The 56,922-nt window shown below is 63.6% G+C and carries 51 protein-coding genes and 2 pseudogenes (1 of these 53 only partly in view); 31 read left to right on the forward strand and 22 right to left on the reverse strand.

Going from position 1 to position 56,922, the window contains the following annotated elements:
* The first annotated feature begins 208 nt into the window (after positions 1-208).
* The 7 genes from ABIB00_RS28830 to cnbZ all read left to right on the forward strand — a co-directional run bounded on the left by ABIB00_RS28830 (position 209) and on the right by cnbZ (position 10,403).
* The gene (locus ABIB00_RS28830; protein WP_354106676.1) at positions 209-910 is read left to right on the forward strand and encodes a TetR/AcrR family transcriptional regulator; all 702 of its coding nucleotides are present in this window, start codon (positions 209-211) and stop codon (positions 908-910) included.
* A 1-nt stretch (position 911) separates the two neighbouring features.
* Positions 912-2,105 (forward strand): efflux RND transporter periplasmic adaptor subunit, encoded by a 1,194-nt coding sequence (locus ABIB00_RS28835; RefSeq protein WP_247349684.1) that lies wholly within the window; start codon positions 912-914, stop codon positions 2,103-2,105.
* A 76-nt stretch (positions 2,106-2,181) separates the two neighbouring features.
* Positions 2,182-5,277 (forward strand): MexW/MexI family multidrug efflux RND transporter permease subunit, encoded by a 3,096-nt coding sequence (locus ABIB00_RS28840; protein ID WP_247350234.1) that lies wholly within the window; start codon positions 2,182-2,184, stop codon positions 5,275-5,277.
* A gap of 139 nt (positions 5,278-5,416) precedes the next feature.
* Positions 5,417-8,014, forward strand: a complete 2,598-nt coding sequence (locus tag ABIB00_RS28845) for an ATP-binding protein (RefSeq protein WP_354106677.1) — start codon at positions 5,417-5,419, stop codon at positions 8,012-8,014.
* Positions 8,011-8,400 (forward strand): response regulator, encoded by a 390-nt coding sequence (locus tag ABIB00_RS28850; protein ID WP_354106678.1) that lies wholly within the window; start codon positions 8,011-8,013, stop codon positions 8,398-8,400. Before ABIB00_RS28845 ends, ABIB00_RS28850 begins: the two co-directional genes overlap by 4 nt.
* On the forward strand, positions 8,397-9,647 hold the full coding sequence (locus ABIB00_RS28855; protein WP_354051859.1) for an adenylate/guanylate cyclase domain-containing protein: 1,251 nt from the start codon (positions 8,397-8,399) through the stop codon (positions 9,645-9,647). The genes ABIB00_RS28850 and ABIB00_RS28855 overlap by 4 nt, the downstream gene beginning before the upstream one ends.
* 9 nt (positions 9,648-9,656) lie before the next feature.
* On the forward strand, positions 9,657-10,403 hold the full coding sequence (cnbZ, locus tag ABIB00_RS28860) for a 2-amino-5-chloromuconate deaminase CnbZ (RefSeq protein ID WP_247349691.1): 747 nt from the start codon (positions 9,657-9,659) through the stop codon (positions 10,401-10,403).
* Here cnbZ and ABIB00_RS28865 read toward each other — a convergent pair.
* From ABIB00_RS28865 to ABIB00_RS28920, 12 genes are all read right to left on the reverse strand, one after another.
* On the reverse strand, positions 10,400-11,287 hold the full coding sequence (locus ABIB00_RS28865; RefSeq protein WP_354106679.1) for an ABC transporter permease: 888 nt from the start codon (positions 11,285-11,287) through the stop codon (positions 10,400-10,402). The genes cnbZ and ABIB00_RS28865 overlap by 4 nt on opposite strands.
* A gap of 3 nt (positions 11,288-11,290) precedes the next feature.
* Complete coding sequence (locus ABIB00_RS28870) at positions 11,291-12,232, reverse strand: ABC transporter permease (protein ID WP_354106680.1); 942 nt, start codon at positions 12,230-12,232, stop codon at positions 11,291-11,293.
* 31 nt (positions 12,233-12,263) lie between these two features.
* Positions 12,264-13,775 (reverse strand): ABC transporter substrate-binding protein, encoded by a 1,512-nt coding sequence (locus ABIB00_RS28875; protein WP_354106681.1) that lies wholly within the window; start codon positions 13,773-13,775, stop codon positions 12,264-12,266.
* Positions 13,776-13,798: 23 nt separating this feature from the next.
* Positions 13,799-14,899, reverse strand: a complete 1,101-nt coding sequence (locus tag ABIB00_RS28880; protein WP_354106682.1) for an ABC transporter ATP-binding protein — start codon at positions 14,897-14,899, stop codon at positions 13,799-13,801.
* Positions 14,899-15,888 (reverse strand): ABC transporter ATP-binding protein, encoded by a 990-nt coding sequence (locus ABIB00_RS28885; protein ID WP_354106683.1) that lies wholly within the window; start codon positions 15,886-15,888, stop codon positions 14,899-14,901. Before ABIB00_RS28885 ends, ABIB00_RS28880 begins: the two co-directional genes overlap by 1 nt.
* Positions 15,885-16,595 carry a DUF1028 domain-containing protein gene (locus tag ABIB00_RS28890; protein ID WP_247441390.1) on the reverse strand — a complete coding sequence of 237 codons (711 nt, stop codon included), beginning with the start codon at positions 16,593-16,595 and terminating at the stop codon, positions 15,885-15,887. Before ABIB00_RS28890 ends, ABIB00_RS28885 begins: the two co-directional genes overlap by 4 nt.
* 10 nt (positions 16,596-16,605) lie before the next feature.
* Complete coding sequence (locus tag ABIB00_RS28895; protein WP_354106684.1) at positions 16,606-18,411, reverse strand: gamma-glutamyltransferase family protein; 1,806 nt, start codon at positions 18,409-18,411, stop codon at positions 16,606-16,608.
* Between the two features lie 81 nt (positions 18,412-18,492).
* Positions 18,493-19,482: an ABC transporter ATP-binding protein gene (locus ABIB00_RS28900; RefSeq protein WP_247349702.1), complete on the reverse strand. Its 990-nt coding sequence runs from the start codon at positions 19,480-19,482 to the stop codon at positions 18,493-18,495.
* Complete coding sequence (locus ABIB00_RS28905; protein ID WP_354106685.1) at positions 19,479-20,465, reverse strand: ABC transporter ATP-binding protein; 987 nt, start codon at positions 20,463-20,465, stop codon at positions 19,479-19,481. The genes ABIB00_RS28900 and ABIB00_RS28905 overlap by 4 nt, the downstream gene beginning before the upstream one ends.
* Before the next feature lie 58 nt (positions 20,466-20,523).
* A complete protein-coding gene (locus tag ABIB00_RS28910) occupies positions 20,524-21,495 on the reverse strand; it encodes an ABC transporter permease (RefSeq protein WP_354106686.1) in 972 nt (323 codons plus the stop codon).
* A 10-nt stretch (positions 21,496-21,505) separates the two neighbouring features.
* Positions 21,506-22,486 carry an ABC transporter permease gene (locus tag ABIB00_RS28915; RefSeq protein ID WP_354106687.1) on the reverse strand — a complete coding sequence of 327 codons (981 nt, stop codon included), beginning with the start codon at positions 22,484-22,486 and terminating at the stop codon, positions 21,506-21,508.
* A gap of 104 nt (positions 22,487-22,590) precedes the next feature.
* Positions 22,591-24,186 (reverse strand): ABC transporter substrate-binding protein, encoded by a 1,596-nt coding sequence (locus tag ABIB00_RS28920; protein WP_247441400.1) that lies wholly within the window; start codon positions 24,184-24,186, stop codon positions 22,591-22,593.
* A 294-nt stretch (positions 24,187-24,480) separates the two neighbouring features.
* Here ABIB00_RS28920 and ABIB00_RS28925 point away from each other — a divergent pair, with 294 nt between their 5' ends.
* The 6 genes and pseudogenes from ABIB00_RS28925 to ABIB00_RS28950 all read left to right on the forward strand — a co-directional run bounded on the left by ABIB00_RS28925 (position 24,481) and on the right by ABIB00_RS28950 (position 32,172).
* Positions 24,481-24,738, forward strand: coding sequence for a DUF6489 family protein (locus tag ABIB00_RS28925; protein ID WP_247349707.1), 258 nt, complete (start codon positions 24,481-24,483; stop codon positions 24,736-24,738).
* Positions 24,738-25,538 (forward strand): lipase family alpha/beta hydrolase, encoded by an 801-nt coding sequence (locus ABIB00_RS28930; RefSeq protein WP_247441403.1) that lies wholly within the window; start codon positions 24,738-24,740, stop codon positions 25,536-25,538. The genes ABIB00_RS28925 and ABIB00_RS28930 overlap by 1 nt, the downstream gene beginning before the upstream one ends.
* A gap of 45 nt (positions 25,539-25,583) precedes the next feature.
* Positions 25,584-27,094: pseudogene (locus ABIB00_RS28935) on the forward strand (WS/DGAT/MGAT family O-acyltransferase).
* Between the two features lie 10 nt (positions 27,095-27,104).
* On the forward strand, positions 27,105-28,100 hold the full coding sequence (locus tag ABIB00_RS28940; protein ID WP_354106741.1) for an alpha/beta fold hydrolase: 996 nt from the start codon (positions 27,105-27,107) through the stop codon (positions 28,098-28,100).
* Positions 28,101-28,230: 130 nt separating this feature from the next.
* Positions 28,231-31,467 (forward strand): bifunctional cytochrome P450/NADPH--P450 reductase, encoded by a 3,237-nt coding sequence (locus tag ABIB00_RS28945; RefSeq protein ID WP_354106688.1) that lies wholly within the window; start codon positions 28,231-28,233, stop codon positions 31,465-31,467.
* Positions 31,468-31,497: 30 nt separating this feature from the next.
* Complete coding sequence (locus tag ABIB00_RS28950; protein ID WP_354106689.1) at positions 31,498-32,172, forward strand: spermidine synthase; 675 nt, start codon at positions 31,498-31,500, stop codon at positions 32,170-32,172.
* Here the strand turns inward: ABIB00_RS28950 and ABIB00_RS28955 are convergent.
* Positions 32,169-32,438 (reverse strand): annotated as a pseudogene (locus ABIB00_RS28955) (nuclear transport factor 2 family protein); the annotation flags it as partial. The gene ABIB00_RS28950 and the pseudogene ABIB00_RS28955 overlap by 4 nt on opposite strands.
* 31 nt (positions 32,439-32,469) lie before the next feature.
* Positions 32,470-33,384, reverse strand: coding sequence for an alpha/beta fold hydrolase (locus ABIB00_RS28960; protein WP_354106690.1), 915 nt, complete (start codon positions 33,382-33,384; stop codon positions 32,470-32,472).
* A 171-nt stretch (positions 33,385-33,555) separates the two neighbouring features.
* On the opposite strand from ABIB00_RS28960, the gene ABIB00_RS28965 reads away from it, so the two are divergent.
* From ABIB00_RS28965 to ABIB00_RS29040, 16 genes are all read left to right on the forward strand, one after another.
* A complete protein-coding gene (locus ABIB00_RS28965; RefSeq protein ID WP_354106691.1) occupies positions 33,556-33,939 on the forward strand; it encodes a metal-sensitive transcriptional regulator in 384 nt (127 codons plus the stop codon).
* The gene (locus ABIB00_RS28970; RefSeq protein ID WP_354051829.1) at positions 33,936-35,018 is read left to right on the forward strand and encodes a PHA/PHB synthase family protein; all 1,083 of its coding nucleotides are present in this window, start codon (positions 33,936-33,938) and stop codon (positions 35,016-35,018) included. Before ABIB00_RS28965 ends, ABIB00_RS28970 begins: the two co-directional genes overlap by 4 nt.
* On the forward strand, positions 35,015-35,608 hold the full coding sequence (locus ABIB00_RS28975) for a GNAT family N-acetyltransferase (protein WP_354106692.1): 594 nt from the start codon (positions 35,015-35,017) through the stop codon (positions 35,606-35,608). The genes ABIB00_RS28970 and ABIB00_RS28975 overlap by 4 nt, the downstream gene beginning before the upstream one ends.
* Before the next feature lie 204 nt (positions 35,609-35,812).
* Positions 35,813-36,268: a phasin gene (locus ABIB00_RS28980; RefSeq protein WP_247349717.1), complete on the forward strand. Its 456-nt coding sequence runs from the start codon at positions 35,813-35,815 to the stop codon at positions 36,266-36,268.
* 162 nt (positions 36,269-36,430) lie between these two features.
* A complete protein-coding gene (locus ABIB00_RS28985) occupies positions 36,431-37,717 on the forward strand; it encodes a DUF445 domain-containing protein (RefSeq protein WP_354106693.1) in 1,287 nt (428 codons plus the stop codon).
* Positions 37,718-37,919: 202 nt separating this feature from the next.
* Positions 37,920-38,690: an esterase/lipase family protein gene (locus ABIB00_RS28990; RefSeq protein WP_247349721.1), complete on the forward strand. Its 771-nt coding sequence runs from the start codon at positions 37,920-37,922 to the stop codon at positions 38,688-38,690.
* 189 nt (positions 38,691-38,879) lie between these two features.
* Positions 38,880-39,746 (forward strand): phenylacetic acid degradation operon negative regulatory protein PaaX, encoded by an 867-nt coding sequence (gene paaX / locus ABIB00_RS28995; protein WP_247441420.1) that lies wholly within the window; start codon positions 38,880-38,882, stop codon positions 39,744-39,746.
* Positions 39,747-39,822: 76 nt separating this feature from the next.
* Positions 39,823-40,815 carry a 1,2-phenylacetyl-CoA epoxidase subunit PaaA gene (gene paaA / locus ABIB00_RS29000; RefSeq protein WP_354106694.1) on the forward strand — a complete coding sequence of 331 codons (993 nt, stop codon included), beginning with the start codon at positions 39,823-39,825 and terminating at the stop codon, positions 40,813-40,815.
* A gap of 10 nt (positions 40,816-40,825) precedes the next feature.
* A complete protein-coding gene (gene paaB, locus ABIB00_RS29005) occupies positions 40,826-41,113 on the forward strand; it encodes a 1,2-phenylacetyl-CoA epoxidase subunit PaaB (RefSeq protein ID WP_247349725.1) in 288 nt (95 codons plus the stop codon).
* Positions 41,114-41,244: 131 nt separating this feature from the next.
* Positions 41,245-42,021, forward strand: coding sequence for a 1,2-phenylacetyl-CoA epoxidase subunit PaaC (paaC, locus tag ABIB00_RS29010; RefSeq protein WP_354106695.1), 777 nt, complete (start codon positions 41,245-41,247; stop codon positions 42,019-42,021).
* Positions 42,015-42,518: a 1,2-phenylacetyl-CoA epoxidase subunit PaaD gene (paaD, locus tag ABIB00_RS29015; protein ID WP_354106696.1), complete on the forward strand. Its 504-nt coding sequence runs from the start codon at positions 42,015-42,017 to the stop codon at positions 42,516-42,518. The genes paaC and paaD overlap by 7 nt, the downstream gene beginning before the upstream one ends.
* A gap of 2 nt (positions 42,519-42,520) precedes the next feature.
* A complete protein-coding gene (gene paaE, locus ABIB00_RS29020; RefSeq protein WP_354106697.1) occupies positions 42,521-43,603 on the forward strand; it encodes a 1,2-phenylacetyl-CoA epoxidase subunit PaaE in 1,083 nt (360 codons plus the stop codon).
* 55 nt (positions 43,604-43,658) lie between these two features.
* Entirely contained in the window at positions 43,659-44,108 is a 450-nt protein-coding gene (gene paaI, locus ABIB00_RS29025) for a hydroxyphenylacetyl-CoA thioesterase PaaI (protein ID WP_354106698.1), read from the forward strand.
* Positions 44,109-44,144: 36 nt separating this feature from the next.
* Positions 44,145-45,476: a phenylacetate--CoA ligase PaaK gene (paaK, locus tag ABIB00_RS29030; RefSeq protein ID WP_354106699.1), complete on the forward strand. Its 1,332-nt coding sequence runs from the start codon at positions 44,145-44,147 to the stop codon at positions 45,474-45,476.
* 53 nt (positions 45,477-45,529) lie between these two features.
* Positions 45,530-46,534 (forward strand): quinone oxidoreductase family protein, encoded by a 1,005-nt coding sequence (locus ABIB00_RS29035; RefSeq protein WP_354106700.1) that lies wholly within the window; start codon positions 45,530-45,532, stop codon positions 46,532-46,534.
* Between the two features lie 2 nt (positions 46,535-46,536).
* Positions 46,537-47,595 carry a YeeE/YedE family protein gene (locus ABIB00_RS29040; RefSeq protein ID WP_354106701.1) on the forward strand — a complete coding sequence of 353 codons (1,059 nt, stop codon included), beginning with the start codon at positions 46,537-46,539 and terminating at the stop codon, positions 47,593-47,595.
* Here ABIB00_RS29040 and ABIB00_RS29045 read toward each other — a convergent pair.
* Positions 47,574-48,488: a DMT family transporter gene (locus ABIB00_RS29045; RefSeq protein WP_354106702.1), complete on the reverse strand. Its 915-nt coding sequence runs from the start codon at positions 48,486-48,488 to the stop codon at positions 47,574-47,576. The genes ABIB00_RS29040 and ABIB00_RS29045 overlap by 22 nt on opposite strands.
* 99 nt (positions 48,489-48,587) lie before the next feature.
* Between ABIB00_RS29045 and pdxR the strand changes: the two genes are divergently transcribed.
* The gene (gene pdxR / locus ABIB00_RS29050) at positions 48,588-50,015 is read left to right on the forward strand and encodes a MocR-like pyridoxine biosynthesis transcription factor PdxR (RefSeq protein ID WP_354106742.1); all 1,428 of its coding nucleotides are present in this window, start codon (positions 48,588-48,590) and stop codon (positions 50,013-50,015) included.
* Positions 50,016-50,019: 4 nt separating this feature from the next.
* Here pdxR and ABIB00_RS29055 read toward each other — a convergent pair whose 3' ends face one another.
* Genes ABIB00_RS29055 through ABIB00_RS29075 form a run of 5 tightly spaced genes read right to left on the reverse strand, consistent with a single transcriptional unit; the run spans position 50,020 to position 54,782 of the window.
* Positions 50,020-51,243 (reverse strand): bifunctional alpha/beta hydrolase/OsmC family protein, encoded by a 1,224-nt coding sequence (locus tag ABIB00_RS29055; RefSeq protein WP_354106703.1) that lies wholly within the window; start codon positions 51,241-51,243, stop codon positions 50,020-50,022.
* 25 nt (positions 51,244-51,268) lie between these two features.
* Positions 51,269-51,931, reverse strand: coding sequence for a sulfite oxidase-like oxidoreductase (locus ABIB00_RS29060; protein WP_354106704.1), 663 nt, complete (start codon positions 51,929-51,931; stop codon positions 51,269-51,271).
* 3 nt (positions 51,932-51,934) lie between these two features.
* Entirely contained in the window at positions 51,935-53,257 is a 1,323-nt protein-coding gene (locus ABIB00_RS29065; RefSeq protein WP_354106705.1) for an MFS transporter, read from the reverse strand.
* 33 nt (positions 53,258-53,290) lie between these two features.
* Complete coding sequence (locus tag ABIB00_RS29070) at positions 53,291-54,514, reverse strand: cytochrome P450 (RefSeq protein WP_354106706.1); 1,224 nt, start codon at positions 54,512-54,514, stop codon at positions 53,291-53,293.
* Between the two features lie 58 nt (positions 54,515-54,572).
* Positions 54,573-54,782: a ferredoxin gene (locus ABIB00_RS29075; protein WP_247349739.1), complete on the reverse strand. Its 210-nt coding sequence runs from the start codon at positions 54,780-54,782 to the stop codon at positions 54,573-54,575.
* 153 nt (positions 54,783-54,935) lie between these two features.
* On the opposite strand from ABIB00_RS29075, the gene ABIB00_RS29080 reads away from it, so the two are divergent.
* A complete protein-coding gene (locus ABIB00_RS29080) occupies positions 54,936-55,583 on the forward strand; it encodes a TetR/AcrR family transcriptional regulator (protein WP_354106707.1) in 648 nt (215 codons plus the stop codon).
* Here the strand turns inward: ABIB00_RS29080 and ABIB00_RS29085 are convergent.
* On the reverse strand, positions 55,580-56,230 hold the full coding sequence (locus ABIB00_RS29085) for an aspartate/glutamate racemase family protein (RefSeq protein ID WP_354106708.1): 651 nt from the start codon (positions 56,228-56,230) through the stop codon (positions 55,580-55,582). The two genes, ABIB00_RS29080 and ABIB00_RS29085, sit on opposite strands and share 4 nt — an antisense overlap.
* Positions 56,231-56,373: 143 nt before the next feature.
* On the reverse strand, positions 56,374-56,922 hold the 3' portion of the coding sequence (locus ABIB00_RS29090; RefSeq protein ID WP_247349742.1) for an amino acid ABC transporter substrate-binding protein. It continues 465 nt past the right edge of the window; the window shows 549 of its 1,014 coding nt (coding positions 466-1,014); the start codon falls outside the window, past its right edge; the stop codon is at positions 56,374-56,376.

A 56,922-nucleotide genomic window follows, 5' to 3' on the forward strand; every position in this document is an offset into this window, starting at 1 on the left:
CAGGCCGCCAGGTCCAATCACCTTCAGCAACGGTCTCCAATACTTCCATGCCGTCGCAGCAGGATGGAGCCTCAGAGATATGTGCATGCCCTAGGTCCTGCGCAGGGACGATGTAAGCAAGATCAATTTCCACTGAAATTACAACGCATTTAGGTTGCGTTGCAGCATAGTGCTTGACTTTTACATGGGTGAGTGCTTACTCACTAGCATGAGCTCATTGCGTATGACGAGCGACCTGAGGCGTCAATTGATCCTCGGCGCCGCAAAGCGTTGCTTTGCCCGACACGGCTATACCGGCACCACGACCAAGAGCGTGGCGGCCGCCGCTGCCATTTCCGAAGCGCTGCTGTTCAAGCATTTCCCGTCCAAGGCCGCGCTGTACGCCGAAATTCTCAGCGACGAATGCGAGGCTGACCCGGCGCTCATGGATCTGCTCGAACGGGAGCCCTCGACCGTCACCCTGGTCGAAGTGATCCGCGGCATGGTCGGACATTTCCTTCAGATCGCTGACGGGCCCGACCGCGAAGAAGCCCAGCGCCTGCGACTGATGGCCACGAGTCATTTGGATGACGGCGAATTCGCCCGTTTGCTGTATGCCAAGATCGAAACGCTGATCGGGGCGGTCTTCGTCGCCTCGCTCGAGCGTGCGGTTGCCGACGGAGACGCGCGGCCATACAACGGCGAACCGCTCAACCTGTTCTGGTTTGCGCATCACACGGCGATGACGGCTGCGCTGACCAGGCTGCCGGCCACGCCGTGTCTCGCCTATGGCAAGGCGAACGACCTCGAGCGGCAGCTCTGCGAGTTTCTCCTGAGAGGTATCGGACTTAACGACGCCGCAATTGCGTCGCATTTGGGCCGCGATCAGGCCGCGGATGCGGGCAAAACGGCGATTGCAGAAAGCGCATGACATGAACATCGTAACCGAACACAAGATTTCGGGCGAACCGATCGACACCAAGGCTCCCAAGCGTCCGGTCCGGCCGGTGCTCTGGTTCGTTATCGTCGGAACGCTTCTGGGCGTGCTGGTCGGTGGCCTCGTCTGGTTCAATTATTTCCGCGGCCAGATGATCAAGCAGTTCTTCGCCAACAACAAGCCGCCGCCGGTCGCGGTCAGCGCCGCCGAGGCGAAGTCCGAGGTGGTGCCGAACCTGTTGACCGCGGTCGGTGGTCTCGCCGCCGTGCACCAGGTCGATGTCAGCGCCGACGTCAACGGCCGCGTCACCGAGATCAAGTTCGAGCCGGGCACGCATGTCGAGGCCGGCACGCCGCTGGTGCAATTGTTCGACGCGGCCGAGCAGGGCGATCTCGCGAGCTTCAAGGCGCAGGCAACCGTCGCGCAGCTGTCGCTCGACCGCGCCAAGCAACTGGCGTCGCGCCAGTTCGGTCCGCAGGCGACCGTTGATCAGGCGCAGGCTGCCTACGACCAGGCAATGGCCGGAATTGCCAAGACCGAGGCATTGATTTCGCAGAAGCTGGTGCGTGCACCGTTCTCCGGCGATCTCGGCGTCCGCAAGGTCGAAGTCGGACAGTATCTGACAGCCGGCACGGCCATCGTTTCGCTGACCGATCTGTCGGAGCTGTGGGCCAACTTCACGGTGACGGAAAAGGACTCGGGCAACCTCAAGGTCGGTCAGCCGGTTCGGCTGAAGGTCGATGCCTATCCGGGCCGCACCTTCGACGCCAAGATCACCACGATCGAGCCGCAGATATCGACCGACACCCGCAACATCCGCGTGCAGGCGACCATCTCCAATCCGGAGAAGATCCTGAAGCCCGGCATGTTCGTGACCACCACTGTGGTGCTGCCGGACAAGCCGGCCGTGGTCACCGTGCCGGAGACGGCGGTCGACTACACGCTGTACGGCGACTCGGTGTTCGTGATTACCGAGAAGAAGGAAGAGGACGGCAAGACCAGCCTGAGTGCGGTGCGCACTTTCGTGCAGACCGGCAACCGGGTCGAAGGCCGCGTCGAAATCGTCAAGGGCGTGAAGCCGGGCGACAAGGTCGTCGCCGTCGGCCAGCTCAAGCTGCAATCGGGCGCGGCGGTGTCGATTTCGACCGACCCGGCTCCGCAGATCCCGGCGCAGCCGCCGCGATACTGACATCGCACACGTCGCAGCATGATCCGGCCCGGCCGGGTCATGCGCTTTGCAAGTCAATGAAATCGAGATCGCCGCGATGCGCTTTACTGATATTTTCATCAAACGCCCGGTCCTGTCGATCGTCGTCAGCCTGCTGATCCTGCTGATCGGCCTGCGCGCGGCAACGACGCTGCCGATCCGGCAATATCCGAAGCTGTCGAACACGGTCATCAACATCACGACCGTCTATCCGGGCGCGTCCGCGGACCTGATCCAGGGCTTCATCACGACGCCGATCGAGCAGGCGGTCGCTTCCGCCGAAGGTGTCGATTACATCACCTCGTCCTCGGTACTCGGCACCTCGACGATCCAGGTCTACATCAAGCTGAATTTCGATCCGAACCAGGCGCTGACCGAGGTTCTGGCCAAGACCAACTCGGTCAAATACCTGATCCCGAAGGAATCCAACGATCCGATCGTCACCAAGACCACGGGCCAGACCACGGCCGTGATGTATCTCGGATTCTCGTCCGAAGAGCTGTCGGGCTCGGCGATATCAGACTATCTGACGCGCGTTGTGCAACCGGTGCTGTCGACCGTCGACGGCGTGGCCTCCGCCGACATTCTCGGTGGCCAGACCTTTGCGATGCGGCTGTGGCTTGATCCCCTGAAGATGGCGGGCCGCAACGTGTCGCCTGCGGATGTCGCGGCCGCGATCACCGCCAACAACTTCCAGTCCGCGGCGGGGCAGACCAAGGGCTATCTGATTGTCTCGAACGTATCGACGAATACGGGCCTGACCGACGTCAACCAGTTCAAGAAGATGATCGTCAAGGCCAAGGACGGCGGCTTCGTGCGGATGGAGGACATCGCCACCGTCGAGCTTGCGGCCCAAAGCACAGACGCGAGCGTTGCCTTCAACGGCGAGCACGCGATCTTTATCGGTGTGCAGGCAACGCCGCAGGGCAACCCGCTGACCCTGGTCAAGGGCGTGCGGGCGCTGTTCCCTGAGCTGGAGCGCAATCTGCCGCCGTCGATGAAGATGAAGGTCGCCTACGATTCGACCAAGTTCATCCAATCTTCGATCGACGAGGTGGAGAAGACGCTGGGCGAGGCCGTGATCATCGTGATCGTGGTGATCTTCCTGTTCCTGGCCTCGTTCCGCTCGGTCATCATTCCCGTCGTCACCATCCCGCTGTCGATGATTGGCGTCTGCACGCTGATGCTGGCGCTGGGGTTCAGCTTCAATTTGTTGACGCTGCTTGCGATGGTGCTCGCGATTGGCCTCGTGGTCGACGACGCCATCGTGGTGGTGGAGAACATCCATCGCCATCTGGAGGAGGGGAAAACGCCGGTCCAGGCGTCGCTGGAAGGCGCGCGCGAAATCGTCGGTCCCATCATCTCGATGACCATCACGCTCGCGGCCGTGTACGCGCCGATCGGTTTCCTTGGCGGCCTGACCGGCTCGCTGTTCCGCGAATTCGCCTTCACGCTTGCGGGCTCGGTGATCGTGTCCGGCGTGATCGCGCTGACGCTGTCGCCGATGATGTGCTCGGTGCTTCTGAAGAACACCGAAGAGGGCCGCTTCGCCAAATTGGTCAACAAGGTGTTTGGCGCGCTGACGCGGTGGTACGGACGCAGGCTCGATCGCTCGCTCGACTACAAGGCCATCACCGGCCTGTTTGCGGTGACCATCCTCGGGCTGGTCGGCTTCCTCTACATGCACACGTCGAAGGAGCTGGCGCCCGAGGAAGACCAGGGCATCGTGTTCGCGGTGACCAAGGCGCCGAAATACGCCAACATCGACTACGTCGACTTTTACGGCGAGAAGCTCGACAAGGAATTCCAGAAGTTCCCCGAGACCGATCTTCGCTTCGTGCTGAACGGCATCAACGGCCCGCAGGGCGGTATCGCCGGCATGCTGCTGAAGCCGTGGGAGGAGCGCAAGCGCTCGTCGATCCAGCTGAAGTCGCTGGTGCAGGCCGAGCTTTCCAAGATCGAGGGCGTGCAGGCGTTCGCGTTCAACCTGCCGCCGCTCCCGGGCGGCCCGGGCGGCCTGCCGGTGCAGATGGTCATCAACTCCACCGCCAGTTTCCAGACTGTCTATGAACAGATGGAGAAGTTGAAGGCTGCCGCCCGCAAAAGCGGAATGTTCATCGTCTCCGACAGCGACCTTGCCTACAACCAGCCGAACGTGAAGGTGACGATCAACCGCACCAAGGCGCAGGATCTCGGCGTCAACATGCAGAACCTCGGCAGCACGCTCGCGGTGCTGCTCGGCGGCAACTACATCAACCGCTTCAATCTCGAGGGCCGTTCCTATCAGGTCATCCCGCAGGTGCCGCGCGGCCAGCGGCTCTCGCCGGAATCGCTCGCCGGCTACTACGTGACAACCAACACCGGCCAGCAGCTTCCGCTCTCGACGGTGGTATCGATCGAGACCAAGACCGAGCCGAATTCGCTGACACATTACAATCAGCTCAATTCGGCGACCTTCTCGGCGGTGCCGATGCCCGGCGTGACCGTCGGTGCGGCGGTCGACTTCCTCGAGAGCGAGGCCAAAAACCTGCCGCAAGGTTTCAGCCATGATTATCTAGCTGACAGCAGGCAATATGTGCAGGAAGGCAACCAGCTCGCGGTCACCTTCGGCTTCGCGCTGATTATCATCTTCCTGGTGCTGGCGGCGCAGTTCGAGAGCTTGCGAGATCCGCTGGTCATCATGATCTCGGTGCCGATGGCGATCGTCGGCGCACTGATCCCGCTGTTCTTCGGCGTGGCGACCATGAACATCTACACCCAGGTCGGACTGCTGACTTTGGTGGGCCTGATCACCAAGCACGGCATCCTGATGGTCGAGTTCGCCAACGAGCTCCAGATCAACGAGCGGCTCGATCGCCGCTCAGCCATCGAAATGTCGGCCCGCATCCGTCTCAGGCCGATCCTGATGACCACGGCCGCGATGGTGACGGGCCTGATCCCGCTCCTGACCGCGACCGGCGCGGGCGCGGCCAGCCGCTTCTCGATCGGTCTGGTGGTCGTCGCCGGCATGTCGATCGGCACGCTGTTCACGTTGTTCGTGCTGCCCGCGGTTTACGTGGTGCTGGCGACCGACCATCGCGCGGCGGCCGATTCCGAGCGGAACAAGCAGGTCAACGATCTCGACCTCGGCTCCAAGGCGCTGCGGCCAACCTGAGGACGCAGGTAAGCTAACCCGAGGGCGGCAGCGGCATTCCGCTGCCGCCCTTTTCTATTTGCCCCGGGGGTCCGATTGCCATCAGGCTTTCCCGCGCTCGCGAGAGACAAGGTCCGGTCTTCTTGCTAGGTTCGGCGGGATGAGCCTTTCCCTCCACCCCGATACCCCGCAAGCACGGGCGCTGCCGACTGCGGCGCCGGCTGGCGTCGCGTCCAGCACGACGCTAGGGCAGGGGATCAGGACCCGGCTCTTCACCAAATATGTCGCGCTGTTCGTGGCCGTCGTCGCCATCGCGCTGCTGGCCAACGGCCTGTTCGAGGTCTTCTTCTATTATCGCGAGCACAAGGCCGCGCTGATCCGGGTTCAGCATGAACAGGCCGAGGCGGCTGCGGCCAAGATCGGTCAGTTCGTCAAGGAGATCGAGAGCCAGCTCGGCTGGACCACGCAGCTGCCCTGGTCGGCGAGCTCGATCGAGCAGCGCCGGTTCGACGCGCTACGGCTGCTGCGCCAGGTGCCCGCCATCACCGAGCTCGCCCAGATCGATGCGACCGGCAGGGAGCGGCTGCGGGTCTCGCGGCTCGCCATGGACGCGATCGACAGCGGGATCGACCTGTCGGACGATCCGAAGTTCACCGAGGCGGTCGCGCACAAGGTTTTTTACGGCCCGGTCTATTTCCGCAGGGAGTCCGAGCCGTACATGACACTGGCGCAGGCCGGGTCGCGCAAGGATGCGGGCGTCAGCGTCGCGGAGGTCAATCTCAAGCTGATCTGGGACGTCGTGTCCCAGATCAAGGTCGGCGAGCACGGACACGCCTACGTGGTCGGTCCGGAGGGACGCCTGATCGCGCACCCCGATATCAGCCTGGTCCTGCGCAACACCGACATGTCTGGTCTCGCGCAGGTGCGCGCCGCGCTGGCCGGAGGCGGCGCCACGCTCGATGCGCTTTCCGAAGCGCGCAACATCCAGGGACAGAAAGTGCTGACCGCGTCGGCTCCGATCGCGCCGCTGCACTGGACCATGTTCGTCGAGATGCCGGTCGAGGAAGCCTATGCGGCGCTCTATGCTGCGTTGGAACGGCTTGCCTTCGTGCTGCTCGCGGCGTCGATCTTCGCGGTGCTCGCCGGGATATTCCTGGCGCGTCGCATGGTCGGGCCGATCCAGGCGCTGCGGAGCGGCGCCGAGCGCATCGGCGGCGGCGATTTCTCCCAGCGCATCTCGATCAGGACCGGCGACGAGCTCGAGGGCCTCGCGGACCAGTTCAACCACATGGGCGAGCGCCTGCAGGAATCCTATGCGGATTTGGAAAAAAAGGTCGAGGTGAGAACGGCTGAGTTGACCGAGTCGCTCGAGCAACAGACCGCTACGTCGGAAGTGTTGCAGGTCATCAGCTCGTCTCCTGGCGAACTCACACCGGTGTTCCACAAGATGCTCGAGAATGCCACACGCGTCTGTGGCGCGAGTTTCGGCGTAATGAATCTGTGGAATGGCGAGAGTTTTACGATTGCTGCGGATTACAATGTGCCGCCTGCGTTCGCGGCTTCGCGAAAAGACCTGCCGATCCGTCCTCATCCGGAGAGCGCACTTGCTGTGGTCGTCAGGACACGTCGGGTCGTCCATGTTCATGATGTGCAGGAAACTCCGGCCTATCTTGCTGGAGGTCCGACCATTCGTGGAATCTCCGACGTGGCCGGCGCCCGCACGATCGTCATAGTGCCCATGATGAGGGAAAACGAGCTGATCGGAACGCTCGCAGTTTATCGCAAGGAGGTCCGGCCGTTTACCGATAAGCAAATCGCGTTGGTTGAGAATTTCACGAAGCAAGCCGTCATCGCTATCGAGAACACGCGACTGCTGAATGAGTTGCGCAAGCGTACGACGGAGCTGTCGCAATCCCTCGAAGATCTCCACGCCGCGCAGGACCGCTTGGTCCAAACCGAGAAGCTGGCGTCCCTCGGTCAGCTCACGGCGGGGATCGCGCATGAGATCAAGAATCCGCTCAATTTCGTCAACAATTTCTCGTCGGTGTCGATGGAGTTGATCGACGAGCTCAACGAGGCCCTGCAAACGGCATCGCTTGACGGCAAGACCAAGGAAGAGGTCGAAGAGCTGACCGGCATGCTCAAGAGCAATCTCGAAAAGGTGGTGCAGCACGGCAAGCGCGCCGACTCCATCGTCAGGAACATGCTTCTGCATTCGCGCGAGGGCTCCGGCGAGCATCGCCCCAGCGATATCAACACGATCGTGGAAGAGAGCCTCAATCTCGCTTATCATGGCGCGCGTGCCGAAAGACCCGCCTTCAACGTCACGATCGAGCGCGGCTTCGACCCCGCGGCGGGCATGGTCGATATTTATCCGCAGGAAATCACTCGCGTCTTCCTCAATCTGATCTCGAACGGCTTCTACGCCACAGCAAAGCGCAAGGAGAGCGCCACAGACGCCTTCGAGCCCACCTTGCGCGCGGAAACGAAAAATCTCGGCGATAAGCTCGAGATACGTATTCGCGACAATGGCACCGGGATTCCGTTCGAGGTGAAGGAGAAGATGTTCAATCCCTTCTTCACCACCAAGCCGGCCGGCGAGGGCACCGGGCTCGGCCTTTCCATGAGCCATGACATCGTCGTGAATCAGCACGGCGGTACCATCGACGTGAACACCGAGCCCGGTGTATTCACCGAGTTCATCATCACCCTGCCGCGCATGATGGCGGCGGGCGACACTTCCGGAGGCAAGTCTTGAACGTTTACATCCTGGTCGTCGATGACGAGCCCGACGTCGAGGCGCTGTTCCGGCAGCAGTTCCGGCGCGACCTGCGCGCCGGCCGCTTCCAGATGGAATTCGCGCCGTCCGCGCCCGATGCGCTGAAGCTCGCCGCCGAGGTTCGCGATCCCTCGTTGATCCTGATCCTGTCAGACATCAACATGCCCGGCATGAGCGGGCTCGACATGCTGCCGAAGGTGCGTGACGCGCATCCTGACGTTCCCGTCATCATGATAACCGCCTATGGCGATGCAGAGACGCGCCGGAAGGCGATCGAGCGCGGCGCGGTCGGACTTCTCACCAAGCCGATCGATTTCGCGCTGCTGCGGCAGGAAATCGACACGAGGCTCGAGCAAGCCGCATGACCGCGACCATCCTCTTCGTCGACGACGAGCCGGATCTCGAGGCATTGGTCCTGCAAAAATTCCGCAGGCAGATTCGCGATGGGCTGGTGACCATCATGTTCGCGCGCGACGGCCTCGAGGCGCTGCAGTCGCTCGAGCAGAATCCGCATGTCGACATGGTCGTCTCCGACATCAACATGCCGCGGATGGACGGGCTGTCGCTGCTGGCGAAGCTCCAGGAAGCCGAAGACAAGAAGTCCACCATCATCGTGTCGGCCTATGGCGACATGAGCAATATCCGCACTGCGATGAACCGCGGTGCGTTCGACTTCCTGACCAAACCGATCGACTTCGCCGACCTGGAGATGACGATCCAGAAGACCATCCGCCACATCGAAATGCTGCGTGAGGTGCGAGGCCGCCAGGCGGAGGCGGAGCGCGCCCACGCCGCGCTGTCGCGTCATTTCTCGCCCGAGCTCGCCAAGCGTCTCGCGGCAGGGAGCGAAGGTAAGGGAATCGAAGTACAGTGGCGCGATGTAGCGACCATCTTCACCGACATTACCGGCTTCACCTCGCTGGTCGAGAGTGCGCCGCCGGAGACGCTGGGCGCGCTTCTCAACGAATATGTCGGCGGGATGACCGAGGTCGTTTTCGCCCATGAGGGGACAGTTGCCAAGATCATCGGCGATGCGATCCAGGTGCTCTTCAACGCGCCCGGCGATCAGCCCGATTATGCGACACGCGCAGTCGCCTGCGCGCACGGTCTCGACGCCTGGGCGGAGGATTTTTCCGCACGCTGGAAGACGAGAGGCGTGAATTTCGGCACCACCCGTATCGGCGTTCACGCCGGGCCGGCCCTGGTCGGCAATTTCGGCGGCAACCGGTTCTTCGACTACACCGCGTACGGCGACTCCATCAACATCGCGGCGCGGCTGGAAGCCGCAAACAAGCATCTGGGCACACGGATTTGCGTCAGTGCCAGCGTCGCCAAGGCGGCTGAGAATTTTCAAGGCCGTCCCGTCGGCGAGCTGTTGCTGCGCGGACGCAGCGAGCCGTTGCGCGCGTTCGAGCCGCTGGCGCAGGCCCAATTCGCTGCGCCGGAAACGGCGCTGTATTCCGAGGCTTTTGCCAAGATGGAGGCCGGTGACGGCGCCGCCATGCCGGCTTTTGCCGCGCTGGTCGGAATGCATGCCGACGACTCCCTCGCCGGCTTTCACCTGAAGCGCCTGCTCAACGGCGCCAAGGGTATTCGCATGCAACTGGAATAGGAGTCCGACATGACACGCGAATTCTCCGCCGGAAATTACCGCTTTATCCCGTCCGTGTTCCAGTATTCAGCCGGTGCGGCCGCGGATGACGGCTATGAGATCGAGCGCGTCCGCTTCGACCGCCCGGTGCCGCTCGCGGAAGGGTTTGCGCTTGCCGCGAAGTACATCCAGGAGGCGGGGCGGCCACTGACGGCGTTCTGTGCCTGCGAGCTGCGCTCACCGGCGGCCTTCAGCGAGGAAGGTTTTCGCGCGTTCAACCTGCACTATGTGAAGACGCTGTCCGAATGGGGCATCTTCGACGGCACCACCAATCCGGTGGCGCGCAGCAATGTCTGTCCCGAGATCGATCCGCCGGCCGAGCCGTCGTTCTATGCGTTCTCCTTCACGCGGCCGACGAGCTCGAAGACGCCGAGCTTCGTGATCGCCGGCGGCGCCGAGGCGCGCGAGGGCGGCGGATCCTATGTCGAGCGCACCGTGCGCTACCGCGACCTCAGCCCGGAGGGCCTTCGCGAGAAGGTCCGCTTCACGACGACCTCGCAGATGGAGAACCGGATGACGGCCTTCGGCTTCGGCTGGAAGGACACGACCGGCGTGCAAGCCTATTCCGTGCACGACTTCCACCACGCGCTGGTCGACGAGCTGGTCCGCCGCGGCGCGCTGCGCTCCGGCCTGTCCTGGCACTATGCCCGGCCGCCGGTGGTCGATCTCGAATACGAGATGGATTGCCGCCGGGTGATGCGAGAGATGGTGATCTAGCGCTGGCGCGGATCGAGCGCGTCGCGCAGGCCGTCACCGAGCAGGTTCAGCGACAGCACCACGAGGAAGATCGCAAGCCCCGGCCAGATCGCCATCCAGGGCGCCTGGGTCAAGAAGCGCTGTGCCGCATTGAGCATGCTGCCCCAGGACGGCGCGGGTGGCTGCTGGCCGAGGCCGAGGAAGGACAGCGCTGCTTCGGCGATGATGGCGGCGGCGATCGACAGTGTCGCCTGCACCAGAAGCGGGGGCAGGATGTTCGGCAGGATATGCGAAAATGCGATCCGCCACGGCGGATTGCCGAGCGCGCGAGCCGCCTCGACATAATCCTCGGCCTTGACGTTCAACACCAGCCCGCGGGTCAGGCGGATGAAGATCGGGGTGGCTGAGATACCGATCGCGATCATGGCGTTGCCGAGGCTCGGACCGAGGAACGCGGCGAGTGCGATCGCCAGGATCAGGAACGGGCAGGCCAGCATCGCGTCGGTGATCCGGCTGATCAGCGCATCGACAAAACCGCCACGATAGCCGGCGAGCAGGCCGAGCGGCACGCCGATGCCGAGCGCAATCGTAACCGAGATCAGGCCCGCGAGCAGCGATGCGCGCGCGCCGTAGACGACACGGCTCAGGATATCGCGGCCGAGCTCGTCGGTGCCGAACCAGTGCGCCGCGGTGGGCGGCTTGCGCACCAGGCTCCAGCTCGTCGCTATGGGATCATAGGGTACGACGAGTGGCGCAAGCAGCGCGAAGCCGATGAACAAGGTGATCACGACAAGTCCAAATACTGCCGCCTTGCGCTTGAACAGCCGCCGCCGCGCGCGGCGCGCCGGGCTGTCCAGCTCGTAGGCCTGGGTGGTGGGACTTGCAGATAGCGCAGCGTCGGTCATCGCCTAGCCCCTTAGCCGCGGATTGACGAGGACATAGGCGACGTCGGCAACGAGGTTGAGGGTAATGTAAACCGTCGCTGTGACCAGCACCACACCCTGCACCACCGCATAGTCGCGGTTGAACACCGCGTCCACGATCAGCTTACCGAAGCCGGGAATGGAGAAAATCTGTTCGGTCAGCACGGCGCCTGACAGCAATGTGCCGAGCTCGAGCGCGCCGAGCGTGATGATAGGCGTCAGCGCATTGCGCATGGCGTGCTTGAGGATGACCGAACGTTCCGACAGTCCCTTCGCGCGCGCGGTGCGGACATAATCGCTTTCCAGCACCTGGAGCATGGCGCTGCGGGTATGCCGCATCAAAACCGCGGAAATGGCATTGCCGAGTACGAAGGCGGGCATGATGGTGGCAGCCAGACTCGCGCGCCAGTTTTCGGTGAGCGGCACGTAACCCGACGCTGGCAGCCAGCCAAGTTCGATCGAAAACAGGAAGATCAGCATGATGCCGAGCCAGAAATTCGGCGTCGAGATGCCCCATAGCGCGAACAAATTGGCGCCATAGTCCCAGGCGGTACCCTTCTTAACGGCGGAGACGATGCCGGCGGGAATGCCGATGAAGAACGCGATCAGGATCGCCATCGATCCGAGCTGGAGCGTCACCGGCAGCTTCTGCGCGATTAGTTCGCGCACCGGCATCTTGTTGCGCAGGGACTCGCCGAAATCGCCTGATAGAACGCCCTTGAGCCAATAGACGTACTGTACCGGGATCGGCTTATCGAGCTTATACTGCTGCCGGATCTGTTCGATCACGGCGGGATCTCGCTCCTCGCCGGCCATCACCAGCGCGGGATCGCCCGGTAGCAACTGCTGGAGTGAGAAGATCAGGACCGACACGAAGAACAGCGTCGGGATGATCTGCGCGATGCGGTGGGCGAGGAAGTTCAGCATGGTTCGGATCGCGTTCTGGAGGCGGCCTCGATCACTTGAACTTCAACCCGACCACCCGCACCAGCCCGTCGGGCATCTGCTTGTAGCCCTGCAGCTTGGTCGTATGCGCGATCAGGAGCGTGCGGTGATAGATGTAGATGATGGGCAGATCGTCGAGCAGGATTTTCGCCAGCTTTTGGTAGATCGCCTTGCGCTCCTCGACATTGGACGTCATCCGTCCATCTTCCATCAGCTTGTCGGCATCCGGGTTTGCGTACACGCCGTCATTCTGCGCCGCCTTGCTGCGCATGAAGATGTAGGAATTGCCGTCGGGATCGATGCGGCCGCTCCAGTTGATCTGGAAAACTTGGAACTCGCCGGCCTGGGCCTGCTTGAAGGTCGTCGCGAATTCGACGGCGCGGATCTTGATGTCGAAGCCCGCTTCCGCGGCCATCGACTGGACCACCTGGGCGACGGCTTCATTCTCCGCGCCCTTGGGGATCATGTAATCCACGGTTACGGGCAGCGTGACCCCGGCTTCCTTCAATAGCGCTTTCGCCTTCGCGATGTCACGGCCGTGGACCGGGAACGCCTTCTGGTAATAGGGATGTGTCGGGCTGACCCATTGATTGCCCGGCGTGAACTCGCCGTTGAAGACGACCTGATTGAGGGCTTCGCGGTCGATGGAAAGGTCGAGCGCCTGGCGGACTTTGGCCGACTGGCCCAGCGGCCCCTTGGTCTTGTCGTTACCGATGTTGACGGTTAGGCCGAGATAGCCGAGCTCGGGCGCCGTCGACAGCACCAGCCGGGAATCGGCGCGCACGTCCTTGATATCGGTGGCGAGCACGCGCTCGATCAAATCGAGTCCGCCAGACTTCAGATTGGCGAGGCGGACGGTGGCATCGACGATCGGCAGGAATACGACCCGGTCGATATGGATATTGTCCTTGTTCCAGTAGTCGGCAAATTTTTCGAACACCATGCGGTCCTGCTGGACGCGTTCGACAAATTTGTAAGGTCCTGCGCAGACCGGATGCAGGCCGAACTTGTCGCCGGCCTCCTTCGCCGCCTTCGGCGACACCATCATGCCGGAGCGGTCGGTGAGCTGGGCAATCAGCGGCGAGTAGGGGGTCTTGAGCACCAGCTTGATGGTCAGGGGATCGACGACCTCGACATGGTCGACGCTGGCAAGCTCGGGCTTCCGGAACGAGGTCGGCAGCGTCATGTGACGTTCGATCGAGAACTTTGCGGCCTCCGCGTCCAGCGGCTCGCCGTCATGAAACTTGACGTTGGGTCGGAGCTTGATCGTCATCTCCTTGCCGTCGGCCGAGGTCTCGTGTGACAGCGCGAGCTGCGGCACGATGTTCAGCTTCTCGTCGATGTCGAACAACTTGTCGCAGAAGGCGGAGAATACGATGCGGCCGACATAGGTGCGGCCGACACTGGGGTCGAGAATGTCGGGGTCCTCGGCGATGCCGATGCGAAGCGTCGTCTGGGCCTGGGCGCCGCCCACGAGCGACGTCAGCAATGCCGACGTCAGGATCGCCAAACGCATGAAACTCATCGCTCTCACCCTCTGTTTGACGGCTAGGCCGGGTCGGTCCTCAATGAACTAACCCCGCCGGCGCGTGCTGCTTCCGGGCCGCCGCTGAAGGCGGCGACCAATTTTTCAAGAATCGGCGAGAAGCCCCCGTCCGACGGTACGATCGCCTCGGACGACGGCAGTTCCGACGTTCGGTGGCACGCCGTTGCATGTCCGATGCCATCCGGCAGCAGCTGAGGCATTTCGCTGCGGCAGCGCTCGACCACATAGGGGCAGCGGGTGTGGAAGCGGCATCCCGGCGGCGGGTTGAGCGCGCTGGGGATCTCTCCCTGAAGCACAATCCGGCTGCGCTTTGCCCGCGGTTTAGGCACGGGGATCGCGGACAATAGCGCCCGACTATAGGGATGGCGGGGTGCGGCGAACAGCGCGTCCGCCGCCGCCGTCTCGACGATCTGGCCGAGATTCATCACCGCCACATGGTCGGCGATGTGCTTGACCACGGCGAGGTCATGCGAGACGAAAATGTAGGCGAGGCCGAGCCGGTCCTGGAGTTCGCGCAGCAGATTGAGGATCTGCGAGCGAATCGAGACGTCGAGCGCCGAGACCGGCTCATCACAGATGATCAGTTTCGGCTCGACCGCGAGCGCTCGGGCAATCGCGATGCGCTGTCGCTGGCCGCCGGAGAATTCGTGCGGATAACGCCGGGCCAACCGCGGCTCCAGCCCGACCAGCCGCAAGATCTCCTCGACACGCTTGCGCCGCTGTGCCGCCGGCACGAGATCATGCAGCGCCAGCGGCTCGATCAGGATCTGGCCGACCGTCATGCGTGGGTTGAGCGAGGCGTAGGGATCCTGGAAAATGATCTGCGCCTCGCGGCGGAAGGCGCGCAGCGCGCCGGCGTCAAGGGAGAGGAGATCGCGGCCTTCGAAACGGATTGTGCCTGCATCCGGCTCGATCAGCCGCAGCACCAGGCGGCTGACGGTGGATTTACCGCAGCCGGATTCGCCGACCAGCGCCAGCGTCTTGCCGGCCTGCAGCGAGAAGGAAACGCCATCAACCGCTTTGACATGCGCCAGCGCCCGGCCGAACAGCGAGCGCTCGGCGACGAAATGCTTGACCAAGCCTTCGACCTCGAGCAGCGCCATCAGGATACCAGGCGTTCGAGCGGCGCGCGGATACAGCGCGAGAGGTGGCCGGGGCTCGCTTCGACGAGCGGCGGCGGTGCCTTGGTGCAGGCGTCCAGCACGAAAGGGCAGCGCGCGGCGAAACGACAGCCCGCGGGGGGGTGCATCATGTTCGGGACCATGCCCTCGATCGTGGCAAGCTGTTCGGCGCGATGGTCCAGCCGCGGGATCGAGCCGAGCAGGCCGACGGTGTAGGGATGCTGCGGCGCCGAGAACAATTCGTCGACCGGCGCGCGCTCGACGATCTCGCCGGCATACATGACGGCGACCTCGTCGCAGACTTCGGCGACGACGCCGAGATCGTGGGTGATCAGGATGATCGCGGCGCCGCTCGCCGCCTTCAATTCCCGCATCAACTCGAGGATCTGCGCCTGCAAGGTGACGTCGAGGGCGGTGGTCGGTTCGTCCGCGATCAGCAGCCGCGGGTCGCAGGCGAGCGCCATCGCGATCATGACGCGCTGGCGCATGCCGCCGGAAAGCTTGTGCGGATATTCGTCGATCCGCCGCTCGGGCGAGGGGATGTGGACGCGACGCAGCAGTTCGATCGTCCGGTCGCGCGCGCTGCGGCGTGAGCCGCCGCGGTGGCGCAGAATCGTCTCGATGATCTGGTCGCCGATGGTGAAGCTCGGATTGAGCGAGGTCATCGGCTCCTGGAAGATCATCGCGAGCCGGTTGCCGCGAAGGTCCCGCAATATCTGGTCTGGTGCCTGCAACAGATCGAAGCCGTCAAAACGGATCACGCCTGAGATCTCCGCGCCCTGCTTTGGCAGCAGGCCCATGATCGCCAGCGAGGTCACGCTCTTGCCGCAGCCGGATTCGCCGACGAGGCCGAGCGTCGCGCCATTGGCGACGCTGAGATCGACGCTGTCGACCGCGTGGGTGATGCGGCCGTCGTCGCCGTGAAAACGGATGCGGAGATCCCTGATCTCGATGAGGGGGCTCGCGTTCATGACCGTTTTGCGCGCGCTGCGGCGATGCTGGCGTCGATGACGCTGCGATCGGTGTTGCCTGCCGGGTTCTGCCGCGTTGGCATCGAGTCGCGGAAGTGAACCCACAGCTCCTGGCTGACTTGTTCGAGCCGTTCGAGTTCACCGAGCGGATCGGGATGATCGTCGGCACGTACGTCCAGGACCGGCCATTCCTCCTCGCCATGGATCAGGAGCGCGGCGGACTGCTTGCCGCGTTTGTCCCCGCCGGCGGCCTCGCCCGCGCGCATCGCGGCGAGCAAGCGGCGCGGGAAGGGCAGGCTGTCATTGGCGATATAGGTTCTTGCGGTCTCGTCGAGCACGTCGGCGCCCGCGAGCATGTTGCCGGCGATCGAAAAGCCGCTGCCCGCGATGTGCCCGCACCAGTCGACGCAGTCGCGCCCGGTATGCGCCGCGATCTCGCCGCTCGCATCCATGATGTGGATCTGGCGGCTCTCGCGGCCATCGTCGGTCGCGAGCAGGGCGGCCAGCACGTCGTGCGCGTTGAGACCCTCGCGCAGTAGCTTGACGCCGTCGATGCCGTAATAGGGATTGACGAAGGCCTGCGTCGCGATGGCGCCGAGACCGGCAGCGATATAAGGGACACGCGCGCCGACGGCGAAGAAGCGCGTGGCAACGGCGATGCCGAACTGACCGGTGGCGGAATCTCGCGCGATGATCGACCAGGTCATATGCTGCCCTTTAGCGCCCTGCGGCGTAGCCCTGCATGCCGCGCGGATTGGCGGCGGCGCGCCGTCGTACACCGACGCGGGAGGCGGCGGTGAGGCGGCCTTCCGACCAGTCCGATCCGACTTCGACGATATGTCCGCGTTCGCGAAGATTCTCGATCGTCGCCTTCGGCACGCGGTTCTCGACCACGAGCACGCCCGGGCGCGCGGTACGCGGCCAGAACGAGATCGGAAAGTGCTCGGAATGCCAGGCCGGCGCATCGATGGCTTCCTGGAGATTGAGGTTGCAATGGACGTGCCGCAGGAAAAACTGCGTGATCCACTGATCCTGCTGGTCGCCGCCGGGCGAGCCCCAAGCCAGGTAAGGCTCGCCGTCACGCAATGCCATGGTGGGTGAGAGTGTGGTGCGCGGTCGCTTGCCGGGCGCGAGCGCCGCGGGGTGATCCTCCTCCAGCCAGAACATCTGGGCGCGGCTGCCGAGGCAGAAGCCGAGCTCCGGAATGATCGGAGAGGATTGCAGCCAGCCGCCCGACGGCGTCGACGACACCATGTTGCCGGCCTTGTCGATGATGTCGAAATGCACGGTGTCGCCGCGCACCTCGCCGAAACGCCCCACTGTCGGCTCGCCGGCGCCGAGCGCGCCAACCGCCTCGCGCTGCCCCTCGGCACGGCGCAGCTTGACCACGCCGCCAAAGCCCTCGATCGAGCCGGGGAGGAAGTCGAGCGAAGCCTTGTCGGTAACGAGCTTGCGTCGTTCGTCGTTATAGGCGTCCGACAACAGCGTCGCGATCGGGATATCGCTGAACTTGGGGTCGCCGTAGAATTTCTCGCGGTCGGCAAAGGCGAGCTTGGCGCATTCGATCTGGAGGTGGATGAATTCCGGACCGGTCGGATTGAGCCCGTCAAGCGCAAAGCCCTTCAGGAGCGCGAGTTGCTGCAGCGTCACCGGGCCCTGGCTCCAGACCCCGGCCTTGCACACTGTGTAGCGGCCGTAGTCGTAGGTCAGCGGCGCCTCGACCGTCGGCTGCCAGCGCGCCATGTCGTCGGCCGATAGCACGCCGCGATGCGGCGAGCCGCTGACGTCCATCACCTCCTGGGTGCGGCAGAATTTGTCGATGGCTTCCGCCACAAAGCCATGCGACCACGCCTTTCGGGCGCGCTCGATCTCGGCGTCGCGGTCGCCGCCGTCGCTTTCGGCTTCGCTCAGAATCCGTGCGTAGGTCGCCGCAAGTGTCTTGTTGGTGAAGAGTGTGCCGGGTTTTGGCACTTCGCCGTTCGGGAGATAGACGGCGGCCGACGTCGGCCAGTGCTTGCGGAACAATTGCTCGACAATCTGGATCGTGGCGCAGGCGCGCTCGACCAGAGGATAGCCGTCGCGCGCATAAGAGATCGCAGGCTCCAGCACGTCGCGCACGCGCATCGTCCCATAGTCACGCAGCAGCATCATCCAGGATTCGAAGGTGCCGGGGACGCACGCCGCGAGCAGGCCGGTGCCGGGCACCATGTCGAGGCCTTCGCTCTTGTAATGCGCGATGGTGGCGCGGGCCGGTGCCGGACCCTGGCCGCAGATCACCTCGGTGCGACCGCGCTTGACGTCGTGCACGATGATCGGCACGTCGCCGCCGGGACCGTTCAGATGCGGCTCGACCACCTGGAGCGTGAAAGCGGTGGCGACGCCGGCGTCGAAGGCATTGCCGCCCTTTTCCAGGATGGCCATGCCGACGGCGGTCGCGATCCAGTGCGTGGTCGCGACGACCCCGAAGGTGCCCTCGATCTCGGGGCGCGTCGTGAAGGGATCGGGATTGACGATGCTGGCCATGGACTACCTCATTTGCGGCGCGCGCAATTGATCACAGGGCCAGGCCGCCGCCAAATGCGCAGGCTGCATGGCACGCGCGCGTCACGCCGGGACCGAAGCGGTGTTGACGGCGTGGCAGGCGACCCCGTCGATCAGTTCCGGGGCCTCCTTGCGACAGAGATCGAACGCCAGCGGGCAACGGGGGTTGAAGGCGCAGCCGGGGGGCGGGTTGATCGGGTTCGGGATCTCGCCCTTCACCGGAATGCGCTGGCGGCCGCTCATGGCGAGATCAGGCACGGCACCCAGCAGCATCTTGGTGTAGGGCATGCGCGGGCGGGCGAACAGCTCGCGCCCCTCTGCGATCTCGACGATGCGGCCGAGATACATCACGCCGACGCGGCTCGCCATGTGGCGGACCACGGCGAGGTTGTGGCTGATGAACATGTAGGTCAGGCCGAACTTGTCCTGGAGGTCGCGCATCAGGTTCAGGATCTGCGCCTGCACGGAGACGTCGAGCGCCGAGGTCGGCTCGTCGCAGACGATGAACTCCGCGTCGGAGGCGAGTGCCCGCGCGATCGCGATGCGCTGGCGCTGGCCGCCCGAGAATTCGTGCGGAAACTTCAACCTGTCGTCGGGATGCAGGCCGACAAGGCTGAGAAGCTCGCCGACGCGCGCCTGGATGTCGCGCTCGCCCTGAATCAGGTCGAAGGCGCGAATTGGCTCGGAGATGATGGCGTCGACCCGGAAGCGCGGGTTCAGGCTCGCATAGGGATCCTGAAAGATCATCTGGATGCGGCGGCGCAGCTTTCGCCGAGCCGGCGCCTGCCGCGGGTCGGTCATCGAGACGCCGTCGATCAGGACGTTGCCGGAGCTCGGCGGCAGCAGGCCGACGACCATCCGCGCCACCGTGGTCTTGCCCGAGCCGGACTCTCCGACCAGTGCAAAAGTCTCGCCCTTCCTGATGTCGAAGGTGACGCCGTCGACGGCCTTGAGATATTCGAGATGGCCGCCCTCGAGCACGCGGTTGAGCCAGGGCTTCGAGACGTCGAAGACGCGCCGCAAACTCGTGGCCTGGACGAAGGGAGTGCTCATGCAGCGCTCTCCGCCGGCGCGTTGTCATAGAGGTGGCAGGCAACGGATTGCGTGCCGCGCGGCAGCGGCTCCGGCCTCTCCACGCGACATCGATCGAATGCGAATGCGCAGCGTGGATTGAACGAGCAGCCGCGCGGGATCGCCGACAGGCGCGGCATGGAGCCGGGGATCTGCACCAGGCGCTTGTCGTCGCCGGCAAGCGTCGGGATCGCGCCCATCAGGCCCTTGGCATAGGGATGCAGCGGATTTCTCACGACGTCCTGCACCGGGCCGATCTCGGCGACGCGGCCGGCATACATCACTGCGACACGGTCGGACGCCTCCGCGATGACGCCCATGTCGTGGGTCACCAGCATCACGGCGGTGCCGTGGTCGCGTCCGAGGCGCTTGATGAGCGAGATGATCTGCGCCTGCACGGAGACGTCGAGGGCGGTGGTCGGCTCGTCCGCGATGATCAGCTCCGGCTCGGCGCAAATCGCCAGCGCAATCACCACCCGCTGGCGCATGCCGCCGGAGAACTCGTGGGGATAGCCGTCGATGCGCTTTTCGGGCGCGGGGATTCCGACTTCGGCAAGCAGGTCGATGGCACGGCGGCGTGCGGCGGTCTCGGACAGATTGAGGTGGGTCCGGATCGTCTCGATGAGCTGGTCGCCGACGCGGTAGAGCGGATTGAGCGATGTGAGCGGGTCCTGGAAGATCATGCCGATCCGTTTTCCCCTGATACGGCGCAGCTCTTCTGGCGGCAGATTGTCGATGCGCAGGCCCGCAAGACGAATCTCGCCGCCGGCGATGCGGCCGGGCGGATCGATCAGGCCGATCACCGCGAGCCCGGTGACCGATTTGCCGGCGCCGGATTCGCCGACCACGCCCAGCACCTCGCCCTTGGCGATATCGAAGGAGACGCCGTCGATGGCGCGTAGCGTGCCCCGGCGGGAGGCGAACTCCACCTGAAGATTGCGCACGGAGAGGATGGGTTCGGTCATGAGCGAGACGCTCTCATCCAAGTATTGCTCATCCAAATCTTGCTCATCAAAGGTTTGCTCATCGGAGCTTCGGGTTGAGCGCGTCGCGCAGCCAGTCGCCGAGCAGGTTGATCGACAGGATCAAGGCAGCGAGCGCGATACCGGGAAAGGCCACGATCCACCATTCGCCCGCGAACAGGTAGTTGTTGCCGATGCGGATCAACGTGCCGAGCGAGGGCATTGTGTCGGGCAGGCCGACGCCAAGGAAGGACAGTGTCGCCTCGGTAATGATGGCGAGCGCGAGGTTGATCGTGGCGATGACCAGGATCGGACCCATCGTGTTCGGCAGCACATGGCGGAACATGATCTTTGGTGCGGGAAGGCCGATCAATTGCGCGGCAGCCACGTAATCCTTGTTCTTCTCGACCATCACGGAACCGCGCACCGTCCGGGCGTACCCGACCCAGAAACTCAGGCCGATCGAGATCACCAGCACGACCAGCATGCTGGTTGCATCCAGCCGGTTGCCGAGGATCGATTTCGCGATGCCGTTGACCAGCAGCGCGATTAGGATGGCGGGGAAAGTGAGTTGCACGTCGGCGATCCGCATGATCACGCCGTCGACCGCGCCTCCGAAATAGCCGGCGACCAGACCGAGCGCGATTCCGAGCGCGCCGGCGAAGATTACGCCGGCCACGCCGACGGCGAGCGAGATGCGCAGCCCGTAGAGAATGGCGGAGAACACGTCGCGGCCCTGCTCGTCGGTGCCGAGCAGGTACGGGCTCTGGCCGTCGGCGGTCCAGAGCGGTGAGATCCGGGAATTCATCAATTGGAGCTGCGCGGGATCGAACGGGTCCTGCACCGCGAGCGCGGAGGCAAAGATTGCGAGCAGAAAGAACAGCACGGTAATGGCCGCCGCCACCATGGTCAGCTTGGAGCGGCGAAACGAATAGAAGATGTCGCTGTCGAGTGCACGGCTGAGCCAGCTACGGGCAGCATGCGTCCGCAGCGTGCTCGGCTTGTCGGGATTGGAGGCGACTGCGTCGGACATGCAAGTTGCCTTATGTGGCGCGGCCGACGGTCGAGCGCAGGCGCGGATCGACCACGGTGTAAAGGATATCGACCACCAGATTGATGGTGACGAAAATCAGCGAGACCATCAGCAGGTAGGCGGCCATAATCGGGATATCGACGTTTTGCACGGCCTGCACGAACAGAAGTCCCATGCCGGGCCATTGGAACACGGTTTCGGTGATGATCGAAAATGCAATAACCGAGCCAAACTGCAGTCCGGCCACCGTGATCACGGGAATCAGCGTGTTCTTCAGCGCGTGGCCGAAATGAATGGCACGGGTTGTCAGCCCGCGGGCGCGGGCAAAACGAATATAATCGGTCCGAAGCACTTCGAGCATCTCCGCGCGCACCAGCCGCATGATCAGGGTCATCTGGAACAGGCCGAGCGTGATCGAGGGCATGATCAGCGCCTTCAGGCCCGACAATGTGAGCAGGCCCGTGGTCCACCAGCCCAGCTTGACGACCTCGCCGCGGCCGAACGAGGGCAACCAGCCCAATGTCACCGCGAACAGATAGATCAGAAGGATGCCGATCAGGAACGTCGGCAGCGAGATGCCAATCAGCGAAACCGCCTGGAATAATTTGGCGAGCAGGGTGTCGCGCCTGAGCGCCGAATAGACGCCCATCAGGATTCCGCATATCATTGCAAATACGGTCGCGCAGATCGCAAGTTCCAGGGTGGCGGGCATACGCTCCATCAACAGCGTCGAGACCGGCTGGCGGAACTGATAGGAGACGCCGAATTTGAATTGCGCGGCATCGGCGAAATAGCGCACGAACTGCACCGGCACGGGATCATCGAGGCCGAGCGATTTGCGCACGGCTGCGCGTTCGGCCGCCGGCGTATCGAGCGAGACGATCTGGTTGATGGGGTCGCCGGCGAAGCGGAACATCGAGAACGCGATGATGCCGACGGCGAACATGACGCCGATCGCCTGAACGGCCCGGCGAAGAGTGAAAGCGAGCATGCCTTCCACTTTCCTTGAGTGTGCGTCTGGCCGACGTCTTTGTCAGCCGGAAAAGGAAAGGTCCCGGAAGCCTGACGCTGCCGGGACCTCGTGTTCGACTGACGCTATTCCTTCTTGGTCGCCCAGTGGAACATGACCAGATTGTCGGCGCGCTGCGGCAGGTTGACCTTTTTCGATACGCCCCAGGCCAGCGCCTGCTGGTGCAGCGGAATATAGGCCCAGTCCTTGATGCTGATCTCATACGCCTGCTTGATCAGCTGATTGCGTTTGGCGGTGTCGGTTTCGACCAGCACCTTGTCGGTGATGGCGTCGAATTCCTTGTTGCAATAGCCACCAAGATTGGCTTCGCCCCGCGAGGATTTCGCATCGTCACGGCACCCCATGATGTCATTCAGCACATTGTGGGAATCCATCGTGCTCGGCGTCCAGCCCAGCATGAAGAACGAGGTCTGGTAGCCACCTTGCTTCAGCACCTTGGCGAAGTACTGCGCCTTGGGCTGTGCCAGCAGATTGATCTTGACGCCGATGCGGGCAAGCATGCCGACGACGGCCTGGCAGATCGCGGCATCGTTGACGTAGCGGTCGTTCGGACAATCCATCGTGACCTCGAAGCCGTCGGGGTAGCCGGCCTCGGTCAGGAGTTTCTTGGCGCCGTCAGGATCGAATTTTGGCCGCGTGAACTCCTTGGACAGTGCGAACAGTTCGGGCGCGATCATCAGTGCCGACGGTGTCGACAGTCCCCGCATCACGCGCGTCTTGATCAGCTCGATATCGATCGCCTTGTAGAACGCCTCCCGGACCTTGACGTCCTTGAACGGGTTCTTGCCCTTGATGTTGGAGTAGAGCAACTCGTCACGCACTGTGTCGAATCCGATGAAAATGGTGCGAAGCTCCGGCGCCTTCAGCACCTGGGCATTCGGGCTCGCATCGACGCGGGCAATGTCCTGGATCGGCACCGGCTCGATGACGTCGACCTCGCCCGAAAGCAGCGCAGCGACGCGGGTGGCGTCGGAGGCGATCGGGGTGAAGATGATCTCCTTCAGGTTGCCTTCCATCTTGCCCCAGTAATTGGGGTTGGCCTTGAACACGGTCTTCACGCCGGGCTGATGGCTCTCGATGATGAAGGGACCGGTACCGTTCTCGTGCAGCGAGGCGTAGCTCGGCGAGGTCGCGGACACCGGGGTCGGCTCGACGGCCTTGTTCTCCTCAGCCCATTTCTTGTCCATGATGTACCAGACGTCCCACGCCGAATGCAGGATGGGATTGGGCGAGGGCAGGACGAAATCGACCGTGTAGTCGTCGACCTTGACGACCTTGACGTCAGGCGCCAGGCGGGTCTGCATGTTCGAGTTTTTGTTTCGGACACGATCGGCGGAGAACAGCACGTCGTCGGCGGTGAAGGGGTCGCCGTTGTGGAATTTTACGCCCTTTCGCAAATGGAAGCGCCACCGGGTCGGCTCCGGAGTTTCCCAGCTCTCCGCCAGCGCCGGAATGATCTTGAGGTCCTTGTCGCGCGCGGTGAGGCCCTGATAGACGTGACCGAGATGGGCGTGGGTGGTGGACTCGTTCAGCGAGTAGGGATCAAGCGACTTCAGGTCGCCCTGGTTGGCATAGCGCAGCGTCTGGCTCGACGCTGGCGACATCGTCAACGCAAGCATACCGGCGAGCGTCGCCGCAAACAGAGTTCGACCGACTGACATTCTTGACCCTCTCAACTCTGCCGCGCCGTGATTTTTGATTGTTCGGCGGGCGTCCCAATCCATGTTGCCCAGAGTTCTCGACCCGTGCAAGCGCCATTGCAGCAAGGAACGCGCCAAGTTGCACCGCTGTGCAGCAATGCTGACCGACAATCGGGGGACGAGGGGCCGATTTTGATTGACCATATCCATCGAACGCGGAAGCCGGCGCCTAGCCGCGTGCCTCAGGTCGCTTGCGTTGCACACCGTGTCGCGGCGATACTATATGAAGCCGCTCGAATCTCATCTGGAGGGGATATGAAAGTTAATATCGAAATCGACTGCACCCCCCTGGAAGCCCGTCAGTTCTTCGGACTACCCGACGTGATGCCGATGCAGGCCGCGGTGATGGACAAGTTGCAGCAGCAGATGATGTCCAACATCGATAAGGTTTCGCCGGAATCGCTGATCCAGAGCTGGTTCACGTTCGATCCCAAGATCGCGGAGCGGTTTCAGGACATGTTCGTCACCATGGCCGGTCTCGGCGGCACGCGCAGCGGCGACAAGAAGAAATAATGCCGCCCGTCCCGGACGGGCCGCAGTCCTCAGGCCGGCTTCATCCGCCGGGCCTTGGTCTGCTGCTCGCCGAAGCCCGTGGGTTATTCGAATTCAATGCCAGCCTGCTGTTGTCGCCGGTTCTGATGCGTGCGCCGAAAGGCGATGGCCATCCAGTACTGGCGCTGCCGGGCTTTCTCGCCAGCGACCTCTCGATGGCGCCGATGCGGCGCTATCTCGGTGCGCTCGGCTATGAGGCACATGCCTGGCGGATGGGGCGCAACCTCGGCGGGCTGGGACGGATGCGGGATTTGCTGCGCGCCCGTCTCGCTGAAATCCATGCTGCGAGCGGACGCAAGGTCAGTCTGGTCGGATGGAGTCTCGGCGGCGTCTATGCGCGCGATCTCGCGCTCCAGGCGCCCGACATGGTCCGCAATGTCATCACGCTCGGCAGCCCTTTTGCCAATGACATACGAGCGACCAATGCGACGCGGCTCTACGAGATGATGTCCGGCGAACGGGTGGAGGATTTCGCCGAGCTGCGCGAGGCGATCGCCGGCGATCTGCCGGTGCCGGCAACCTCGGTCTATTCGCGTGCCGACGGCATCGTGAACTGGCGGACCTGCCTGCTACGTCCCTCCGACCGCGCCGAGAACATCGAGGTGCACCTGGCGAGCCATATCGGGCTCGGGGTGAATCCCGCAGCGCTTTGGGTCGTGGCGGACCGTCTTGCGCAACCGGAGGGGGAGTTCTCGCCATTTGACCGGGCAGGGCCGTTTGCCATTGCATATGCCCCGCCGGAACAGGCAGTATCGGCCTGACGAGAAGTGCCGCTAAGGCGCCCGTCAAATACTCGGGAGGGAATTATGGCTGACGGTAAGAAGCTGTCGTCGCTGGACGCATCATTTCTTTATCTGGAAACGCCGGAAATGCCGATGCATGTCGGCAGCATGGCCATCTTTCGCCTGCCGGACGACTACAAAGGCGACTTCTTCGAAGACTTCAAGGCAATGATTGTCTCGCGCCTGCACATCGCGCCGATCCTCAAAGCGCGGCTGGAGAAGGCGCCGCTCGACATCGATCATCCTTCCTGGGTCGAGGACGATCAGTTCGACATCGACCGTCACATCTTCCGGGCCAGCCTGCCGCAGCCGCGCGATCGCGCCACGCTCGAGCGCATCGTCGGCTGGATGCACGCCAAGCTCTTGAACCGCGCCCGCCCGCTCTGGGAGTTCTACGTGTTCGAGGGCATGAAGGACAACGAGGTCGGGCTTTATTCCAAGATGCATCATGCCGCCATTGACGGCGGCGCCGGTGCGGCGCTCACCAACATGATCTACGACATCTCGCCGACCCCCCGCAAGGTCGATCCGCCGCCGCGAACCTGCTCGATTCCTATCAGCAGTTCATCACCCAGCCGCTCGATGCATCGGCGGCCGCGAAGAATTTGCAACTGCCGCGCACCGGCAAGAGCGACATCGGCTCGATCCTGTTCGACAATGCGATGTACCAGATCGAGAGCGCGGTGCGCTTCGCCGGCAACATCCCGACCATGGTCAAGAGCGTCTCCGAGGTGCTCGGCAAGATTTCCGATCCGAAGTCGCGCGAGAGTCTCGCCAGCATGGTGTCGCCGCCGACCATGCTCAACAAATCGATCTCCTCCGAGCGCAGCTTCGCCGGCGTCTCGATCTCGCTGTCGCGATCCAAGGCGCTGGCCAAGCAGGCTGGCGGCAAGCTCAACGACGTGGTGCTGGCGCTCGCGTCCGGCGTGGTCCGGCGTTACCTGAAGGAGCACGGCACGCTGCCGGCGAAATCGCTGACCGCGGCGGTGCCGATCTCCTTGCGCGAAGAGGGCAACACCGAGGCCAACAACCAGGTGTTCGGCATGATCTGCTCGATCGCGACCAACATCGAGGATCCCAAGGCGCGGCTGGAAGCCATTATCGCGCAATCGACCAAGTCCAAGGAGATGTCGCATCCGCTGCGGGCGCTGATGCCGCAGATATCCAACATCTCCATGCTGGGCGCGCCGATGATGATGCAGATTCTGGCACTGGTCTACAGCCGCTCGAACCTCTCGGATGTGTTGCCGCCGGCCGCCAACATCACGGTGTCCAACGTACCGGGGCCGCGGCAAACGCTCTACGCCGCGGGCGCCGAGTTGTTGCACATCTTCCCGGTGTCAATCTCGACCCATGGACAGGCTCTCAACATCACTGTGCAGAGCTATCGCGACCAGCTCGATTTCGGCTTCATCGTCGGTGCCAACATCATTCCGCATGTGCAGGTGATGTGCGACATGCTGCCGGAGGAGTTTGCCGCACTCGAAGCGGCCTATGCATCCCCGGTGGCCGACATCAAGGGCGCCGCGGAGTAGGAATGTGTCGATGATTGAAATGCCGCCGCTCAAGTTCGCGCAGACGAACGGAATCCGCATGGGCTATTACGAGGCGGGTCCGGCCGATGACAAGCCGCCGATCGTGCTGTGCCACGGCTGGCCCGAGCTTGCTTTCTCCTGGCGCCACCAGATCAAGGCGCTAAGCGAGGCCGGCATCCGGGTGATCGCGCCGGACCAGCGCGGCTATGGTGCGAGCGACCGGCCCGAGCCTGTCGAAGACTACGACATGGAGCATTTGACCGGCGATCTCGTCGGGCTGCTCGATCATCTGAACATCGATAAGGCGATCTTCGTCGGCCACGACTGGGGCGGCTTCGTCGTCTGGCAGATGCCGCTGCGGCATCCGTCGCGCGTGGCCGGTGTGGTCGGCGTCAACACGCCGCATTGGGACCGTGCGCCGATCGATCCGATCGCGCTGTTCCGCCAGCGCTTCGGCGATCAGATGTACATCGTCCAATTCCAGGATCCTGCGCGCGAACCGGACAAGATCTTTGGCAGCCGCGTCGAGCAGACCTTTGACGCCTTCATGCGCAAGCCTTTGGCGCGGCCGGAGGCGAAACCGGCTGAGACGCCGATCGCGGGCGTTGGTGCCTCGTCAAAGACCAATCTCGCCTTTCCGCAGATGATCGCGGCCTATGACGCAAAGCACGATCCGCGCACGCCGATCCTGTCGGCCGACGAGAAGAAAATCTTCGTCGATACGTTTACAAGAACCGGCTTCACCGGCGGCATCAATTGGTATCGCAATTTTACGCGCAATTGGGAGCGGTCGAAGGAGCTCGATCATCACGTACATGTGCCGTCATTGATGATCATGGCGGAGAACGATGCCGTGCTGCCGCCGTCGGCGGCGGACGGCATGGAGAAGCTGATCGGTGATCTCGAGAAATATCTGGTGAAGGACAGCGGCCATTGGACGCAGCAGGAGAAGCCGGAAGAGGTCAGCGCCAAATTGATCGAATGGCGTAGAAGGCGGTTCGGCTAACTGGTCATTGCGAACTCGTCATTGCGAGGAGCGGAGCGACGAAGCAATCCAGGCTGTCTCCGCGGATATATTTCTGGATTGCTTCGCTTCGCTCGCAATGACGACATTGAGGCAGGGGGACTACATTTCGATGTCATCGAAGAACCGTCTGGACCCGATCCCGCAGCCGCCGACCAAGCCGGTGGTCGGCAACATGCTGTCGCTGGATTCGGCGGCTCCGGTGCAGCACCTGACGCGGCTTGCCAAGGAATTAGGCCCGATCTTCTGGCTCGACATGATGGGCTCGCCGATCGTCGTCGTCTCCGGCCACGATCTGGTTGACGAGCTGTCTGACGAGAAGCGGTTCGACAAGGCGGTACGCGGCGCGTTGCGACGCGTGCGCGCGGTCGGTGGTGACGGCCTTTTCACAGCCGACACCAGGGAGCCCAACTGGAGCAAGGCGCACAACATCCTGATCCAGCCGTTCGGCAACCGCGCCATGCAATCCTATCACCCGAGCATGGTCGATATCGCCGAGCAGCTCGTCAGCAAATGGGAGCGGCTCAACGCCGACGACGAGATCGACGTCGTCCACGACATGACGGCGTTGACATTGGACACGATCGGCCTGTGCGGCTTCGAGTACCGCTTCAATTCGTTCTACCGGGGCGACTACCATCCTTTCGTCGAGTCGCTGGTGCGCTCGCTCGAAACCATCATGATGACGCGCGGCCTCCCGTTCGAGCAGATATGGATGCAGAAGCGGCGCAAGACCATGGGCGAAGACGTCGCCTTCATGAACAAAATGGTGGACGAGATCATCGCCGAGCGGCGCAAGAACGCGGATGCGATCGACGACAAGAAGGACATGTTGGCTGCGATGATGACCGGCGTCGACCGCTCGACCGGCGAGCAGCTCGACGACGTCAACATCCGTTACCAGATCAACACGTTCCTGATCGCAGGCCACGAGACCACCAGCGGCCTGTTGTCGTGCACGATCTATGCGCTGCTAAAACATCCTGATATTCTCAAGAAGGCCTATGACGAGGTCGATCGCGTCCTCGGTCCCGACGCCAACGCAAAGCCGACTTACCAGCAGGTGACGCAGCTCACCTACATCACGCAGATTTTGAAGGAGTCACTGCGGCTGTGGCCGCCGGCGCCGGCCTATGGCATCTCGCCGCTGAACGACGAGACCATCGGCGGCGGCAAGTACAAGCTTCGGAAGGGTACGTTCACCACCATCCTGGTGACCGCGCTGCATCGCGATCCCTCGGTCTGGGGTCCGAACCCGGATGCCTTCGATCCAGGGAATTTCAGCCGTGACGCGGAAGCCAAGCGACCGATCAATGCCTGGAAGCCGTTCGGCAACGGCCAGCGGGCGTGCATCGGCCGCGGCTTCGCCATGCACGAGGCCGCGCTCGCGCTCGGCATGATCCTCCAGCGCTTCAAGCTGATCGACCACCAGCGCTACCAGATGCACCTGAAGGAAACGCTGACGATGAAGCCGGAAGGCTTCAAGATCAAGGTCCGTCCGCGCGCCGATCGCGAGCGCGGCGCTTATGGTGGGGCTGTCGCCGCGGCCGCTTCGGCACCGAAGGCACCGCGTCAGCCGACCGCGCGGCTCGGTCACAACACGCCGATGCTGGTTCTCTACGGCTCCAATCTCGGCACCGCCGAGGAACTCGCGACGCGCATGGCCGACCTTGCCGAGATCAACGGCTTTGCCGTGCATCTCGGGCCTCTCGACGACTATGTCGGCAAGCTGCCGCAGGAGGGCGGCGTGCTGATCATCTGCGCCTCCTATAACGGCGCGCCGCCTGACAATGCGACGCAATTCGTCAAATGGCTCGGCGATGCGCTGCCGAAGGATGCGTTTGCCAATGTGCGCTACGCCGTGTTCGGCTGCGGCAACAGCGACTGGGCTGCGACCTATCAATCGGTGCCGCGCTTCATCGACGAGCAATTGTCGGCGCATGGCGCGCGCGCGGTCTACCCGCGCGGCGAAGGCGATGCGCGCAGCGATCTCGACGGCCAGTTTCAGAAATGGTTCCCGGCGGCCGCCCAGGTGGCGACCAAGGAATTCGGTGTCGACTGGAATTTCACCCGCACCGCGGAGGACGATCCGCTCTACGCGATCGAGCCGGTCGCGGTGACCGCCGTCAACACCATCGTCGCCCAGGGCGGCGCGGTGGCGATGAAGGTGCTGGTCAACGACGAGCTTCAGAACAAGACCGGGACCAATCCCTCGGAGCGCTCGACGCGCCATATCGAGGTGGAACTGCCGTCCAACGTTTCGTACCGCGTCGGCGATCATCTGAGTGTGGTCCCGCGCAACGATCCGACGCTGGTGGATTCGGTCGCCCGTCGCTTCGGCTTCCTGCCGGCGGACCAGATCAGGCTTCAAGTCGCCGAAGGCCGTCGCGCGCAATTGCCGGTCGGCGATGCCGTGTCGGTCGGTCGCCTGCTCAGCGAGTTCGTCGAGCTCCAGCAAGTGGCGACACGGAAGCAGATCCAGATCATGGCGGAGCACACGCGTTGCCCCGTCACGAAACCAAGACTGCTGGCCTTCGTTGGCGAGGAGGCCGAGCCGCTCGAGCGTTATCGCAGCGAGATTCTGGCAAGGCGAAAATCGGTGTTCGACCTTTTGCTCGAACATCCGGCTTGCGAATTGCCGTTCCATGTCTATCTGGAAATGCTCTCGCTGCTGGCGCCGCGCTATTACTCGATCTCGTCTTCGCCGTCGGTCGATCCGGCGCGTTGCAGCGTCACGATCGGCGTGGTCGAAGGGCCGGCGGCGTCGGGGCGCGGAACCTACAAGGGCATCTGCTCGAACTATCTCACCAACCGACGCGCGGGCGATGCGATCTATGCAACGGTGCGTGAGACCAAGGCCGGCTTCCGGCTCCCGGATGATCCATCCGTGCCGATCATCATGATTGGACCAGGGACGGGACTTGCGCCGTTCCGCGGCTTCCTCCAGGAGCGCGCCGCGCGCAAGGCGAAGGGCAGCGCCCTCGGCCCGTCCCTGCTGTTCTTCGGCTGCCGCCATCCCGATCAGGATTTTCTCTATGCGGACGAGCTGAGGGCGCTGGCCGCAAGCGGCATCACCGAGCTGTTCACGGCATTCTCGCGCGCGGATGGACCAAAGACCTATGTCCAGCACGTCCTCGCCGCGCAGAAGGACAAGGTCTGGCCGCTGATCGAGCAGGGCGCGATCGTCTATGTCTGCGGCGACGGCAGCAAGATGGAGCCCGACGTGAAGGCGGCGCTGGTCGCGATCCATCGCGAGAAGAGCGGCAGCGATGCCGCCACGGCTGCGCGCTGGATCGAGGAGATGGGCGCGAAGAACCGGTATGTGCTGGACGTGTGGGCGGGAGGGTGATTGTTCGTCCGATCGTGCTAAAGCTTCCGCATGATTCCCTGGGAAAAGATCGACACCGCCAAAATCCCCGGCTCCGATGAAGAGCTTCGCCTGATGCGGCGAGGCAAGGAGTTTTCGATCAAGCTCGGCACCAACGAGCTGATGAACAACCGCTTGTCAGGCTCGGAAGCCGCGCTCGCGACGCTTGCGGCGAAGCAGATCGAGACGGTGGCAAAGCCTGTCGTGCTCATCGGCGGACTGGGGATGGGTTTTACGCTACGCGCGGCGCTCACCGTGCTCGGAGCTAAGGCGAAGATCGTTGTCTCCGAGCTCGTGCCGGCGGTGGTCACCTGGGCACGCGGTCCGATGGCTGAGGTGTTCGGCGACAGTCTCGATGATCCCAGGGTGAGCATCCGGGAAACCGACGTCGGCGAAATCATCCGGGCACAGCGGTCGACCTTCGACGCCATTCTCCTCGACGTCGATAACGGCCCGGAAGGGCTGACCCGGAAGGGCAATAATGCGCTCTACAATGCGGGTGGGTTGAAGGCGACCAGAACCGCGCTGCGGCCGGGAGGTGTGCTCGCCGTCTGGTCGTCCGGACCCAACCCGGCCTTCACCAAGCGGCTTGGCAGCGCTGGCTTCGACGTCAACGAGGTCAGCATCCGCGCCACCGGCAGAGGCGGCGGCGCACGCCACGTGATCTGGATCGCGAAGAAGAATTAGGCCGCCTGCGCAGCTACCAGTTCGATCCGTCGGAACATCGTGTTGCTGTTCGCGGGAGTCTCGGGAATAGCCTGAACGACGTCCCAGTGTTCGACGATCTTGCCGTTCTCCAGCTTGAAGATGTCGACGATCGCGTTGCCCCTGGTGCCGGGCTCGCGAACCGCGTGAACGTGCAGGATGACGTAGTCGCCATCCACGAAGCTGCGCTTGATGTCGCTGTGGGAGTTGGGGAATTTCTCGCGCAGGAGGCCGATGAACTTTCGGAAGCTCACCGCGAGGAGACCGTATGCGTCGGGTCTATGCCGCCCGCGTCGCCGCGTCATGTGAATGTTTGTCGATGGCGCCGATGATCTCCGGCCAGAAGCGCATCGGCAGCGCGTGGCCCATGCCTTCGATCATCAACAGCTTTGCGCCAGGAATTGACTCTGCCGTATCCTTGCCGCCCTCGGGGCGGACCAGCGGATCGACGGTGCCATGGATGACGAGTGTCGGCGTCTTGACGCCATGCAGTCGCTCCTTGCGGCTGCCGGAGGCAAGCACCGCGCGGAGCTGTCGGCCGACGCCGGCCGGATTGAGCCCGCGCGCGAACACGCGTTCGGCACGACCGGGATCGAGCGCCTCTTCCTCCGGAAAGGACCCGGCCCGCAACACGTTCCAGGTCTGGCCGTAGCGCACGATGAACTCCTCCTTGCTGCGCGGCGGCGGCGCCATCAGCATCGCGGCGGCCTCACGTGTCGGGGGCGGCACGCGCGGATTGCCGGTCGTCGACATGATCGAGGTCAGCGACCGCACGCGCTCGGAAAACGACAGCGTCACCTCCTGCGCGATCATCCCGCCCATGGACGCCCCGACCAGATGCGCCGACTTGATGCCGAGCGCATCCATCAGCCCGACCGTGTCCTTGGCCATGTCGATCAGCCTGTAGGTGGCGGCTACGGGAATCCTGAGGAAGCGGAGCTTCAACAGCTCGAGCGGCGTCAGGCGCTTGCCGCCAGTAAGATGGCTCGACTTGCCGATGTCGCGATTGTCGAAGCGGATCACGCGAAAGCCGTGCACGGCGAGCTGCTCGCAGAACGCATCGTCCCAATGGATCATCTGGGCGCCTAACCCCATGATCAGCAGCAGCGGCTCGGCATTATCGTTGCCGAAAATCTCGTAACAAATGTCGATGCCGTTGGCGCGGACGGTCTGCGACGGCTGTTGGGCGTTCACGGGTGCATTCCCCTGGCTTTTGATCAATGCTGTATCGCACGGTTTCCCGTCGCGATGAAGACGCGTGCGCGACACCGCACCCGCTGCTTGCCGGTTGACCGGCACCTCGCAACGGTGTGGTATGGCGAAAAAAGGAAGGGCGTCGAAGCTCTCGATTTCAGGAGGACGCCGATGACCGACAAGACCAATGACCCCGTTGCCATGTGGCAGAAGATGGTGGGCGAGATGGAGAAGGGGTTCAACTCCTTCGCCAATCAGGCCATGTCGTCGCCCGAGTTTTCGCAAGCTATGAACCGGGCCGGCGGCGTTGCTGCAGGTGCTCAGAAGCAGCTCGGTGAGCTCATGGAGAAATATCTGGTCTCCATGAATCTGCCGAGCCGGGAGCAGGTCACGAGTCTTGCGGAACGGCTGCAGTCCATCGAAGGACAGATCGGTGAGATCAAGTCGATGCTGAGCCAGATGGCGGCAAGTTCCGGCGCGTCTCAGGGCTTCGATCCAGCGTTGCGGCCGCCGCGCACCAAGCGCCCGCCGTCCGAGGGCGGAGAGCACACATGAATGCACCCACCGGACTTGATTTCGCATCGATCCCGGAGCGTATCCAGTCCGAGGTGCAGCGCGCGATCCAGCGAAGCATCAAGGGTGTGGAATATTTCTCGACCTCCGGTCCGACGCTCGGCTCGACGCCGAAGGACGTGCTGCATTCGCGCGGCACGATGAGCCTCTACCATTATCGGCCGATGTCCGACGAGATCTATCGAATTCCGATCTTGATCGTGATGGCGACCACTAATCGCGGTTACATTCTCGATCTCGTGCCCGGCCAGAGTTTCATCGAGTTTCTCTTGAAGCGCGGCTACGACGTCTACATGCTCGACTGGAGCGCGCCGCGGCCGGAGGAGAAGGGCCTGCGAATGGAGGACTATGTCCTCGACTTCATCCCGGACTGCATCCGCCGCGTGCAGCAGGATTCCGGCGAACAGGACGTCTCCGTGATTGGCTATTGCTTCGGCGGGGTGCTGTCGTTGCTCTACGGCTCGATCTACAGGGGCGGGCCGATGAAGAATTTGATCTGCTTCACCACGCCCATCGACTTCCGCGAGATGAAGCTGTTCGCGAACTTCTCCGACCGGCGCTATTTCGACGTCGACCGCCTGGTCGACAGCGTCGGCAACGTGCCGCCGGAGATGATCCTGTCGTCGTTCGAGATGCTGCGCCCGGCCTCGCGCACGGTGAGCCAGATCCAGCTCTGGGAGAACATCTGGAACGACGAGTTCGTCAAGTCCTACCGGATGTTCGACCGTTGGGCGACCGACACGCTACCGCTGGCGGGGGAATATTTCCGCACCATCACCAAGGACCTGATGTGGGACAACAAGCTGTTCAACGACACCATGTCGGTCGGCGGCCGTGCTGCGAAGCTCGAGGACATCAAGGTGCCGTTCCTGCATGCGGTCGCCGAGCATGACCACATCGTGCCGTATGAGGCCGCAAAACACCTGATCGCCAAGATTGGATCCGAGGACAAGGAAGAGGTGATGCTGAAAGGCGGTCATGTCTCCCTCGTCGCCGGCGCCAATGCGGTGAAGCGGCTGTGGCCGAAACTGGATTCCTGGCTGGGGAAGAGATCGACATGAGTGAGCAACGTTCTTATCCGCGTCGCGTCAACACGGATGCCGGTGATATCGAGATCCGCCTGATGTCGCCGACGGATGAGGCTGCGGTGCTCGCCTTCGGCAAGGGCCTGCCGTCTCACGATCTCCTTTTCCTGCCGCGTAACATCAGTGAGCCAAAGGTGCTGTCGGCCTGGGTCAAGGAGATCGAGCGCGGTGCGATCACGAGCTTGCTGGCGGTCAGGGGCGGCACGGTCGTCGGCTGCGGCACGTTGGTGCGCGACCCGCATTCCTGGTCGCCCCATGTCGGTGAAATCCGCATGGTGGTCTCGCCCGACGTCCGCGGGAAGGGGGTGGGAAAGGCGCTGTCGCAGGAGACTTTTGCGCTCGCGCTCGGCGCCGGCCTCGAAAAGCTGTCTGTCCAGATGACCGTCGACCAGCAGGCGGCCATCGCGCTGTTCGAGAGCCTCGGCTTCAAGGCCGAGGCGCTCTTGCGCGACCATGTCCGGGACGTCGGCGGTAAGACCCACGACATTGTCGTGCTCGGTCATAACATCGCGCAGGTCCAGGCCCAGATGGAGGCCTATGGGCTGCCTGGCGCCGTCCAGCATTGAGCGCCCTTGGGGCGGCTGTCCGGGAACCGGATGGCTACGGAGGCCGCATAGTGCCTCCTATCAAAGCTATTCACGGTTTCGTGATATCGCAGTGCAATATGAATGTTGCATCGCACCATTAACTATGGCATATAAGCCTTGCCCCGGGCCAATGCGGACGGGGTGAGCCCATAGCTCAGAACAAATGAGGATGGAGAGAACCCCATGACCACTGAAACCAACACCGCTTTCGAGGGCTTCAAGGACGCTTTCAAGAACATCCAGAACCTGGAAGTTCCCGAGGCCGCCCGTGAGTTCGTCAAGAAGTCTGCCAACACCGCCAAGGACCGCGCTGCCGAGGTTTTCGCTGGCTCCGAGCGCGTGACCGCCGCCGTCGAGAACGCCGTGACCGAATCCGTCACCGAGGCCGGCAAGATCAGCCGCAATATCCAGCAGGCGATCTATGACGACGCCCAGGCATTCTTCGCCGGTATCGACAAGCTCGCCTCCGCCAAGTCGTTCAGCGAAGCCGTCGAGATCCAGTCGGGACTGCTCCGTTCGCGCGGCGAAGTGTTCGTCTCGCGCGCCAAGGCGACCACCGACTATCTCGGCAAGCTTGCGGCCAACGGTGCGAAGTCCGCTCAGGACAATTTTGCCAAGGTCTACAACAAGACCGCCTGATCCGGCGCCTGAGTATAAACTGAAATTTGAGGCCCGCTTCGGCGGGCCTTTGTTTTTTGCCGCGCCGTCATTGCGAGCGAAGCGAAGCAATCCAGAGTCTTCCCGTGGAAAGATTCTGGATTGCTTCGCTTCGCTCGCAATGACGAGTACTGTGATGCAGTTATGTCCTCACTCGCTAAATTTTCTTTTGATACTCCCGGCGACGCAGAACGCGCGGCGGAGCTGCGTCGCATCAAGGCACTGGCGACGCTTGTGCTGGCGTCGACGCTCGCTCTGTTCGTCGTCGCGAAATGGCTTCTCCCCGTGCATCCCGTGTTCGGATTCATCGCTGCATTCGCGGAAGCCGCGACCATCGGCGGGCTCGCGGATTGGTATGCAGTGGTGGCGCTGTTCAAGCGGCCGTTGGGCCTGCCGATCCCGCACACCGCGATCATCCAGAGCAACCAGGCCCGCATCGCCGACAAGCTCGGCGAGTTCATCGAGGTGCATTTTCTCGAGGTTGGTCCCGTCGAGGCCAAGCTGAAGGAGATCGATTTCGGCTCCTTTGTCGCCGACTGGCTCCGCGACCGCAAGCGAAGCGACGATCTCGCGCGCTTCGCGCTCCGCCTGTTGCCGGAGGCCGTCTCCGCGACCGAGAGCTCCGGTCTGATGACCTTCATCATCCGCCGCATGTCCTCGCAGCTCCAGGCAATCGACCTGGCGCCGCTCGCGGCCGGCACGTTGCGCGGCTTTGTTGCGGAGGGACGCCATCAGATCCTGTTCGACGATCTCCTGCGCGTGATGCACGAGACGCTGAACCAGACGGAGACGATGGCGATGATCCGCGAGAAGGTGCGCGCGGAATTGCCGACCTTGCTCAGGCTTTATCGCGCCGACAAATTTCTGGTGAACAAGATCGTGGCTTCCGCTACCGCCTTCTTCGATGAGGTGCGCGCCGATCCCAAGCACCCGTTCCGCGGCGAGTTCGACCGCATGGTACTGACCTTCGTCGACCGGCTCGGCACTGACCAAGCCTATGTCGATCGCATCGCCGGCCTGAAGCGCGATCTGCTCGCGCGGCCCGAGCTTGCTGATCTGGCCCGCACTGTGTGGGCCAACACGCGCTCTTTCATCGAACGCAGCGCGAGCGGCGAGACACAGGTGTTGCAGCATCATCTTGCCGGCATGTGTGTCGCGGCGGGCGAAGCGCTCGCCGGCGATGCCGAGCTGCGCCGCGAGATCAACAAGGGTCTGGTGGCGGTGCTGCGCAGTTTCGTCGCAGACCAGAAGAGCGGGGTTTCGACCTTCATTTCCGACCAGGTCAAGTCGTGGGACATGGCGCAGCTGATTTCGCTGATCGAAATCAACATCGGCCGCGACCTGCAATACATCCGCTTCAACGGCTCGCTGATCGGCGGGCTCGCGGGACTTGCACTTTACTCCGTGGAATCCCTGCTTCGATTGTTGTGACTTTTGCGTTACGAACGTTAGCATTAACGCGCGGGCCTATTGTGGCCCCGCGTCTCTCCCGATTGAATGTCGGGGAACCGGCTGCCTAGCTGATTCATGTTGCGCTGCGGAACGATCGAGAAGCCGGCGTGTTGGAATCCCATACCCATTTGCCGGCAGGCCACCGGTAGCCTTTTCAGCAATTCTTCCCAGGGGACCATTGATGACCGCTACTGCCCAGACGCCGAGTCCGCCGTCCCGCACCCTAATGTTCCTGGAAGGGCGCGCGATCCACGAGTTCGGCGCATTCCTCGGCGCGCTTCCGCTGCTCAGCCTCGCCCCGCGCGGCGATGGGCATCCGGTGCTGGTGCTGCCCGGCCTCGTGGCCACCGACGCGTCCACGCGCGCGCTCCGCACGTTTCTGTCGGGCAAGGACTATGCGGTGAGCGGCTGGCGCCAGGGCCGCAATTACGGCCTGCGCGAGGGCGTGCAGCACGCGATGGTGGATCTGGTCCGGGAGCTCAGTGACGCGCACGGCCGCAAGATCAGCCTGGTCGGCTGGAGCCTCGGCGGTCTCTATGCGCGCCAGCTCGCCAAGATGATGCCCGACCGCGTGCGCCAGGTGATCACGCTCGGCAGCCCCTTTGCCGGCGATCCCCGTTCGACCAATGCCTGGCGCGTCTATGAATGGGCGAGCGGGCGGAAGTCCGACGAGCTCGATCCGCAGTTCGGCGGCGATCTCGCCGTTGCGCCGCCGGTGCCGACCACCGCGATCTTCAGCCGCACCGACGGTGTCTGCGCCTGGCAGGGCTGCGTGGAGAAGACGGGCGCCCAGACCGAGAGCATCGAGATCGAGAGCAGCCATTGCGGCATGGGCCATCACCCGGCTGCGGTCTATGCCATCGGCGACCGCCTCGCGCAGAAGGAAGGCAACTGGCGGCCCTTCGACCGCAGCGGCTGGCGCAGCCTGGTCTATCCCGATCCGCATCGGTAAGCGGCCTGCATGGTTCGAGACGCGCGGCTTCGTCGCGCTCCTCACCATGAGGATTTAAAGCAAGCGAAGCGATTAGACCTCATCCTGAGGAGGCGCGCAGCGCCGTCTCGAAGGATCGAGCCCGGCTCTCGCTTCCATTGTCGTACCCGTCCATTGTCGCGCCCGCACCAAACGCGCTATGCCTCGCGCATGGCGTATCCTTTGTCCCGCATCATCGACCAGCTCAAGCGCGAGCCGTCGCGCACCGGCTCCATCGTGATCACCGTGTTCGGTGACGCCATCGTGCCGCGTGGCGGCTCGGTATGGCTCGGCACGCTGCTGGAATTCCTCGAAAGTCTGGATATCGACAGCGGCGTGGTGCGAACCGCGATGTCGCGGCTTGCCGCCGACGGCTGGCTGACGCGCGAAAAGGTCGGCCGCAACAGTTTTTATCGCTTGGCCGACAAAGGCCGCCAGATCTTCGAAGCCGCCACGCGCCACATCTACGATCCGCCGCCATCTGACTGGACCGGACGTTTCGAACTGCTGCTGATCGGCAATGGCTGGGATCGCGACGCCTCGCGCGAGGCGCTCCGCAATGCCGGCTTCGGTAGTCCGCTGCCGGGCGTGTGGGTCGCGCCGTCGGGCGTGCCGGTGCCGGACGAAGCCGCCGGCGCGATCCGCCTTGAAGTCTCGGCCGAGGATGACAGTGGTCGGCGCCTGCTCAGTGCGAGCTGGCCGCTGGACCGCACCGCGGACGCCTATCTCAAGTTCATGAAGACGTTCGAGCCGCTGCGCGCCTCGATCGCGCGCGGCACGGAGCTGTCCGAGGCCGACGCGTTTACCGCGCGCATCCTCCTGATCCACTATTACCGCCGCGTCGTGCTGCGCGATCCGCTGCTGCCCGAAAGTCTGCTTCCGGCAGACTGGCCGGGCAAGGCTGCCCGCGCGCTATGCGGCGAGATCTACCGCGCGCTGCTTGCTGCATCAGAACAATGGCTTGATGGTCATGGAACCAATGAAAAGGGGCCGTTGCCGCCGGCGCGAAAACTCCTGGAAAGGAGGTTTGAGGCTTGATCTTTATGTTACAGAAATATCTTGCATGCGATAATTCTTGATATATATTGCCTCCCAATAAAACGGGAGGATGCGCATGTATACCCAGGCGCTGAACACGACCGAGACCGATGATCGCGGTCTTGAGGACGCGGCCAAGGCTGCGCAGTTCCAGGCGCGCATCGATGCCGAGGAGCGCATTGAGCCGAACGACTGGATGCCGGCGGCCTATCGCAAGACGCTCACCCGCCAGATCTCCCAGCACGCCCATTCCGAAATCGTCGGCATGCTGCCCGAGGGCAACTGGATTACGCGCGCGCCGTCCTTGCGCCGCAAGGCCGCGCTGCTTGCCAAGGTGCAGGACGAGTGCGGCCACGGGCTCTATCTCTATGCCGCCGCCGAGACGCTGGGCACTTCGCGTGAAGAGCTGGTCGACGCCATGCTCGCGGGCAAGGCAAAATATTCCTCGATCTTCAACTATCCGACGCTGACCTGGGCAGACATCGGCATCATCGGCTGGCTGGTCGACGGCGCCGCGATCATGAATCAGATCCCGCTGTGTCGTTGCTCCTACGGCCCCTACGCGCGCGCGATGATCCGCGTCTGCAAGGAGGAGTCGTTCCACCAGCGCCAGGGCTATGAGATCGTGCTGACGCTGTGCCGCGGCTCGGACGAGCAGAAGGCGATGGCGCAGGAAGCGCTGAACCGCTGGTGGTGGCCGGTACTGATGATGTTCGGCCCGCCCGATGCCACGAGCCAGCACAGCGACACCTCGACGAAATGGAAGATCAAGCGCTTCTCCAATGACGAGCTGCGCCAGAAATTCGTCGATGCCACCGTGCCGCAGGCGCAATATCTCGGCCTCACCATTCCCGACCCCGGCATGATTCAGGATGCGGACGGGCACTGGCGCTACAGCGAGATCGACTGGACCGAGTTCAAGCAGGTGCTCGCCGGCAACGGCCCCTGCAATCGCGATCGCATCGCCGCGCGCCGCAAGGCGCACGACGAGGGCGCGTGGGTGCGCGAGGCGGCAGCCGCCTACGCCGCAAAGCGCGCGCGTCGTCAGACTGCACAAGCCGCGGAATAGGGAGATCGCGATGGCCACGCCGAACACGCCGCTCTGGGAAGTCTTCATTCGCAGCCGCAACGGGCTCGCACACAAACATGTCGGCTCGCTGCACGCGAGCGACACGACCATGGCCTTGCAGGCCGCGCGCGATATCTACACCCGTCGCGGCGAGGGTCTTTCGATCTGGGTCGTGCCGTCGACCGCGATCACCGCGAGCGATCCCGCCGAGAAGGGCATGATGTTCGAGCCTGCCGAGTCGAAGATCTACCGCCACCCGACGTTCTACGAGGTGCCCGACGAAGTGGGGCACATGTAGCTCTCTCTCCTCATGGTGAGGAGCCGCGAAGCGGCGTCTCGAACCATGAATGCCCGTGACCCGCGGCCCATCCTTCGAGACGGCGCTTTCGCGCCTCCTCAGGATGAGGTTCTAACAAGTGGATAGGACAGATGCCCGTCGCGAACATCCAGGTCTCGGAAACACCGCTGGTGCTCTATGCCTTGCGCCGCGCCGACGATGCGCTGATCCTCGGGCATCGCCTCTCGGAATGGTGCGGACATGCGCCGATGCTGGAAGAGGACATGGCGCTCTCCAATATCGCGCTCGATCTCCTCGGCCAGGCGCGCGAGCTCTATACCTACGCCGCCAAGGCCGAAGGCAAGGACAACGACGAGGACAAGCTCGCCTACCTGCGCGACGTCAGGCAATACCGCAATCTGCTGCTGGTCGAGCAGCCCAATGGCGATTTTGCCCAGACCCTGGTGCGGCAGTTCTTCTATTCCACCTTCGCCGATCTCTACTGGCGGGCGATGATGGCCTCGCGCGACACGACGCTTGCAGCGATTGCCGCAAAGTCGGAGAAGGAGAGCGCCTATCATCTGCGCCATGCCTCGGAGTGGATCATCCGGCTCGGCGACGGCACGGATGAAAGCCACGCCCGCGCGCAGGCCGCGATCGATTATCTCTGGGCTTTTACCGGTGAGATGTTCGCCGTCGATGAAGGCGAACGCGCCCTGATCCATGCCGATATCGCCATCGATCCCGGAAGCTTGCGCGGTCGCTGGCTGACGACGCTGTCGGGTGTCGTCAGTGAAGCCACGCTTGAGCTGCCGCAGACCGACTGGATGCAGCGGGGCGGCCGTACCGGCCGGCACAGCGAGCATCTTGGCCATCTTCTGTCCGAGCTGCAGTCGATGCAGCGCACTTTCCCGGGGCAGACATGGTGACGGTGCTGGAGCGCGACAGCGAACTGCGCAAACGCGCCTGGGACGCCGCGGCCAGCGTGGTCGATCCCGAAATTCCGGTGCTGACCATCGCTGATCTCGGTGTGCTCCGCGATGTCGTTCTCGACGGCGACGATGTCGAGGTCGCGATCACGCCGACCTATTCGGGTTGCCCGGCGATGAACATGATCGCACTGGAAATCGAGGTCGCGCTGGAGCGGGCTGGTTTCCGCGGTCCAAAGGTCCGCACTGTGCTGTCGCCGGCCTGGACCACCGACTGGATGAGCGAGGAGGGCCGCCGGAAGCTTCACGCCTACGGCATCGCGCCGCCGCAAGCCTCGAATTCGCGCCGGGCGCTGTTCGGCGAGCAGGCCGTTGCGTGCCCGCAATGCAGCTCGGCGAATACCGAGCTGCTGTCCGAATTCGGCTCGACCTCCTGCAAGGCGCTGTGGCGCTGCAAGGCCTGCCGCGAACCCTTCGATTATTTCAAGTGTCATTGACCATGTCAGCAGCCGCACCGCGCTTCCATCGCCTGGCCGTCAACGATCTTCGCCGCGAGGCGTCCGACGCCGTATCGCTGACATTTGCCATCCCAACGGAGCTTGCGACCGACTACGCTTTCACACCCGGCCAATACCTCACGCTCCGCACCATACTGGATGGCGAGGAGGTGCGCCGCTCCTATTCGATCTGCTCGTGTCCTGACGATGGGGAGATCCGCATCGCCGTGAAGAAGGTCGACGGTGGCGCATTCTCGAGCTGGGCCGCGGACGATTTGAAGTGCGGCGACGAGTTGGACGTGATGACGCCCACAGGACGCTTCGGCGTGGTCCCGCCGGCCGGCGCCGGCCGCATCCATGTCGGCTTTGCCGCCGGCTCCGGCATCACGCCGATCCTATCGATCGTCAAGGGCACGCTTGCGCGCGAGCCGGACAGCCATTTCTTCCTGTTCTACGGCAATCGCGCGACCGACAACATCATGTTCCTCGAGGCGCTTGAAGAGCTCAAGGATCGCTTCATCGACCGCCTCTCGATCTTCCACGTTATCTCCGGCGAGGAACAGGACATTCCGGTCCTGCATGGCCGGCTCGACGGCGACAAGGTGAGGGTGCTGCTGCGCTCGCTGGTCCCGGCCGCGAGCATCGATCACATCTTCATCTGCGGACCCCTTGGCATGAGCGAGGAGATCGAGGCGACCTGCCGCGGCCTTGGCATCGCGGAAGAGCGTATCCACGTCGAGCGCTTCGTCTCCGAGTTCGGCGGCAAGCCGCGGCCGAAGAAGATCGTTGCGCCCGACGCGCCGCCGAAAGCGGTGGCGTCACTGATCATCGACGGCAAGCGTCGCGACGTGCCGGTTGCCGAGGACGAGGCGATCCTGGATGCCGCACTGCGCGCCGGCATCGATCTGCCCTTCGCCTGTAAGGGCGGCATGTGCTCGACCTGCCGTGCAAAACTGGTCGAGGGCGAGGCGCCGATGGACATCAACTACTCGCTGGAACCCTGGGAGCTGAAGGCCGGCTTTGTCCTGACCTGCCAGGCGAAGCCATCGTCGGAGCGGGTCGTGGTCGACTACGACCACGTTTGACAGTTATGGCCAAGCAGCAGAGCATTGCGGGTAAGCAATTGGCCGGGAGATGCGCGTGAACGTCAAAGCCGCCCTGTCGCCTGAGGATGTTGCCCGCGCCTGCGCCGATGCGATGTGGGCGGAGGACGATGCCTCAAAGGGCCTCGGCATGGAAATCGTCGAGATCGGCCAGGGTTTTGCGACCCTGGCGATGAATGTGCGGCCGGACATGGTCAACGGTCAGCGCATCGCCCATGGCGGCTTCATCTTCACGCTCGCCGATTCCGCGTTCGCCTTTGCCTGCAATTCGCACAATGAACGCGTGGTGGCCGCGCAAGGCCAGATCACCTTCATCAAGCCCGGCGAGCTCGGCGACCGCCTCGTCGCAAAAGCGTGCGAAGTCAGCCGCGGCGGCCGCTCCGGCATTTACGACGTGCGCATCACCGCCGGCGATACCGTCATCGCGGAATTCCGCGGGCATTCGCGGGTCATTCCCGGTACGTGGCTGCCGGCGCAAGATCAATAACGAAAAAGAACAAACCAATGATATGGGGAAACGAGGATGGCTCTGACGAGGCTCAAGGAAGGTGGCAACACCTATCGCGCCGAAATGGACGCGCATGAGCGCGCGTCGCGTGACGAGATCATGGCGCTCCAGACGCAGCGGCTGGCCTGGTCGCTGAAGCACGCCTACGACAACGTCGCGCATTATCGCAAGACCTTCGACACGGCCGGCGTGCACCCGTCGGAGTTTCGCGAGCTCTCGGATCTCGCGAAATTTCCATTCACGGTGAAGACGGACCTGCGCGACAACTATCCCTTCAACATGTTTGCCGTGCCCCGTGAAAAACTGGTGCGTGTGCATGCCTCCTCCGGCACGACAGGAAAGCCGATCGTCGTTGGCTATACGCAGGCCGACATCGACACCTGGTCGGAAGTAATGGCGCGCTCGATCCGCGCTGCCGGCGGCCGCACCGGCATGATCATCCACAATGCCTATGGCTACGGTCTCTTCACCGGCGGGCTAGGCGTGCACTATGGCGCGGAGAAGCTCGGCTGCACCGTGGTGCCGATCTCCGGTGGCATGACCGAGCGGCAGGTGCAGCTGATTAATGACTTCCGGCCCGACATCATCACGGTGACGCCGAGCTACATGCTGGCGATCCTCGACGAGTTCAAGCGTCAGAAGCTCGATCCGCGTCAATGCTCGCTCAAGGTCGGCATCTTTGGCGCCGAGCCCTGGACCAACGCGATGCGCGGCGAGATCGAGGACGCCTTCGACATGGACGCGACCGACATATACGGTCTCTCCGAGGTGATCGGCCCCGGCGTTGCGCAGGAATGTATCGAGACCAAGGACGGCCTGCACATCTGGGAGGATCATTTCTATCCTGAAGTGATCGATCCGGAAACTGGTGCGGTGCTGCCCGACGGGGAGAAGGGCGAACTGGTCTTCACCTCGCTCACCAAGGAAGCATTTCCGGTGATCCGCTATCGGACCCGCGACCTGACGCGGCTGCTGCCGGGCACGGCTCGGCCGGGCATGCGGCGGATGGAGAAGGTCACGGGCCGTTCCGACGACATGATCATCCTGCGGGGCGTCAATCTGTTCCCGACCCAGATCGAGGAGGTTCTGCTCGCCACCGACTGGTGTGGTGGGCATTTCATTCTGGAGCTGACTCGCGAAGGCCGCATGGACGAGTTGACCATCATTGCCGAGGCGCGGCCGGAGAGTTGGGACGGCCGGGGTCTTCTGGACCATGCGAGCCGGATCTCGACCCAAATCAAGAACACCATCGGCATCAGCTCCAGGGTGAGCGTGGTTGCGCCGGCCACGCTGGAGCGCTCGCTCGGCAAGGCCAAGCGCCTCTATGACAAGAGGCCGAAGGATTGACTTGACCGCCCCCAAAGGCGACAAGGCCCGCGAGAAGTCCCGTGGGTCTTTCGATGTCCATAGCCGATGCCAAAGCCGTCGAAGCGCTCTGCGTGCGCCTCAATGCCAAGGCCGAGAACGCCGCCACGCTTGCCCCTGGCGTCGAGCGTCATACACTCACGCGCGGTCCGAATGATCTCCTGATTGAGGTCAAGGCCGCCGCCGTCAATCCGTCCGACGTCAAGGCCGCGACCGGGCTGATGCCTTATGCCGTCTTCCCGCGCACGCCCGGCCGCGACTACGCCGGCGTGGTGATCGACGGGCCGTCCGGTACGATCGGCCGCGAGGTGTTCGGCTCCTCCGGCGATCTCGGCATCCGCCGCGACGGCACCCACGCCAGCCATCTCGTCGTTGAATCTGACGCGGTGGTAGCCAAGCCGAAGACCTTGTCCTGGGAGGAGACGGCCGGCATCGGCGTGCCCTTCGTCACGGCCATGGAGGGCTTCCGCCGCGCCGGCATTCCAAAGCCCGCCGAAACGGTGCTGGTGTTCGGCGTCAACGGCAAGGTCGGTCAAGCGGCGGTGCAAATCGCGACCTGGCAGGGCGCGTGCGTCATCGGCGTGGTGCGCAAGGCGGAAGCTTATGAAGGCCATACCAACGCGGCGATCGAGGTGATCGACGCTTCCGCCACCGATGTCGCCACGCGCGTGCGCGAGTTGACCGATGGTAAAGGCGCCGACATCGTCTTCAACACGGTCGGCGATCCCTATTTCCAGGCGGCGCACAAGTCGCTCGCGCTTCGCGGCCGCCAGATCCTGATCGCAGCGATCGACCGCATCGTGCAGTTCAACATCCTCGAATTCTACCGCGGGCAGCACACCTATGTCGGCATCGACACGCTCGGCCTGCCGTCGGCCGCGACAGGCGCTGTGCTGCGTGACCTCGGCCCGGGCTTTGCGAGCGGGCACCTGAAGCCGTTCCCGATCAAGGCAAACGCCGTCTATCCGCTCGAACGCGCAAAGGAGGCCTATGTCGCCGTTGCCGGCTCGTCGCGTGATCGCGTGATCCTGAAGCCTTGATCATGGAGTCATCCACCCAACTTGTCATCTTCGCCGGCCTCGTCATTGGCCTCGTTTACGGCGCCGTTGGACTGCTCAGCGGCTTCTGCCTGATGAGCAGCATGCGCGGCTGGCTGGCGGAAGGGGACGGGCGGCTGGTGCGGACCTATGCGCTGGCGATCGCGGTTGCGACCGCCGCGAGCCAATTCTTCGCCGGCAACGGCATGGTCGATCTCGGCAAATCGATCTATCTGCAACAATCCTTTTCGGTGCCGGTGCTGTTGCTCGGCGGTCTGCTGTTCGGCTACGGCATGGTGCTGTCGAACGGTTGCGGCTCGCGGGCGCTGGTGCTGCTCGGCCGCGGCAATCTCCGCTCCTTCGTCGTGGTGGTCGTGCTGGCCATTGCCGCGCAGATGACGCTCAAGGGTCTGATCGCGCCGGCGCGCATCGCGCTGGTGCAGGCCTCGCAAACCACGGTCCACCTGAATTCGCTGCCGTCACTGTTGGCGACGTTCGGTCCGGCAGAAGCGGTTTCGCGCGCGATTGCTGCTGCTGTCATCGTCGTTGTGCTTATCCTGTTTGCTTTCGCACACCCACCTTTCCGGCGTTCGCACGGACAGATCGCAGCCGGTGCCATCGTCGGTCTCCTCGTCGCCGGCGGCTGGTTCGTCACCGGCTATCTCGGCGCGGATGACTTCAACCCGGTGCCGGTGACCTCGCTCACCTTCATCGCGCCGATCGCGGATGCGCTGCAATACGCCATGCTCTCGACCGGCCTGTCGCTCAATTTCGGCATTGCGACAATTGCCGGCGTCCTCGCTGGCAGTCTCGTCACCGCGCTTGTCACAGGCCGATTCCATCTCGAAGGCTATTCCTCGCCACGCCACATGCTGCGATCGGCGGGCGGCGCCGCCCTAATGGGCATCGGCGGCGTGATGGCCTTCGGCTGTTCGATCGGGCAAGGGCTCACTGGCGTGTCGACGCTCGCGCTGGGCTCGTTCGTCGCCGTCGCCGGCATCCTGCTCGGCACCACGGCGGGCCTGCGCGGAGTCCTGCGCGTTCAGCCTCTCGCGGTGGCCTGACCGCGCAGCAGGCGATCGCCGAGCGTCGCGAGAGCGATGCCGGTGACGATCAGCGCGGCCGCGATCACAAGACTCATGTCGATCGGCTCACCCAGCAGGATCGCGGCGCCGGCGATGCCGACGAGCGGCGTTGCGGTCGTACCGAGCGAAGTCGTCAGGGCCGAGATGCTCTTGTTCACCATCGACATCGCCCAGTAGGCCAGCACCGTTCCGATCAGCCCCGAATACAGGAACAGCAACACGAGCCTCCACGACCACTCCACATGCGGCAGGCCATCCGCGATTGTCGCGCTCACTGACAGCACGATTGTCGCCACGAGCACCTGCCAGATCAGGAGCTGGAGCGGGGACGCAATCCAGCGATGCGCGCGGATATAGATGATGTTCGCGGCCCAGGAGATCGCGGCCAGGATCACCATGCCCGCGCCGAGCACGACGTTGGCATTGGTCCAGTCGATCGAGGCCGGGTTCAGGATGACGACAAGCCCGATCAGCCCGAGCAGCGCGCCGGCGAGCTTTGGCGCCGTCAGAGTGTCCTTGCCGAGCAGGGGTGCAGCGAGCGCGACCCAGAGCGGCGTGGTGTAGCCGAGCACGACGCCCTTGCTTGCGGGCAGGAAGCGCAGACCCGACGCAACCAGAACCGAAAACAACGTCATGTGCAGCAGTGCAACGCTGAGCACGACCGGAATGTCACGCCGGTCCGGGATCACCAGGTTGTTGCTCAGCCCGAGGATCGCGGCGAGACCGATCAGCGCGATCCAGCTCCGGATCGCCGCGCTCCACAGCGGCGGGACGAACTGCACCAGTTGCTTGGTCACCGACCAGTTTATGCCCCAGGCCAGCACGACGATGAGGAACAGGCCAACGGCCGCGCGGGGTGACAGGGAGTTCATTGTGGAGGTCCTTGAAGCAGTCCGGTTCAGCGGATAGCATCAATTGGAGCCTGAAAAAGTACCAGATTGTAGAGGAATAAGGTGCCAGTTTCGGAAGGCATGATCTCCGCCCTGCTCGATCTGAAGCGGGCTGACGGGGAGGGGCTGGTGGCTCAACTGACGAGCCAGCTCCGAAGCTTGATCGCGACCGGCCGTCTCGGCAAAGGCCGCACGCTGCCGTCGAGCCGCCGGCTTGCGAACGATCTCGGCGTCTCGCGCAACACCGTCACCTATGCCTTCGAGCAGCTTGCCGCCGAGGGATATCTCGAGGCCTCGCATGGGCGCCGTCCGATGGTCACGGTCGACGGCGAGCGCATCGAGAAAACGGACGCCGTTGCATCTCGCGTGCGCGCCGGCAAGCCGCGGCTTTCACCTTGGGCTTCGAGCCTCACGCAGACCGACTGGCCGATGTCGTATCAGGCGCAACTAAGACCCTTGCGTCCCGGACACGGCGATTTCAGGGAGTTTCCGAACGAGGTCTGGGCGCGCTGCCTGCGCCGCAGCGCCGTGCGCGCGGCCAAGCGCGAGCTCGGGCCGGTCAACCGGACGCGCCTGCGCGAGGCGCTGGCGCATTATCTCGCGACCAGCAGGGGCGTTCGCGCCAAGGCGGATCAAATCCTGATTCTGCCGAGCGCGCAGGCTGCGCTGACCTTGATTGCGGCTGCCGTCATCACGCCCGGCGACGACGTCTGGGTGGAGGACCCCGGCTATCCCGGCGCCACGGCGGCCTTCCGCGCATCCGGCGCGCGCGTGGTCGGGATGAGGCTGGACGAACAGGGCATGCAGCGGATTCCGGGACTGGCGGCGCCGAAATTGATCTTCATGACGCCGTCGCACCAGCACCCGACCGGCCGCCTGATGTCACTCTCGCGCCGCACCGAATTTCTTGGCCTGAGCAGGCCCGGCAAGACCTGGATTGTGGAGGACGATTACGACGGGGAATTCCATTATGACAGCCGGCCGGTGCCGGCCTTGCAGGGGCTCGATGCCCATGGCCGCGTGTTCTATGTCGGCACGTTCTCGAAGGCGATGACCTCGGATATCCGGCTCGGCTATCTCGTCGTTCCCTCGGCACTGGTCAACACCCTGGAAATCGCACAGCGGCACATCGGGCTGATCGCCGCGAGCCACATCCAGGAAGCGCTGGCTGAATTCGTTGCCGACGGGCATTTCCTGGCGCATCTGCGCCGGATGCGCCGGCTCTATCACGTCCGCCGCGATCACCTCGTCGAGGGATTGGAGCGTCATCTCGGCGAGGTTCTCTCGGTCGAAGTGCCCCCGGGCGGCATCCAGCTCGTCGCGCGCCTCAAGCGCGGTCGGGCCGATCAGGCCGCGGTAAAGCGGCTCGTCGCGGCAGGGGTTGAAACGCGGGCTTTGTCCAGCCTTGCGCTCGGCCGTCCCTGCGATCACGGCCTGCTGCTGGGCTTCGCAGCCTGGCGAGAAAGCGAGATCACCGCGGCGTTGCGGACGATGGCGTCGTGCTTCTAGCGCGCTAGTCCACAGCCTTCGTCACGATGCGGATTTCCGAGGTCAGGGTCCGGTGCACCGGGCATTTGTCGGCGATTTCCATCAACTTCTTGCGCTGCTCGGGATCGAGTGTGCCGTCCATCGCGATGTCGCGCTCGATCTGGTCGAGCATGCCATCGCGTGTCTCGCACTCCGCACAGTCTTTTGCGTAGATCTTGGAATGTTTCAACGTGACGGTGACACGATCGAGCGGCAGCGACTTGCGGTCGGCATAAAGGCGCATGGTCATGGAGGTGCAGGCGCCGAGACCGGCAAGCAGGAAATCATAGGGACCAGGACCGGCATCCTCGCCGCCGGCGGCGACCGGCTCGTCCGCGATCAGGCGATGCGGACCGACGGAGATGGTCTGGTTGAATTTGCTCTTGCGGGTCTCCTGCACCACGACCTGGCGCGGTGCCTCAGGGAGATCCATCGCCTTCGCGGGTTTGGCTGTGTCGATGTACCGGCTCGCCCAAGCCGCGATCAGGTCGGCCGCGTAGAGGGCGTCGGATGGCTTGGTCAGGAGATGATCGGCATGGTCGAGCGAGACGAAGCTCTTGGGATGCCTGGCCGAGACAAAGAGCCTCGTCGCATTGTCGATGCCGACGGTATCGTCAACCGGAGAATGCATGACCAGCAGGGCCTTGTGCAGGCCGGTGACGTCCTTCATCAGCTCGTGCTCGGCGATGTCGTCGAGGAATTCGCGCTTGATCCGGAACGGGCGTCCCGCGAGCGAGACTTCGACCTCACCCTGCGCACGGATGGTGTCGATATGCTCTTTGAACAGACCGGTGACGTGGGCGGGATCGGATGGTGCCGCGATGGTCGCAACCGCCTTGGCTTCCGGAATGTGTCCGGCTGCCGCGAGGATCGCGGCGCCGCCGAGGCTGTGACCGATCAGGATGGACGGTGCCTTTCGGACGCGACGCAGATGATCCGCCGCGCGCACGAGATCGGCCACGTTGGAGGAAAAGGTCGAATTGGCGAAATCCCCCTCACTGGAGCCGAGCCCGGTGAAGTCGAAGCGCAGCACGGCGATGCCTTTGGCGGCGAGCGCGACCGAGATGCGCTTGGCGGCCAGCGTGTCCTTGCCGCAGGTGAAGCAATGCGCGAACAGCGCGAAGGCCGCGGGCTCGCCGTCGGGTAGCTCCAGCGCGGCCGAAAGTTGATGGCCGCCTTCGCCGGTGAATTGAAAGCGCTCTGTCGGCATGGGCTTTCCTCGTTCTTGCTTGAACCTAATCGCCTGAATAGCGCTGTTCGGCCCAGGGATCGCCGCGGTTATGATAGCCGCGGACTTCCCAAAAGCCCGGCGCATCCTCGGTCAGGAATTCGATGGCCTGGAGCCATTTGGCGCTCTTCCAGAAATACAGATGCGGCACGACCAGCCGCACCGGGCCGCCATGCTCGTCCGACAATGGCTGGCCGGACCAGCTATGAGCGAGGAGCGCATCCTCGGCGGCGAAGTCGTCCAGCGCAAGATTGGTGGTGTAGCCGTCAGAAGAATGCAGCACCACGAAGCGCGCGCCCTCGCGCGGCTGGCAGGCAGCGAGCAGCTCGCGGGTCGCGAGCCCTTCCCATTCATTGTCGTAGCGCGACCATGTCGTCACGCAGTGAATGTCGGAAGTGAACTGCGCCTGCTTCTGGGCGGCGAACTCGGCGAAGGTCCAGAACACCGGCTGCTCGATTGCGCCGTAGACGTCGAGCCGCCAGCGCTCGCGCGAAACCGGCGGCACGACCCCGAGATCGAGCACCGGCCAGTCTTTTGTCAGATGCTGGCCGGGCGGCAGGCGCTGCTCTTCCGGGCGCGTGATCTTGCCGGTCAAAAAGCGGCCTTCGCGCGCCCATTTTTCCTTGGTGCGCGTCAGCTTGCTGTCGGGGGGCTCGTTGTCCTCGGCCATGAGCTACTCGTGGCGATGCATCGCGGAGGCGTGCTTGGTGTCGCGCATGGTGGAATAGATGATCAGCGACAGGCAGATGACGCTGGCGAGATAGTAGTAGAACCACTCCTCGCGCCCGATGCTCTTGAAATAGAGTGCGATCGCCGGCGCCGTGCCGCCGAAGAGCGAGACCGTGATCGCATAGGGCAGGCCGACGCCGAGGGCGCGGACATTGGTCGGGAATAGCTCGGCCTTTACCACCGCGTTGATCGAGGTGTAACCGGCGACGAACAGCCAGGCCGCGCAGATCAGGATGAACGCGATGAACGGCGACTTGGTCTCCTTCAGCGTCATCAGCAGCGGCACGGTTGCGAGCGTGCCTGCGACACCGAAGAAGATCAGCAACGGCTTGCGGCCGATCTTGTCGGAGATCGCACCATAGATTGGCTGCAGGATGGTCGCGAAAATCAGCGTGCCGAAGATCACGAAGGTGGTCTGGTCCTCGGTCAGCCCGACCGAAAGCTTCACGAACGTCTGCATGTAGGTGGTGAAGGTGTAGAACGCCGCGGTGCCGCCTGCGGTCAGGCCGACCACCAGCAGCAGTTCGCGGGGATAGCGCAGCAGGTTGGTAAGCGAGCCGGTCGGCTTCACAACCTTCCTGGCTTCCTCGAAGGCTTCGGTCTCATGTAGGCCGCGCCGCATCACTGCGGCAAAGATCGCGAGCGCCGCACCGATCGCAAACGGGATACGCCAGCCCCAGGCTCTCAGTTCCTCCGGCGTGAGGAAGACTTTTTGCAGAAGCAGCAGCACGATGATCGCCGTGAGCTGGCCGCCGATCAGTGTGACGTACTGAAAGCTCGAATAGAAACCGCGACGTTTGGGATCAGCGACCTCGCTGAGATAGGTCGCGCTGGCGCCGTACTCGCCGCCGAGGCTCAGGCCCTCGATGATGCGGGCCAGCGCCAGGATCACCGGTGCGGCAAAGCCGATCGAGGCATAGGTCGGCGTCAACGCGATGATCAGCGAGCCGAAGCACATGAAGACGACCGACAGCGTCAGCGAAATGCGCCGTCCGTAATGATCGGCGATATAGCCGAACAACCAGCCGCCCAGCGGGCGCATCAGGAACGTCGCCGCGAATACCACGGCGACATTCAATTGCTGCACGACGGGATCGCTGCCGGGAAAGAAGGCGGGAGCGAAATAGAGCGCGAACGCGGTATAGGCGTAGAAGTCGTACCACTCGACGAGATTGCCGATCGAACCGATGAAGATCGCCTTGATCCGGCGCTTGGCGTCGGAGATGTCAATGTGGTCGGAGGCCGGTTTGATTGCTTGCTCGGTCACGTCCGGCCTCTTCGTATCGCTGTTTGGAAAGGTCTACATCGCCTTTCCAAGCAAAAATGGCAACTGGCGGGGGCCTCTGACGGTTCCCTGTGACCAGGTCACCGTGCCTGCCGGATCGAGGGCGAAGTCCGGAATTCGCTTCAGCCATTCCTCCAGCGCAACCTGCATCTCCATGCGCGCAAGGTTCGAGCCGACGCAGCGGTGGATGCCGAGGCCGAAGGCGGCATGGCGGTTCTCGCGGCGGTCAATCACGACCTTGTCAGCATCCGGAAAAATCTTTGGGTCGCGGTTCGCGGCCGGGAAGGACAGCAGCACCATGTTGCCTGGCTTGACCGGGCAGCCCGAGATCGTGGTCTCCTTGACCACTTCGCGCGCCATCGTCACCGGCGAATAGGCGCGCAGCAGCTCCTCCACCGCGTTCGGGATCAGCTCGGGCTCGGCAATCAGTCGCTCGCGATCGGCGGGCGTCCGGGCGAGGTGCCAGAGTGAGGAGCCGATCGCGCTCCAGGTGGTGTCGATGCCGGCGATCAGGAGCAGTCGCAGCGAGCCCAGCACGTGGGAATCCTCGAGCGGATTGCCTTCCTTGTCCTTGGCGTTCATCAGGTAGGAGATCAGATCGTCGGTCGGCTTGTTCTTGCGGGCCTCGATGTGGGCGCCGAAGTAAGCGCTCATCTCGTGCACGGCCTGAAGCAGCATGGTCTCGTCCTTGATGCCGAGCTCCAGGATCATGTGGATCCATTTGATGAAGAGATCGCTGTCGGACTCAGGAATGCCGAGCATGTGCGCGATTGCCCGCACCGGAATGTGCTTGGTGTAGCGCTCCGCCGCGTCTAGCCGACGTTCGGCGATGAATCCGTCGATCAACTCGTTGCAGATCGCGCGCATCCGCGGCTCCAGCTTCTTCATCGCGTCCGGCGTGAACGGCGGCAGAAGCAATTGCTTGGCGGGCTTGTGCACCGGCGGATCGGAGGTGATCGGCGGGGCGGAGTTCCTGCTGGTGATTTCCGGCCGCACGTCGCGGACGATGATCCGGCGCGAGGAGAAATGCTCGCTGTCGTTGGCGATCTCGCGTACGGCCTCATAGGTCGTCGGCATGTAACAGCCGAGAAAACGTTCGGTGTGCACGACCGGGCCTGCGGCGCGTAGCTCGTCCCAGATCGGGAAGGGATCTTCCGTCCATTGCGGATCGGTGTGGTCGAAATCATGGACCCAATCGGTCACGGGCGGATGGGCGGCGGGTTGGCTGACGTCGGACATATCAGTGAATCCCTAGGGGCTCGTGTTCAAGAAGGCACGCGGGGCGGCAGGCGGTGCGCTACTCCTCGATCACGTCGATTGCGATTTCCGGACAATTGGATTTGGCAAGCCAGGCCTTGTCTTCGAGGCCGGGGGGGACCGTGCCGTCGCCGGCCTCGTGGGCGTTGCCGTATTCGTCGAGCTCGAACAGCTCCGGCGCCAGCGCCTTGCAGCGCGCGTGCCCCTGGCATTTGTCGGGATCGACGTGAATCCTCAGTCGCTCTGTCATGGCGGCTTTCCTCGGTCGTGCGCGCGTGAACCCGAAGGGTGCGCGTTCCTCTTGTCAATTTTGTCGCGGCATTGCCGCTTCTTCTAAGTTATAGCCTATTACATTCGTGGCAGGCTTCCCCTGTCAAGCACAAACTTATAGGCTCTGCGCAACATGCGTTCACAACTTGCCCGAAAACCCGAGAACACCTACCACCATGGCGATCTCCGGGACGCCCTGATCAAGGCTGCGCTGCGCGAGGCGGAGCAGGGCGGAACGGAGGCGATCAGCATCAAGGCGCTTGCAAAACAGCTCGGCGTCTCCCAGCCGGCGCCCTACCGGCATTTTGCCGATCGCGAGGCGCTGCTTGAGGCGGTGACGGCGCAGGCGTTCCGGCAGCTCAGCGCGATTTTGCGGGCCGCGATGGCAAAGCCGTCGAAGCAATCGAAATTATCGCGGCTGGCGCAGGCGACGCTCGATTTCGGTCTGCACCGCAGTGGCATCTACCGGTTGATGTTCGCTTCGCGCACTGTGTCCTGCGCGCCCAAGGGCAGCGAGTTGCGCGAGGCCACGCACGAGACATTTGCGCTCGTGGTGGAAGCTCTTGAAGCGCCCGCGGTCGGCTATTTGCGAGAGCGGCACGCGCTCAAGATCTGGGCGGCGCTGCACGGCGTGGTGATGCTGGCAGAGCAGGGCCTGTTCACCGGTGAGGCGGCGCATGCCACGCGCGAGGAGCTGGTGGAGGATTTTGTCAGCGAAACGAAGGCAGCGCTTGCGGCGGCGATCAAGGCCGCGCGGCGCCGGAAAAAGGCTGGCACTTAAGCCTTCACCACCAACAGCTTCATCAGCTTCTCGACGGCGCTGTCAGGCGTGGTCACGACAGGGCGGCCGGTAGCCTCCGCCACGAGAGGCGCCGTCGCCGCGATACTGAACTGCGCGAGCGCGACGACGTCGCAATCGCGTAAGTCACGTGAGGCTTCCACGATCAGCCGGTCATGTGTCGCGCGGTCGCCGCGGTCGAGCGCGTCCAGCGCGCCTTCGGCAAGTTTCGGCACGATCTTGACGGAGGCCGGAAATTCCGGCGGCATCGAGGCCAGCGTGGGCGGGAAGGTCGAGAGCAGGCCGATCCGCTGGCCCATCGTCACCGCCCGTTCGATCATGGCTTCGTTCGGCTTGAGCACCGGCATCGGCGCATGCGCGCGCGCAACCGCCTCAATGCAGGGACCGAAGGCCGAGCAGGTGAACAGGATCGCATCCGCGCTGGTCGCCGCGGCGTAGTCGCCGAGCGCAAGGAAGCGCTCGGTCATGGCATTGTTGAGCTTGCCGTCACGCGCGAGATCAGCCGACAGGCTGTCGTCGAGCAGGTTCATGAGCCGCGCCTCTGGCCACGCCTTCGCGAACGCCGCCTCGATCGGGGCGACAGAATGCTTGAGGGCATGGATCAGGGCGATGCGAGGAGACGTCGTCATTGAACGTTACCCGATGGGGGGCGTGCTCCGGACGCAGCGCAATGCGCAGTATTGCGCGGCAGAGCCGGGGCCCATTGTGGCGGCGAGGTCCCGGACGCGCAGCAGCGTTGCACGCTGCGGCCCGTCCGGGACACGCGAGGCCTTTACTTGAACGGCACCGCATACATCAAGCCGCCCTTGCTCCAGAGGCCGTTGAGGCCGCGCTCGAGCTTGAGCGGGCTCGCCTTGCCGACATTGCGCTCGTAGATCTCGCCGTAATTGCCGGTGGCCTTGATTGCCGTGACCAGCCATTTATTGTCGAGCCCGAGCCGCGAGCCGAGATCGCCGGAGGCGCCCAGAAGGCGCTGGATCGCCGGTGTCTGCGACTTCGCCATCTCGTCGACATTGGCTTGCGTGACGCCAAGCTCTTCGGCCTCGATCAGCCCGTAATGCAGCCAGGTGATGATGTCGCTCCAGACCTCATCGCCGTTCCGGGTGAAGGGGCCGAGCGGCTCCTTGCTGATGGTCTGCGGTAGCACGACGTAGTCGGCGGGATTCGGCGCCGCGGTCGTCACGGCACCTGCGAGCGCGGAAGCGTCCTGGGTCATGGCATCGCAACGGCCGCCGAAGAAGGTCTGGTACATCGTGTCGACGCGGTCGAACACCAGCGGTTTCCAGTCGATGCCGTTGGCGCGGCCGTAATCGCCGAGCGT

Origin of the sequence: Bradyrhizobium sp. LB14.3 (genome assembly GCF_040547985.1) — a bacterium.
In the GTDB taxonomy this organism is placed as follows: domain Bacteria; phylum Pseudomonadota; class Alphaproteobacteria; order Rhizobiales; family Xanthobacteraceae; genus Bradyrhizobium.

Excerpts from the sequence above, each read along its gene's own strand:
- ABIB00_RS28830 (WP_354106676.1), top strand. The coding sequence starts at position 209 with ATGAGCTCATTGCGTATGACGAGCGACCTGAGGCGTCAATTGATCCTC.
- ABIB00_RS28835 (WP_247349684.1), top strand. The coding sequence starts at position 912 with ATGAACATCGTAACCGAACACAAGATTTCGGGCGAACCGATCGACACC.
- ABIB00_RS28840 (WP_247350234.1), top strand. The coding sequence starts at position 2,182 with ATGCGCTTTACTGATATTTTCATCAAACGCCCGGTCCTGTCGATCGTC.
- ABIB00_RS28845 (WP_354106677.1), top strand. The coding sequence starts at position 5,417 with ATGAGCCTTTCCCTCCACCCCGATACCCCGCAAGCACGGGCGCTGCCG.
- ABIB00_RS28855 (WP_354051859.1), top strand. The coding sequence starts at position 8,397 with ATGACCGCGACCATCCTCTTCGTCGACGACGAGCCGGATCTCGAGGCA.
- cnbZ (WP_247349691.1), top strand. The coding sequence starts at position 9,657 with ATGACACGCGAATTCTCCGCCGGAAATTACCGCTTTATCCCGTCCGTG.
- ABIB00_RS28865 (WP_354106679.1), bottom strand. The coding sequence starts at position 11,287 with ATGACCGACGCTGCGCTATCTGCAAGTCCCACCACCCAGGCCTACGAG.
- ABIB00_RS28870 (WP_354106680.1), bottom strand. The coding sequence starts at position 12,232 with ATGCTGAACTTCCTCGCCCACCGCATCGCGCAGATCATCCCGACGCTG.
- ABIB00_RS28875 (WP_354106681.1), bottom strand. The coding sequence starts at position 13,775 with ATGAGTTTCATGCGTTTGGCGATCCTGACGTCGGCATTGCTGACGTCG.
- ABIB00_RS28880 (WP_354106682.1), bottom strand. The coding sequence starts at position 14,899 with ATGGCGCTGCTCGAGGTCGAAGGCTTGGTCAAGCATTTCGTCGCCGAG.
- ABIB00_RS28885 (WP_354106683.1), bottom strand. The coding sequence starts at position 15,888 with ATGAACGCGAGCCCCCTCATCGAGATCAGGGATCTCCGCATCCGTTTT.
- ABIB00_RS28890 (WP_247441390.1), bottom strand. The coding sequence starts at position 16,595 with ATGACCTGGTCGATCATCGCGCGAGATTCCGCCACCGGTCAGTTCGGC.
- ABIB00_RS28895 (WP_354106684.1), bottom strand. The coding sequence starts at position 18,411 with ATGGCCAGCATCGTCAATCCCGATCCCTTCACGACGCGCCCCGAGATC.
- ABIB00_RS28900 (WP_247349702.1), bottom strand. The coding sequence starts at position 19,482 with ATGAGCACTCCCTTCGTCCAGGCCACGAGTTTGCGGCGCGTCTTCGAC.
- ABIB00_RS28905 (WP_354106685.1), bottom strand. The coding sequence starts at position 20,465 with ATGACCGAACCCATCCTCTCCGTGCGCAATCTTCAGGTGGAGTTCGCC.
- ABIB00_RS28910 (WP_354106686.1), bottom strand. The coding sequence starts at position 21,495 with ATGTCCGACGCAGTCGCCTCCAATCCCGACAAGCCGAGCACGCTGCGG.
- ABIB00_RS28915 (WP_354106687.1), bottom strand. The coding sequence starts at position 22,486 with ATGCTCGCTTTCACTCTTCGCCGGGCCGTTCAGGCGATCGGCGTCATG.
- ABIB00_RS28920 (WP_247441400.1), bottom strand. The coding sequence starts at position 24,186 with ATGTCAGTCGGTCGAACTCTGTTTGCGGCGACGCTCGCCGGTATGCTT.
- ABIB00_RS28925 (WP_247349707.1), top strand. The coding sequence starts at position 24,481 with ATGAAAGTTAATATCGAAATCGACTGCACCCCCCTGGAAGCCCGTCAG.
- ABIB00_RS28930 (WP_247441403.1), top strand. The coding sequence starts at position 24,738 with ATGCCGCCCGTCCCGGACGGGCCGCAGTCCTCAGGCCGGCTTCATCCG.
- ABIB00_RS28940 (WP_354106741.1), top strand. The coding sequence starts at position 27,105 with ATGATTGAAATGCCGCCGCTCAAGTTCGCGCAGACGAACGGAATCCGC.
- ABIB00_RS28945 (WP_354106688.1), top strand. The coding sequence starts at position 28,231 with ATGTCATCGAAGAACCGTCTGGACCCGATCCCGCAGCCGCCGACCAAG.
- ABIB00_RS28950 (WP_354106689.1), top strand. The coding sequence starts at position 31,498 with ATGATTCCCTGGGAAAAGATCGACACCGCCAAAATCCCCGGCTCCGAT.
- ABIB00_RS28965 (WP_354106691.1), top strand. The coding sequence starts at position 33,556 with ATGACCGACAAGACCAATGACCCCGTTGCCATGTGGCAGAAGATGGTG.
- ABIB00_RS28970 (WP_354051829.1), top strand. The coding sequence starts at position 33,936 with ATGAATGCACCCACCGGACTTGATTTCGCATCGATCCCGGAGCGTATC.
- ABIB00_RS28975 (WP_354106692.1), top strand. The coding sequence starts at position 35,015 with ATGAGTGAGCAACGTTCTTATCCGCGTCGCGTCAACACGGATGCCGGT.
- ABIB00_RS28980 (WP_247349717.1), top strand. The coding sequence starts at position 35,813 with ATGACCACTGAAACCAACACCGCTTTCGAGGGCTTCAAGGACGCTTTC.
- ABIB00_RS28985 (WP_354106693.1), top strand. The coding sequence starts at position 36,431 with ATGTCCTCACTCGCTAAATTTTCTTTTGATACTCCCGGCGACGCAGAA.
- ABIB00_RS28990 (WP_247349721.1), top strand. The coding sequence starts at position 37,920 with ATGACCGCTACTGCCCAGACGCCGAGTCCGCCGTCCCGCACCCTAATG.
- paaX (WP_247441420.1), top strand. The coding sequence starts at position 38,880 with ATGGCGTATCCTTTGTCCCGCATCATCGACCAGCTCAAGCGCGAGCCG.
- paaA (WP_354106694.1), top strand. The coding sequence starts at position 39,823 with ATGTATACCCAGGCGCTGAACACGACCGAGACCGATGATCGCGGTCTT.
- paaB (WP_247349725.1), top strand. The coding sequence starts at position 40,826 with ATGGCCACGCCGAACACGCCGCTCTGGGAAGTCTTCATTCGCAGCCGC.
- paaC (WP_354106695.1), top strand. The coding sequence starts at position 41,245 with ATGCCCGTCGCGAACATCCAGGTCTCGGAAACACCGCTGGTGCTCTAT.
- paaD (WP_354106696.1), top strand. The coding sequence starts at position 42,015 with ATGGTGACGGTGCTGGAGCGCGACAGCGAACTGCGCAAACGCGCCTGG.
- paaE (WP_354106697.1), top strand. The coding sequence starts at position 42,521 with ATGTCAGCAGCCGCACCGCGCTTCCATCGCCTGGCCGTCAACGATCTT.
- paaK (WP_354106699.1), top strand. The coding sequence starts at position 44,145 with ATGGCTCTGACGAGGCTCAAGGAAGGTGGCAACACCTATCGCGCCGAA.
- ABIB00_RS29035 (WP_354106700.1), top strand. The coding sequence starts at position 45,530 with ATGTCCATAGCCGATGCCAAAGCCGTCGAAGCGCTCTGCGTGCGCCTC.
- ABIB00_RS29040 (WP_354106701.1), top strand. The coding sequence starts at position 46,537 with ATGGAGTCATCCACCCAACTTGTCATCTTCGCCGGCCTCGTCATTGGC.
- ABIB00_RS29045 (WP_354106702.1), bottom strand. The coding sequence starts at position 48,488 with ATGAACTCCCTGTCACCCCGCGCGGCCGTTGGCCTGTTCCTCATCGTC.
- pdxR (WP_354106742.1), top strand. The coding sequence starts at position 48,588 with ATGATCTCCGCCCTGCTCGATCTGAAGCGGGCTGACGGGGAGGGGCTG.
- ABIB00_RS29055 (WP_354106703.1), bottom strand. The coding sequence starts at position 51,243 with ATGCCGACAGAGCGCTTTCAATTCACCGGCGAAGGCGGCCATCAACTT.
- ABIB00_RS29060 (WP_354106704.1), bottom strand. The coding sequence starts at position 51,931 with ATGGCCGAGGACAACGAGCCCCCCGACAGCAAGCTGACGCGCACCAAG.
- ABIB00_RS29070 (WP_354106706.1), bottom strand. The coding sequence starts at position 54,514 with ATGTCCGACGTCAGCCAACCCGCCGCCCATCCGCCCGTGACCGATTGG.
- ABIB00_RS29075 (WP_247349739.1), bottom strand. The coding sequence starts at position 54,782 with ATGACAGAGCGACTGAGGATTCACGTCGATCCCGACAAATGCCAGGGG.
- ABIB00_RS29080 (WP_354106707.1), top strand. The coding sequence starts at position 54,936 with ATGCGTTCACAACTTGCCCGAAAACCCGAGAACACCTACCACCATGGC.
- ABIB00_RS29085 (WP_354106708.1), bottom strand. The coding sequence starts at position 56,230 with ATGACGACGTCTCCTCGCATCGCCCTGATCCATGCCCTCAAGCATTCT.